Source organism: Kitasatospora sp. NPDC058243, from assembly GCF_042882025.1.
Classification (GTDB): domain Bacteria; phylum Actinomycetota; class Actinomycetes; order Streptomycetales; family Streptomycetaceae; genus Kitasatospora.
In genome coordinates this window covers 1-55,343 of sequence record NZ_JBHVWW010000055.1, presented here as the reverse complement: position 1 = coordinate 55,343, position 55,343 = coordinate 1, and the positions used below count along the sequence as shown (strand labels likewise).

Annotated in this window: 53 protein-coding genes; 34 read left to right on the top strand and 19 right to left on the bottom strand. The window is 72.7% G+C overall.

Annotation, left to right across the window (positions count from 1 at the left end):
• The first annotated feature begins 262 nt into the window (after positions 1–262).
• The gene (locus ACFVX9_RS28895) at positions 263–1,600 is read left to right on the top strand and encodes an FAD-dependent monooxygenase (protein ID WP_380376731.1); all 1,338 of its coding nucleotides are present in this window, start codon (positions 263–265) and stop codon (positions 1,598–1,600) included.
• Between the two features lie 91 nt (positions 1,601–1,691).
• Here ACFVX9_RS28895 and ACFVX9_RS28890 read toward each other — a convergent pair whose 3' ends face one another.
• Complete coding sequence (locus tag ACFVX9_RS28890) at positions 1,692–2,591, bottom strand: RimK family alpha-L-glutamate ligase (RefSeq protein ID WP_387984300.1); 900 nt, start codon at positions 2,589–2,591, stop codon at positions 1,692–1,694.
• Between the two features lie 256 nt (positions 2,592–2,847).
• Between ACFVX9_RS28890 and ACFVX9_RS28885 the strand changes: the two genes are divergently transcribed.
• Positions 2,848–4,449, top strand: a complete 1,602-nt coding sequence (locus ACFVX9_RS28885) for an ABC-F family ATP-binding cassette domain-containing protein (RefSeq protein WP_387984299.1) — start codon at positions 2,848–2,850, stop codon at positions 4,447–4,449.
• A 68-nt stretch (positions 4,450–4,517) separates the two neighbouring features.
• On the opposite strand, the gene ACFVX9_RS28880 is transcribed toward ACFVX9_RS28885, so the two are convergent.
• Complete coding sequence (locus ACFVX9_RS28880) at positions 4,518–5,354, bottom strand: methyltransferase domain-containing protein (RefSeq protein ID WP_387984297.1); 837 nt, start codon at positions 5,352–5,354, stop codon at positions 4,518–4,520.
• A 306-nt stretch (positions 5,355–5,660) separates the two neighbouring features.
• Between ACFVX9_RS28880 and ACFVX9_RS28875 the strand changes: the two genes are divergently transcribed.
• Both ACFVX9_RS28875 and ACFVX9_RS28870 read left to right on the top strand, forming a co-directional pair.
• Positions 5,661–6,443 carry a methyltransferase domain-containing protein gene (locus ACFVX9_RS28875; protein ID WP_387984296.1) on the top strand — a complete coding sequence of 261 codons (783 nt, stop codon included), beginning with the start codon at positions 5,661–5,663 and terminating at the stop codon, positions 6,441–6,443.
• A gap of 53 nt (positions 6,444–6,496) precedes the next feature.
• Positions 6,497–6,949: a hypothetical protein gene (locus tag ACFVX9_RS28870; protein WP_380481969.1), complete on the top strand. Its 453-nt coding sequence runs from the start codon at positions 6,497–6,499 to the stop codon at positions 6,947–6,949.
• Positions 6,950–7,036: 87 nt separating this feature from the next.
• On the opposite strand, the gene ACFVX9_RS28865 is transcribed toward ACFVX9_RS28870, so the two are convergent.
• Positions 7,037–8,155 carry a DUF6745 domain-containing protein gene (locus ACFVX9_RS28865; RefSeq protein ID WP_380481967.1) on the bottom strand — a complete coding sequence of 373 codons (1,119 nt, stop codon included), beginning with the start codon at positions 8,153–8,155 and terminating at the stop codon, positions 7,037–7,039.
• 199 nt (positions 8,156–8,354) lie between these two features.
• Positions 8,355–8,681 (bottom strand): hypothetical protein, encoded by a 327-nt coding sequence (locus ACFVX9_RS28860; protein WP_063350717.1) that lies wholly within the window; start codon positions 8,679–8,681, stop codon positions 8,355–8,357.
• Positions 8,682–8,882: 201 nt separating this feature from the next.
• Between ACFVX9_RS28860 and ACFVX9_RS28855 the strand changes: the two genes are divergently transcribed.
• The 7 genes from ACFVX9_RS28855 to ACFVX9_RS28825 all read left to right on the top strand — a co-directional run bounded on the left by ACFVX9_RS28855 (position 8,883) and on the right by ACFVX9_RS28825 (position 15,866).
• Positions 8,883–9,839, top strand: a complete 957-nt coding sequence (locus ACFVX9_RS28855; protein ID WP_387984294.1) for an STM4015 family protein — start codon at positions 8,883–8,885, stop codon at positions 9,837–9,839.
• 77 nt (positions 9,840–9,916) lie between these two features.
• Positions 9,917–10,858, top strand: coding sequence for an STM4015 family protein (locus ACFVX9_RS28850; RefSeq protein ID WP_387984292.1), 942 nt, complete (start codon positions 9,917–9,919; stop codon positions 10,856–10,858).
• A 15-nt stretch (positions 10,859–10,873) separates the two neighbouring features.
• Positions 10,874–12,013 (top strand): STM4014 family protein, encoded by a 1,140-nt coding sequence (locus ACFVX9_RS28845; protein ID WP_387984290.1) that lies wholly within the window; start codon positions 10,874–10,876, stop codon positions 12,011–12,013.
• A gap of 47 nt (positions 12,014–12,060) precedes the next feature.
• Positions 12,061–12,978, top strand: a complete 918-nt coding sequence (locus ACFVX9_RS28840; protein WP_387984307.1) for an STM4013/SEN3800 family hydrolase — start codon at positions 12,061–12,063, stop codon at positions 12,976–12,978.
• On the top strand, positions 12,975–14,306 hold the full coding sequence (locus tag ACFVX9_RS28835; RefSeq protein ID WP_387984289.1) for an STM4012 family radical SAM protein: 1,332 nt from the start codon (positions 12,975–12,977) through the stop codon (positions 14,304–14,306). Before ACFVX9_RS28840 ends, ACFVX9_RS28835 begins: the two co-directional genes overlap by 4 nt.
• A complete protein-coding gene (locus ACFVX9_RS28830; RefSeq protein ID WP_387984288.1) occupies positions 14,303–15,265 on the top strand; it encodes an STM4011 family radical SAM protein in 963 nt (320 codons plus the stop codon). The genes ACFVX9_RS28835 and ACFVX9_RS28830 overlap by 4 nt, the downstream gene beginning before the upstream one ends.
• Positions 15,266–15,485: 220 nt before the next feature.
• Positions 15,486–15,866: a VOC family protein gene (locus ACFVX9_RS28825; protein ID WP_387984287.1), complete on the top strand. Its 381-nt coding sequence runs from the start codon at positions 15,486–15,488 to the stop codon at positions 15,864–15,866.
• A gap of 95 nt (positions 15,867–15,961) precedes the next feature.
• Here the strand turns inward: ACFVX9_RS28825 and ACFVX9_RS28820 are convergent, their stop codons facing one another.
• Positions 15,962–17,572: a YDG/SRA domain-containing protein gene (locus ACFVX9_RS28820; RefSeq protein ID WP_387984285.1), complete on the bottom strand. Its 1,611-nt coding sequence runs from the start codon at positions 17,570–17,572 to the stop codon at positions 15,962–15,964.
• A 261-nt stretch (positions 17,573–17,833) separates the two neighbouring features.
• On the opposite strand from ACFVX9_RS28820, the gene ACFVX9_RS28815 reads away from it, so the two are divergent.
• On the top strand, positions 17,834–18,163 hold the full coding sequence (locus ACFVX9_RS28815; RefSeq protein WP_063350711.1) for a hypothetical protein: 330 nt from the start codon (positions 17,834–17,836) through the stop codon (positions 18,161–18,163).
• Between the two features lie 154 nt (positions 18,164–18,317).
• A complete protein-coding gene (locus ACFVX9_RS28810) occupies positions 18,318–19,208 on the top strand; it encodes a ribonuclease BN (protein WP_387984283.1) in 891 nt (296 codons plus the stop codon).
• Between the two features lie 82 nt (positions 19,209–19,290).
• On the opposite strand, the gene ACFVX9_RS28805 is transcribed toward ACFVX9_RS28810, so the two are convergent.
• Complete coding sequence (locus ACFVX9_RS28805; protein ID WP_387984282.1) at positions 19,291–19,998, bottom strand: rhomboid-like protein; 708 nt, start codon at positions 19,996–19,998, stop codon at positions 19,291–19,293.
• Positions 19,999–20,135: 137 nt separating this feature from the next.
• Between ACFVX9_RS28805 and ACFVX9_RS28800 the strand changes: the two genes are divergently transcribed.
• From ACFVX9_RS28800 to ACFVX9_RS28780, 5 genes are all read left to right on the top strand, one after another.
• On the top strand, positions 20,136–20,297 hold the full coding sequence (locus ACFVX9_RS28800) for a hypothetical protein (protein ID WP_380376665.1): 162 nt from the start codon (positions 20,136–20,138) through the stop codon (positions 20,295–20,297).
• Positions 20,298–20,368: 71 nt separating this feature from the next.
• On the top strand, positions 20,369–21,076 hold the full coding sequence (locus ACFVX9_RS28795) for a rhomboid-like protein (protein WP_380376663.1): 708 nt from the start codon (positions 20,369–20,371) through the stop codon (positions 21,074–21,076).
• 86 nt (positions 21,077–21,162) lie between these two features.
• On the top strand, positions 21,163–21,693 hold the full coding sequence (locus ACFVX9_RS28790) for a hypothetical protein (protein ID WP_363374777.1): 531 nt from the start codon (positions 21,163–21,165) through the stop codon (positions 21,691–21,693).
• A 237-nt stretch (positions 21,694–21,930) separates the two neighbouring features.
• The gene (gene argG, locus ACFVX9_RS28785) at positions 21,931–23,355 is read left to right on the top strand and encodes an argininosuccinate synthase (protein ID WP_063350707.1); all 1,425 of its coding nucleotides are present in this window, start codon (positions 21,931–21,933) and stop codon (positions 23,353–23,355) included.
• A gap of 319 nt (positions 23,356–23,674) precedes the next feature.
• On the top strand, positions 23,675–24,343 hold the full coding sequence (locus tag ACFVX9_RS28780) for a GAP family protein (protein WP_380376658.1): 669 nt from the start codon (positions 23,675–23,677) through the stop codon (positions 24,341–24,343).
• A gap of 77 nt (positions 24,344–24,420) precedes the next feature.
• On the opposite strand, the gene ACFVX9_RS28775 is transcribed toward ACFVX9_RS28780, so the two are convergent.
• The 3 genes from ACFVX9_RS28775 to ACFVX9_RS28765 form a co-directional block, all read right to left on the bottom strand.
• Positions 24,421–25,110, bottom strand: coding sequence for a hypothetical protein (locus ACFVX9_RS28775; protein WP_063350705.1), 690 nt, complete (start codon positions 25,108–25,110; stop codon positions 24,421–24,423).
• On the bottom strand, positions 25,107–25,679 hold the full coding sequence (locus tag ACFVX9_RS28770; RefSeq protein ID WP_063350704.1) for an RNA polymerase sigma factor: 573 nt from the start codon (positions 25,677–25,679) through the stop codon (positions 25,107–25,109). The genes ACFVX9_RS28775 and ACFVX9_RS28770 overlap by 4 nt, the downstream gene beginning before the upstream one ends.
• Before the next feature lie 256 nt (positions 25,680–25,935).
• Positions 25,936–26,409 (bottom strand): MarR family winged helix-turn-helix transcriptional regulator, encoded by a 474-nt coding sequence (locus ACFVX9_RS28765; protein ID WP_063350703.1) that lies wholly within the window; start codon positions 26,407–26,409, stop codon positions 25,936–25,938.
• A gap of 118 nt (positions 26,410–26,527) precedes the next feature.
• Between ACFVX9_RS28765 and ACFVX9_RS28760 the strand changes: the two genes are divergently transcribed.
• On the top strand, positions 26,528–26,938 hold the full coding sequence (locus tag ACFVX9_RS28760) for an organic hydroperoxide resistance protein (protein ID WP_063350702.1): 411 nt from the start codon (positions 26,528–26,530) through the stop codon (positions 26,936–26,938).
• A 128-nt stretch (positions 26,939–27,066) separates the two neighbouring features.
• On the opposite strand, the gene ACFVX9_RS28755 is transcribed toward ACFVX9_RS28760, so the two are convergent.
• Complete coding sequence (locus tag ACFVX9_RS28755; protein ID WP_387984278.1) at positions 27,067–27,444, bottom strand: hypothetical protein; 378 nt, start codon at positions 27,442–27,444, stop codon at positions 27,067–27,069.
• 156 nt (positions 27,445–27,600) lie between these two features.
• On the opposite strand from ACFVX9_RS28755, the gene ACFVX9_RS28750 reads away from it, so the two are divergent.
• Complete coding sequence (locus ACFVX9_RS28750; RefSeq protein WP_380343920.1) at positions 27,601–27,972, top strand: hypothetical protein; 372 nt, start codon at positions 27,601–27,603, stop codon at positions 27,970–27,972.
• A 10-nt stretch (positions 27,973–27,982) separates the two neighbouring features.
• Here the strand turns inward: ACFVX9_RS28750 and ACFVX9_RS28745 are convergent, their stop codons facing one another.
• Positions 27,983–28,633, bottom strand: a complete 651-nt coding sequence (locus ACFVX9_RS28745) for a hypothetical protein (RefSeq protein WP_063350699.1) — start codon at positions 28,631–28,633, stop codon at positions 27,983–27,985.
• Between the two features lie 166 nt (positions 28,634–28,799).
• The gene (locus tag ACFVX9_RS28740) at positions 28,800–29,429 is read right to left on the bottom strand and encodes a CBS domain-containing protein (RefSeq protein ID WP_387984276.1); all 630 of its coding nucleotides are present in this window, start codon (positions 29,427–29,429) and stop codon (positions 28,800–28,802) included.
• A gap of 1,105 nt (positions 29,430–30,534) precedes the next feature.
• Between ACFVX9_RS28740 and ACFVX9_RS28735 the strand changes: the two genes are divergently transcribed.
• Complete coding sequence (locus ACFVX9_RS28735; protein WP_387984274.1) at positions 30,535–31,503, top strand: hypothetical protein; 969 nt, start codon at positions 30,535–30,537, stop codon at positions 31,501–31,503.
• On the opposite strand, the gene ACFVX9_RS28730 is transcribed toward ACFVX9_RS28735, so the two are convergent.
• Entirely contained in the window at positions 31,487–32,761 is a 1,275-nt protein-coding gene (locus tag ACFVX9_RS28730) for an FAD-dependent monooxygenase (RefSeq protein WP_387984273.1), read from the bottom strand. The genes ACFVX9_RS28735 and ACFVX9_RS28730 overlap by 17 nt on opposite strands.
• Before the next feature lie 136 nt (positions 32,762–32,897).
• Between ACFVX9_RS28730 and ACFVX9_RS28725 the strand changes: the two genes are divergently transcribed.
• The 3 genes from ACFVX9_RS28725 (at position 32,898) to ACFVX9_RS28715 (ending at position 34,937) form a co-directional block, all read left to right on the top strand.
• Positions 32,898–33,587, top strand: coding sequence for a TetR/AcrR family transcriptional regulator (locus tag ACFVX9_RS28725; RefSeq protein WP_380378374.1), 690 nt, complete (start codon positions 32,898–32,900; stop codon positions 33,585–33,587).
• Positions 33,588–33,695: 108 nt separating this feature from the next.
• Complete coding sequence (locus ACFVX9_RS28720; protein WP_380378350.1) at positions 33,696–34,496, top strand: HEAT repeat domain-containing protein; 801 nt, start codon at positions 33,696–33,698, stop codon at positions 34,494–34,496.
• Between the two features lie 171 nt (positions 34,497–34,667).
• Positions 34,668–34,937: a GlsB/YeaQ/YmgE family stress response membrane protein gene (locus tag ACFVX9_RS28715; protein WP_363582603.1), complete on the top strand. Its 270-nt coding sequence runs from the start codon at positions 34,668–34,670 to the stop codon at positions 34,935–34,937.
• A gap of 83 nt (positions 34,938–35,020) precedes the next feature.
• Here ACFVX9_RS28715 and ACFVX9_RS28710 read toward each other — a convergent pair whose 3' ends face one another.
• Positions 35,021–36,922: an amino acid transporter gene (locus ACFVX9_RS28710; RefSeq protein WP_380343972.1), complete on the bottom strand. Its 1,902-nt coding sequence runs from the start codon at positions 36,920–36,922 to the stop codon at positions 35,021–35,023.
• Between the two features lie 357 nt (positions 36,923–37,279).
• Between ACFVX9_RS28710 and ACFVX9_RS28705 the strand changes: the two genes are divergently transcribed.
• The 3 genes from ACFVX9_RS28705 to ACFVX9_RS28695 all read left to right on the top strand — a co-directional run bounded on the left by ACFVX9_RS28705 (position 37,280) and on the right by ACFVX9_RS28695 (position 41,221).
• A complete protein-coding gene (locus ACFVX9_RS28705; protein WP_387984272.1) occupies positions 37,280–38,854 on the top strand; it encodes a N,N-dimethylformamidase beta subunit family domain-containing protein in 1,575 nt (524 codons plus the stop codon).
• Positions 38,855–39,138: 284 nt separating this feature from the next.
• Entirely contained in the window at positions 39,139–39,879 is a 741-nt protein-coding gene (locus ACFVX9_RS28700) for a polyprenol monophosphomannose synthase (protein WP_063350695.1), read from the top strand.
• 106 nt (positions 39,880–39,985) lie between these two features.
• A complete protein-coding gene (locus ACFVX9_RS28695) occupies positions 39,986–41,221 on the top strand; it encodes an aromatic acid exporter family protein (RefSeq protein ID WP_063350694.1) in 1,236 nt (411 codons plus the stop codon).
• Positions 41,222–41,279: 58 nt separating this feature from the next.
• Here ACFVX9_RS28695 and ACFVX9_RS28690 read toward each other — a convergent pair whose 3' ends face one another.
• The 3 genes from ACFVX9_RS28690 to ACFVX9_RS28680 form a co-directional block, all read right to left on the bottom strand.
• Positions 41,280–41,729 (bottom strand): SRPBCC family protein, encoded by a 450-nt coding sequence (locus ACFVX9_RS28690; protein WP_380378358.1) that lies wholly within the window; start codon positions 41,727–41,729, stop codon positions 41,280–41,282.
• Between the two features lie 4 nt (positions 41,730–41,733).
• On the bottom strand, positions 41,734–42,207 hold the full coding sequence (locus ACFVX9_RS28685; protein WP_063350692.1) for a VOC family protein: 474 nt from the start codon (positions 42,205–42,207) through the stop codon (positions 41,734–41,736).
• A gap of 97 nt (positions 42,208–42,304) precedes the next feature.
• Positions 42,305–43,597: an alkaline phosphatase family protein gene (locus ACFVX9_RS28680; protein WP_387984270.1), complete on the bottom strand. Its 1,293-nt coding sequence runs from the start codon at positions 43,595–43,597 to the stop codon at positions 42,305–42,307.
• A gap of 4 nt (positions 43,598–43,601) precedes the next feature.
• On the opposite strand from ACFVX9_RS28680, the gene ACFVX9_RS28675 reads away from it, so the two are divergent.
• The 7 genes from ACFVX9_RS28675 to ACFVX9_RS28645 all read left to right on the top strand — a co-directional run bounded on the left by ACFVX9_RS28675 (position 43,602) and on the right by ACFVX9_RS28645 (position 52,585).
• Positions 43,602–45,194 (top strand): recombinase family protein, encoded by a 1,593-nt coding sequence (locus ACFVX9_RS28675; RefSeq protein ID WP_387984269.1) that lies wholly within the window; start codon positions 43,602–43,604, stop codon positions 45,192–45,194.
• A gap of 843 nt (positions 45,195–46,037) precedes the next feature.
• Positions 46,038–46,409: a hypothetical protein gene (locus ACFVX9_RS28670; protein WP_387984267.1), complete on the top strand. Its 372-nt coding sequence runs from the start codon at positions 46,038–46,040 to the stop codon at positions 46,407–46,409.
• A gap of 215 nt (positions 46,410–46,624) precedes the next feature.
• Complete coding sequence (locus tag ACFVX9_RS28665; protein WP_387984265.1) at positions 46,625–47,383, top strand: hypothetical protein; 759 nt, start codon at positions 46,625–46,627, stop codon at positions 47,381–47,383.
• A gap of 1,519 nt (positions 47,384–48,902) precedes the next feature.
• Positions 48,903–50,129: a helix-turn-helix domain-containing protein gene (locus ACFVX9_RS28660; protein ID WP_387984263.1), complete on the top strand. Its 1,227-nt coding sequence runs from the start codon at positions 48,903–48,905 to the stop codon at positions 50,127–50,129.
• Positions 50,130–50,882: 753 nt separating this feature from the next.
• Entirely contained in the window at positions 50,883–51,134 is a 252-nt protein-coding gene (locus ACFVX9_RS28655; protein WP_387984262.1) for a hypothetical protein, read from the top strand.
• Between the two features lie 126 nt (positions 51,135–51,260).
• Positions 51,261–51,410 (top strand): hypothetical protein, encoded by a 150-nt coding sequence (locus tag ACFVX9_RS28650; protein ID WP_174315642.1) that lies wholly within the window; start codon positions 51,261–51,263, stop codon positions 51,408–51,410.
• Complete coding sequence (locus tag ACFVX9_RS28645; RefSeq protein WP_387984260.1) at positions 51,407–52,585, top strand: methyltransferase domain-containing protein; 1,179 nt, start codon at positions 51,407–51,409, stop codon at positions 52,583–52,585. Before ACFVX9_RS28650 ends, ACFVX9_RS28645 begins: the two co-directional genes overlap by 4 nt.
• A gap of 165 nt (positions 52,586–52,750) precedes the next feature.
• Here ACFVX9_RS28645 and ACFVX9_RS28640 read toward each other — a convergent pair whose 3' ends face one another.
• Positions 52,751–53,575: an alkaline phosphatase family protein gene (locus ACFVX9_RS28640; RefSeq protein ID WP_387984259.1), complete on the bottom strand. Its 825-nt coding sequence runs from the start codon at positions 53,573–53,575 to the stop codon at positions 52,751–52,753.
• A 14-nt stretch (positions 53,576–53,589) separates the two neighbouring features.
• Positions 53,590–55,023 (bottom strand): endonuclease/exonuclease/phosphatase family protein, encoded by a 1,434-nt coding sequence (locus ACFVX9_RS28635; protein ID WP_387984257.1) that lies wholly within the window; start codon positions 55,021–55,023, stop codon positions 53,590–53,592.
• Positions 55,024–55,343 lie beyond the last annotated feature (320 nt).

Genomic DNA, 55,343 nt, shown 5'->3' with positions numbered 1-55,343 from the left:
GACCCGGACTACTGCACTCCACGGCTCTCACCTCCTCGGCTCCGCGCGCCCGCGCACCGGAAGGGGGGCCTGCACAACTCCCGCCGAGTGTAGTACCCGCTCCCGGGTGCCTCCCACCGCCCGCCCCCGGGGGCGCCGCGCGACAGTGTTCCGGACCGGTCGTGCGCCCGGCGCGTTCGGGCACCAACGGCCGCCCGTGTCCTGCCCGTTCATCCCGCCGATGCAATTACGGGGCCGCCACCGCCCGACTACGCTACGTGTCATGACTTCTTCGGAAACGGCCCCCGGGCGGGGCACGGCGGTGGTGATCGGCGGCGGGCTGGCCGGCACGGTGGCGGCCTGGGCCCTACGCGGGTTCGCCGAACGGATCGTGGTGGTGGAGCGGGACCGCTACCCGGCGGAGCCCACGTTCCGGGCCGGGGTGCCGCAGGGCCGGCACGCGCACCTGGTGCTGGAGGCCGGGCACCGGGCGCTGGAGGAGATGATGCCCGGCATCAACCAGGAACTCACGGAGGCGGGCGCGACGAGGGTCGCCGTCTCGGGCGATCTGAAGTGGCTCAGCTCGGCGGGGTGGATGGCGCAGTACCCGGCGCAGCTCGCCTTCCTCTCCTGCACCCGGCCGGTGCTGGACAAGGCGGTGCTGGACCGGGTCCGCGCCGAGCCCTCGATCGAGTTCCTGGAGGGCGCCGACGTGGTCGGCCTGCTCGGGTCGGCCCGCACGGTGACCGGCGTCAAGGTCCGCGACCGCGGGCCCGAACGCAGCGAAGTCCGGGAGATACCGGCCGAGTTGGTGGTGGACGCGGCCGGCCGCACGACCTCGGTGCCGGACTGGCTGGCTGAGCTGGGCCACCCGCCGGTGCCCGAGGAGCGGGTGGACGCGGGCGTCGCGTACTCCTCCCGGCTGTTCCACCGCCCGGCCGGCGTCGACATCGGCTACAAGGCGATCTACGTGCAGACCAAGGCCCCGGACGCGCCCCACCTGGGCGTGCTGCTGCCGGTCGAGGGCGACCGCTGGATCGTCAGCGTCGCCGGCATGCGCGGCGCCGAACCCGAGCCCGGCGAAGCCGGGTTCACCAAGCAACTGGCCCGGCTGCGCGACCCGAGCATCCGCGAGGCGCTCCAGCAGGCCGAGCCGGCCGGCGAGGTGCGCGGCTTCGTCCCCGGCCCCGGCATCCGGCGGCACTACGAACGCAGCGCCCCGGACGGCCTGGTGGTGGTCGGCGACGCCGCCAGCACCTTCAACCCGGTGTACGGGCAGGGCGTCACCGTCGCCCTGTTCTGCGCCCGGGAGCTGCGCCGCACCGCCCTGCGCCACGGCGGCATCGGCCACGCCACGACCCGGGACGCCCGGCGCGCGATCGCGGCCGTCTCCAAGAACCCGTGGGTGATGTCCTGCACCGAGGACGTCCGCTTCGCCGCCACCACCGGCGGACCCTCCGGCGCCCTGCTCGCGCTCCAGCACCGCTTCCTCGACAAGGTGCTGGCCGGCGCCGCCCACAACCCGGCGGTCACCGCCGCGTTCCACGAGGTGATGTCGCTGGTCGCCCCGCCGACGCTGCTGTTCCGCCCGTCGCTCCTCGCCGCCATCCTGCGGAGCTGACCGGCCAGGGACGTGCCCGGCCGCCGACAGGCCTCCTTCGCCAGCCGCCGGCCCGGGGCGCGCCCGGCCGCCGCGCGCCCGGCCGGAACCGTCAGACGGGCTCCAGGTGCGCGGCCACGTACGGCACGGCGACCTGCTCCAGGGCGCCGCGGCCGAACGCCGGGTGGACGTTGACCTCGAAGACCACGCCGCCGCTCTCGGCGGCGAGGTCGACACCGGCCAGCGGCAGGCCGAGGCAGGCGACCGCGCGGATCGCCAGGTCCGCGAGGCCCCGGGGCAGTTCGGCGGCGGCGAGCGGGGCGGAGACGGCGCCGCGGCTCTCGTTGCAGGGGGCGTCCGGATCCGCCTGCACGTGTTCGACCACCCGGACCACCCGGCCGTCGAGCACCACCACCCGGTACTGGTGGCGGCGGCCGTCCGGGGTGAAGTTGCGGGCATCCCGGGCGATCAGCCAGTCAGCCCCGTCATGCTCGTAGTGCCGTGCGGCGGAAGCGAGTTGGGCGTGGGTGGTGACGTGGAAGACGTCGTCGCCGCCCATCCCGACGCAGGGCCGGGCCCAGACGTCGCCGCCGAGCCGGTCGAAGGCCTCGGCGGCGGCCCGCAGGCTCGGCCGGGACAGCGAGACGGTCGGCATGTGCGCGACGCCGTCGCGGGTGAAGCGGGCCACCGTGAGGTCCTTCTCGGTGGCCGCCCGCCAGGCCTGCACATCGGTGCCGAGCGAGCGGGCGCCGTGTGCGCCCAGCAGCCGCTGGAAGGGCGCGAAGTCGCGCCGCCGGTGCGGCGGGATCTCGTAGACCACGACGGCGTCGGCCGCCACGCTGCGGCCGTCCGCCTCCAGGCGCAGCCCGCCCCCGTCGTCGGGGCGGATCCGGCCGCCCCCGCCGGTCATGAAGTGCCGGGCGTCGAGCAGCACGGGCGCCCGGCCGGTGAGGGCCCGGGCGGCGACGGCGAGGACGTCGCGGCTTCCTTCGGTCGAACTGTGATCAGTCAAGAGAACGAGCTCACGTCGACCCATGCGGGTCATGGAAGCGCGGGGCCCGCGCCCCGGCAAGGGGGCCCCACGAGCCAACACCCGCCCCACTGGCCGAAACCCGCGCGGACGCGGTGCGCTCCCGCCGGCAATTCGGATGCGGACGCTCCACCCGCCCCGCTACCCTGGGCCGCATGTCTACGCCCCGAATTTCCTAGCCGACGGACCCGCCTCCACACCACCCGTGTGTCCGTTCGCTGTTTCGGAGCGTTATCCCATGATCACCACCCGTGGTGTCGACCTGCGCGTCGGCGCCCGCCTCCTGCTGTCCGACATCACCGTTCACATCGCCCCCGGCGACCGGATCGGCCTGGTCGGCCGCAACGGCGCCGGCAAGACCACCCTGCTCGCCACCCTCGCCGGACAACTGCCGCCCGCCGCCGGGACGGTCACCCGCACCGGCCCCGTCGGCTACCTCCCGCAGGACTCCCGCGCCGCCGACCCGTCCGCCACCGTCACCGACCGCATCCTGTCCGCCCGCGGCCTGGCCACCGCCGTCCGCGCGCTGCGCGCCGCCGAAGAGGCGATGGCGCAGGCCGACGCACCGCACGAACAGCGCCGGGCGATGGACGCCTACACCCGCGCCGAGGCCGAGTTCCAGTCCCGGGGCGGCTACGCGGCCGAGGCCGAGGCCGCCCGGGTCGCGGCCGGCCTCGGACTGCCCGCCCGGGTCATGGACACCCCGGTCGGCACCCTCTCCGGCGGCCAGCGCCGCCGGGTCGAGCTGGCCCGGATCCTCTTCGCCGACCACGGCACCCTGCTGCTCGACGAACCCACCAACCACCTCGACGCCGACTCCGTCGCCTGGCTGCGCGGCTTCCTCGCGGCCCACCAGGGCGGGCTGGTCCTGATCAGCCACGACCTCGGCCTGCTCGCCGACACCGTCAACCGGGTCTTCCACCTCGACCCGCAGCGCGCCGCGATCGACGTCCACAACACCGGCTGGCGGGCCTACCTCGGCCAGCGCGCCGCCGACGAACGCCGCCGCACCCGGGAACGGGCCAACGCCGAACGCAAGGCCGCCGCCCTGCACGCCCAGGCCGACCGGATGCGGGCCAACGTCGCCACCGCCACCAGCGCCCGCAGCATGGCCCGCCGCGCCGACCGGATGCTCGCCGACCTCGAACCCGCCCGGCAGGCCGAACGGACGGCCCGGATCCGGCTGCCCGAGCCCGCCCCCTGCGGCCGGATGCCGCTCGGCGCGATCAGCCTCGCCAAGGCCTACGCCGGCCGCCCGGTGCTCACCGGCCTCGACCTGGCCGTCGACCGGGGCAGCCGGATGGTCGTGCTCGGCCTGAACGGCGCCGGCAAGACCACCCTGCTGCGCATCCTGGCCGGCCACGAGAGCCCCGACACCGGCCGGGTGGTGCCCGGCCCGGGCCTGCGGCTCGGCTACTTCGCGCAGGAGCACGACACCCTCGACCCGGCGCGCAGCGTCCGCGACAACCTCGCCCAGGCCGCGCCGCACCTGAGCGACGGCGAACTGCGGCACGTCCTCGGCGCGTTCCTGTTCCGCGGAGACGACGCCGACAAGTCGGCCGGGGTCCTCTCGGGCGGTGAGAAGACCCGGCTGGCGCTGGCCGGCCTGGTCCACTCCGGCGCCAACGTCCTGCTGCTCGACGAGCCCACCAACAACCTCGACCCGGCCTCCCGGGCGGAGGTGCTGGCGGCGGTCGGCACCTACCCGGGCGCGATCGTGATGGTCACCCACGACCCGGGTGCCATCGAGGCCCTGCGGCCCGACCGCGTCCTGCTCCTCCCGGACGGCGACGAGGACCTGTGGCACGACTCCTACCTGGAGCTGGTCGCCCTGGCGTGAGCGGCGCCGCCTGACGCCGCCGCGCCCCTCCGGTATCCCCGGCGGGGCGCGGCCGGGCCCGAGCCGTCCTACGGCTTGCGCGCCTCGATCAGGAAGCGCGCGGAGTGGGCGACGAACGGCCCCTCCGTCCGGATCAGGGCGTCCAGTTCACGCAGCCGGTCCCGGTAGGCCGCCACGGTGAAGCCCGGGACCATCCAGATCACCTTCCGCAGGAAGTACACCACCGCGCCGATGTCGAGGAACTCCATCCGGAGCCGCTCGGAGCGCAGGTCCACCACCTCCAGCCCGGCGTCGCGCGCGGCGGCGCTCTCGTCCTCCGGGCGGCGCGCCCGGCGTGCCTCGGGCTGCGGGCCGAGGAAGTACTCGACCAGTTCGAACCCGGACGCCGGCCCCACGTGCTGGGCGCAGTAGGCGCCGCCGGGCCGCAGCACCCGGGCGATCTCCGACCACCAGGCCTTCACCGGATGACGGCTGGTGACCAGGTCGAAGGCCCCGTCGCCGAACGGCAGCGGCGGCTCGTCCGGATCCGCGACCACCACCACGCCCAACGGGTGCAGCAGGCCGGTGGCGCGCGCGACGTTCGGCGGCCAGGACTCGGTGGCCGCCATGGTGGCCGGAAGCGCTCCGCGCTGCGCGGGGGCGGGCGTCCCGGGGGTGGGCTGCCCTGCGGTGGGCTGTCCTGCGACGGGCTTCGCAGCGGCGAGCCGGGCCGCGCCGGCCAGCACCTCGCCGCCGCCGGTCTGAATGTCCAAGGCTGCCGAGGCCCGACCCAGCCGCTCGGCCAGCAGCCGCTGGTAGCCCCAGGACGGCCGTTCCTCGGTGGCGCGGCCGGCGAGCCAGGAGAAGTCCCAGCCGTCCACGGACACCGCCTCGGCCTCGGCGATCAGCTCTTCGAAGGTGCGCATACCGGCATCATCCCGGTGGCCCGCCCGCCCGGCGAACCGTTTGACCCTCCGGGTCATCCCCTCGTACCGCAGGGCGGTTCCCCGGACCACGAGCAGACCGCCTGCCGTGATCAGCCCGTTCACCGGCTCCGAACCGCCGCCCCATCGTTCCCCGCCCTCGGAAAACCGGTGTCCGCCCCCGGTACGGCTGGGCGAGGATGACGGCGTGACGAACGAGCAGGCGAGGGCCCCGCCTACCACCTCGCCCACGTCAACGCCCGTCGTGCCCGCTCTTCACCCCTCTCGCCACCGTGGAGTCCCGACGCCATGACCTCCTCACCGCAGTCCCCCGTCGGCCGCTTCTACGACGAGTTCGCGGCCGGGTACCACCTCCTCTACCCCGACTGGGACGCCTCCGTCGCCCGCCAGGGCGCCAGCCTCGACGCCCTGATCCGCGCCGGCCTCGGCGATCGCCCGGTCGACGTCCTGGACTGTGCGTGCGGCATCGGCACCCAGTCCCTCGGCCTCGCCGCCCTCGGCCACCGCGTCACCGGCACCGACCTCAGCCCGGCGGCCGCCGCCCGGGCCGTCACCGAAGCCGCCCGACGGGGCCTCCGTCTCCCCACCGCGGCCGCCGACATGCGCGGGCTCCCCTTCGCCGACGCCCGGTTCGACGTCGTCGTCTGCGCCGACAACGCGCTCCCCCACCTACTCACCCCCGAGGAGGTCCGCACCGCCCTCACCGAGATGCGCCGCGTGCTGCGCCCCGGCGGCCTGCTCCTGCTCACCATCCGCCCCTACGACGACCTGCGCCGCTCCCGCCCGGCCTCCACCCCACCCCAGACCACCGAACGCGACGGCCGACGGTCCGTCATCTTCCAGCTCTGGCACTGGCACGAGGACGGCGAGCGCTACGACCTGGAGCTCTTCCACCTCACCCCCGATGCCACCGGCCAATGGCAGACCGACATCCGTCGCTCCACCTACTGGGCCCTCACCCAGTCCCAGCTCACCGCCCTCGCCTCCGAGGCCGGCCTCACCACCTCCCACTGGCAACCACCCGCCCGAACGGGCTTCTTCCAACCCGTGTTCATCGCCCGCGCCCCCTGACCCTGGCCGACCCCGACGACTGCACGATCCACACCGGCCGGGACAATTCCGGGGTGCTATTGACATGGATCGCCGAAATAGCGGACGAACCGCTGGTGCTGGAGCCGAGCGACCGGCGGGTCGAGTGGCGGACCAACACCTGGTACCTGAGTGCGGAGGATGAGGACAAGCAGTCCTTGTCCGTGACCGAGGTGGTCGCCGCCTTCGAACGAACCGCTCAGGCCATCCGGCACCGTATCCACGCGCTGGGCTTCGCCGGGGTGGCGACCTTCTACGTGTGGCACGACGAGCAGGTCGATCAACTCCGCTGCTCCACCGGATCGGTGGCCGTCGACGAACTGCCGTTCGGCGGCACCTACCTGCCCTCCGACGACCTCGTTCCGGTCGTCGAGGGCTTCCTGAGCGGCCGACAGCCAGCCGGGACCGACCCGTCGGACCAGACCGCGCCCAACGCCATGGCCCCCTTCCCCGTCTGGGTCCGCAACGTCGGACCGACCTCACGCTGACCTGTCCCGCACCCCGCCGAGGGGCAGCCCCGAGATCGGCTGGCCGAGATGCGCGGCTCAGCGGCCTGCGCCGGGGGTCCGGGCCGGTCAGGTCTCGCGCTGCGGGTGGTACTCGGACTCGGGTATGCCGAAGGTCCAGGCGACCCCGGCGCGGGCGGTGCGGGTGCTCGGCGGGACGCGCAGCCAGTAGGTGCGGAAGGTGCCGTCGGGCTCGGCGGTCGAGTTGACGACCTCGACCATGACCACCGGTTCGTCGTCGGGCAGGGTGATCCGCCAGAGCACCCCGGTCTCGTCGCGGTGGATGGGCTCGGCACCGGAGTCGGCCAGGTAGCGCTCGTAGCCGTAGTGCTCCAGCAGGACACGGCGCAGTTCGGCGTTCTCCTCGGTGCGGATCCGCTCGACGGTGACGTCGGCCAGCCCGGCCAGGAACTCGGCGGGCACGGGCATGCCGCGCCAGGCGTGCAGGGCGAAGCCGTCGGCGTACTCCAGGGCGGGGCCGTCCGCCCGGTCGAGCCGCCCGGCCTCGTCACGGTGCAGCGCGACGGGGCGCTCGCTGACCAGCGCGACGTCCTGGTACGGCCACCACCAGCCGGCCTCGCGGGCCACCCCGGCGAGCGGCGCGACGGCCTCGGCGCTGCCCCCGGCCGTGTCGGAGGCGGCCTCGAAGGCGGCGAACCAGGGAGCGTCGTGCTGGCCGCGCACGGCGTCGAGCAGGGCGAGCCGGACGGTGGTGCGCCGGGCGCGGGCGGCGGCGGCCGCGTCGTCCGAGGCCTCCTCGCGGTCGGCCTCGGGGGCGAGCCGGTCGAGGACCGCCGTGCGGGTGCGGTCGGCGAGCGGGGTGGTGACCGGGCCGAGCTCGCCGCCGGTGAGTGCCCAATGCGCCGCCCACCCGGCCGCGCCGACCTCCTCGACGGCCCGCCGCCGGGCCTGTTCCCAGGGCCCGGTGCGCACGGCCTCGCGTACGCTCACCGCGCCGGCGGCCCGCAGCTGCAGCGCCGCCTCGGCGGCGGCGAACGGCGAGCCGAACCAGCGGACGGCCGTGGGCTCGGGCAGCCCGGCCGCCCGGTAGGCGGCCCGGACCGCGTGCTCGGCCGCCGACCGGTCGGCCGGGCCGGTGGCCGCCGCGGCGGCCCGCCAGCGGGCCGTCACCTCGGCGGGCCCGGCCGTCACCGCGCCCGCCGGGCGGTCAGGGATCGTCGTCTCCATCGTCTGCTCCGTTCCCGGCCGGGCTCCCCGCCCGGCCGCCTGCTTCCGTTCCGTTCGGCACTGCGCGTTCCACGCTGCACGTTCCGCGTGGCACACCGCGCCCGCCCACCCGTCTACCGGCTGTCTGCCATCGCCCGGCACCCGGCCACCCGCCCGTCGGCCGGTCCGTCAGCCGTCGGCCCGTTCGTCGGGCCCTGCGTCAGTCCGCGACCACCCGCACTGCGCCCGGGGTGTACTCGCGCTGGCGCACCACCCGGTACCAGCTCTTCGGCAGCGGTATCGCCGCATGCTCCTCGTGCACCACCCGGCCGCCCTCGGGCAGGTGCAGCCAGCCCGCGCCGAACGGACCGGCCTCCCGGCGCAGTTCCCCGGGACCGACCACGGCGTGCGCGTGGCCGGTGACCTCCCCGAGGGCCAGCACCATCCGGCCCCGGCCGTCCCGGGGCTGGACGGCCAGCGCGGCCACCCGGGGCGGCACGGCACCCTCCTCGACCGGCACGATCAGCACATCGCCCTGGCGGTACATCAGTCCTCCCTCGCCGTACGGCCGGACCCCGGCGACTGCCGGAATCCCGGGCTCCACCGCGCTGTTCGCGGTCACGTTCCGGAGCCACGACCAGAACGTAGAGCAAGGGTCTGACAACGCGCCCGGCCGGCCACCCGGCCACCGGATTGTCGGACCCGGCTGGTAGACACGTGTTCGGCCCCGACCCCTGAGGAGCAGCGCATGACCGTCAACCACCACATCGAGCAGTTCCACGGTCTCCCGGTCTTCGACTTCGTCCAGGCCCTGGACGAGGCCGCCGACGGCGGCGACGCGGCAGCCGTGGCCCTGCCGGAGCCGGCGTCGGCAGCCTGGCGGATCGGCCTGCACTACGAGTCCGAGGAGGCCTTCACCGAGCGCTGGCGGCAGTTCCTCGACACGGTCGACACCGAGCGCGTGACGGCCGTGGTGATCGGCCCGTGGTTCTCCGACGAGCCGGAGCAACTCGACGCCGCCCTGGCCGCGATCGTCGAGGCGGCGGACCGGCTGCCCGCGCTGCGGGGGCTCTTCGTCGGCGACGTCACCTACGAGGAGAGCGAGATCTCCTGGTTGGAGATGTGCGATGTCACCCCGCTGCTGACGGCCTACCCCGAACTGACCGAGCTGGTGGTGCGCGGCGGCAGCAACCTGGAGCTGACACCCGTGCGCCACGAGGCGCTGCGAGCGCTGCGCTTCGAGGCCGGCGGCCTGCCGGCCCCGGTGGTGCGGGCGGTGGCCGGCTGCGACTTCCCCGCCCTGGAGCGGCTCGAACTCTGGCTCGGCGTCGACAACTACGGCGGCGACGCCACGCTGGACGACCTAGCCCCCTTCCTGGACGGCACGCGCTTCCCCGCGGTGCGCCATCTGGGCCTGCAGAACAGCGAGTTCGAGGACGACATCGCGGCCGCCGTGGCGCACGCGCCCGTGGTGGCCCGGTTGGAGTCGCTCAGCCTCGCCATGGGCGTACTGACCGACCAGGGCGCCACCGCCCTGCTGGAGGGCCAGCCCCTCACCCACCTGCGCGCCCTCGACCTGCACCACCACTTCCTCACCGGGGAGGTGCAGCAGCGCCTCACCAAGGCCCTGCCGGGCGTCGAGATCGACCTCTCCGAGGCCGGAAAGCCCGACGACCGGTGGCGCTACGTCGCCGTGGCCGAGTAACCGTCACCGACCGCGCGCCCGACGCCGCCGCACCACCACACCGACCAGCCCACCACGCCCATCCGTCTGGAGCCGACATGACCGTCTCCCTCCACCCCGACCGCTTCCACGACCTCCCGATCCGCGACTTCACCCCCGACGACGGCACCCGCACGCCGCCCGCCGCCGGCTCGGTCGCCTGGAGGCTCGCCCTGGACTACGACGCGAAGCACGACTTCGCGCAGCTCTGGCAGACCTTCCTCGACACCGTCGACCCTGGCGGAATCCGCGCCCTGGTGATCGGCCCCTGGTGGCACGGCGGCTACGTCCCCGTGGCCGCCACCGTCGCCGCCATCGCCGCGGACGCGGAGCGCCTGCCCGCCCTGGAGGCGCTCTTCCTCGGGGACGTGACCTACGACGAGTGCGAGATCTCCTGGATGGAGATGGGCGACGTCACCCCGCTGCTGACGGCCTTCCCCGGGCTGACCGAGCTGACCGTCCGCGGCGGCACGGACCTGAGCCTCCAGCCGGTGCGGCACGACCGGCTGACCGCGCTGCGCTTCGAGGCCGGCGGCCTGCCGGCCCGGGTGGTGCGGGCGGTGGCGGGTTCCGAGCTGCCGGCGCTGGAGCGCCTGACGCTCTGGCTCGGCGTGGACGAGTACGGCGGTGACGCCACGATCGACGACCTCGGGCCCTTCCTGGACGGCGCCCGCCTCCCGAGCCTGCGCCACCTCGGGCTGGCCAACAGTGAGTTCCAGGACGAGATCGCCTCGGCCGTCGCGCACGCGCCCGTGGTGGCCCGGCTGGAGTCGCTCGACCTGTCCATGGGCGTGCTCTCCGACGAGGGCGCCGCCGCCCTGCTGGAGGGCCAGCCGCTCACCCACCTGCGCGCCCTCGACCTGCACCACCACTACCTCAGCGAGGAGCTGCAGCAGCGCCTCACCGAGTCCCTGCCCGGGGTCGCGCTCGACCTCTCCGAGGCCGAGGAGCCCGACGAGGACGAGGACGACGGGGACCGCTACGTCGCGGTCGCCGAGTAGGCGGGTGACGGCACGATGACACCGCAGCTGACCGTCCTCGGCAATCCCGGGCACCGACGGGTGACGCTGTTCGCCGCCGCCGCCCGGGCCGCCGGGCTGCCCGAGCCCGCCGTCCTGCCCTGGCTGGACGTGCTGCGCGGCGACTACCGGCTGCCCGAGGACGGCCTGCTGCGGATCGAGTCGCCCGGTGAGGAGGCCCTGGTCGACGAACTGCTGCGCGGCCCGGCGCTCGGCCCGTCCTACGCGCCGACCCGGGTCGAGGGCACGGCCGCCTGGTACGCGGGGGTGACGGCCGCGCTGCGCGAGCTGGCCGGACGCCCCGGCGTACGGCTTCTGGGCGATCCGGAGGAGATCGCCGTGATGTTCGACAAGCGGCGGGCGCACGCGCTCCTCGCCGCCGCCGGGGTGCCGGTACCCCGGGCGCTGGGCGGCGAGGTCACCGGCTGGGAGCAGTTGCGCGGGCGGCTGGCCGCGGCCGGCCTTCGCCGGGTCTTCGTCAAGCCCGCGCACGGCTCCTCCGCCTCCGGGGTGACGGCCCTGCAGTTCGGGCCGCGCGGGCAGGTCCTGGCCACCACGTCGGTCGAGCTGGCCGACGGGCTGCTGCACAACTCGCTGCGGGTCCGCCACTACCGCAGCGAGCGGGAGGTGGCCGAGATCATCGACCGGCTGGCACCGGACGGGCTGCACGTCGAGCAGTGGATCCCGAAAGCCGCGCAGTCCGGCCGCTCGGCGGACCTGCGCGTGGTGGTGGTCGCCGGCCGGGCCACCCACGCGGTGGTGCGCACGAGCGCGCAGCCGATGACCAACCTGCACCTCGGCGGCGCCCGGGGCAGCCTCGACCTGGCGCGGGAGGCCGCCGGGCCCGCATGGCCGGCCCTGCTGGAGACGGCCGAGCGCGCGGCGGCCTGCTTCCCCGGCTCGTTGATGGTCGGGGTCGACGTCCTGCCCACGGCCGGCTGGCGGCGCGCCCTGGTCGGCGAGGTCAACGCCTTCGGCGACCTGCTCCCCAACCTCACCGGCCTGCCCGGCGGCCCCGCCGAGGGCCTCGACACCTACGGCGCCCAGATCGCCGCCCTCACCGGGGCCACCGGCCGCACCACCCGAACGCCCCTCCCCACCCCGACGGACCACCAGATCACGGAACCCTCCCGATGAACCACCAGACCTCCCCCCACACCCAGGCTCCCGCTCCGGCCCCCGACATGAACGCGGTCGTCGGCACGCACGACCTGCTGCTCGTCACACTCGACACGCTCCGCTTCGACGTCGCCGAGGAGCTGGCCGCCGCCGGCCGGATCCCGCACCTCGCCGCCTTCCTCCCCGGCGGCCGCTGGGAGCGCCGGCACGCGCCCGGCAGCTTCACCTACGCCTCCCACCAGGCGATCCTGGCCGGTTTCCTGCCCACCCCGGCCTCCCCCGACGGCCCCCACCCGCGCCTGTTCGCGGCCCGCTTCGCCGGCTCCGAGAGCACCGCCCCGCGCACCTGGGTGTTCGACGCACCGGATCTGCCGACCGCCCTCGCCGCCGCCGGGTACCGGACGGTCTGCATCGGCGGCGTGGGCTTCTTCAACAAGCAGGGCCCGCTCGGCTCGGTGCTGCCCGGCCTGTTCCAGGAGAGCCACTGGGAGCCCGGGATGGGCGTACCGTCCCCGACGTCCTTCGAGGAGCAGGTCGCCCGGGCGGAGCGGGTCGCCGCCGAACAGCCCGCCGGGCAACCGCTGTTCCTGTTCCTGAACGTCTCGGCACTGCACCAGCCCAACTGGTTCCACCTGCCCGGCGCCACCCGTGAGCACGGCGACTCCCGGGCCAGCCACGCCGCCGCCCTGGAGTACGTGGACGCCCACATCGGCCGGCTCTTCGCGGCGATGAGCGCCCGCCGCCCCTGCTTCGCGATCGTCTGCTCGGACCACGGCACGGCGTACGGCGAGGACGGCTACACCGGGCACCGGATCGGCCACGAGGTGGTCTGGACCGTCCCGTACGCCCACTTCACGATCCCCGCAGCCGTCCCCGATGCCGCCCCCGCAGCCGCAGCCGCAGCCGCCTCAGCTTTCCCTGCCCCCGCTGCCGTCCCTGCCACCGTCACAGCCATCGCCGCCACCACCGAGGAGCGCGCATGACCACCGCACCCCCGCGCCCCGACTCGCCCTACCAGTCCTACGTCTACGCCTACCCGCACAAGACCGCCTACCGCCCGCTGCCGGAGCGCCCGGGGCTGCGCGAGCTGTGGGCCGGCGAGGCACAGGACGCGCTCTCGCTCTACCTGCACATCCCGTTCTGCGAGGTCCGCTGCGGCTTCTGCAACCTGTTCACCAGGATCGGCAGCCCCGAGGGCCTGACCACCGCGTACCTGGACGCCCTGGAGCGCCAGGCGGTGGCCGTCCGCACCGCTCTGGACGAGGGCGCGCGCTTCGCACTGGCCGCCTTCGGCGGCGGCACGCCCACCTATCTGACGGCCGGCGAGCTGGAACGGCTGTGCGACATCGCCGAGCGGCGGATGGGCGCCGACCTGCGGGCGATACCGCTCTCGGTGGAGGCCTCCCCCGCCACCGCGACCGCCGACCGGCTGGAGGTCCTGGCCGCCCGGGGCACCACCCGGCTGAGCCTGGGCATACAGTCCTTCGTCGACGCCGAGGCCCGCTCCGCCGTGCGCCCGCAGAAGCGGGCCGAGGTGGAGGCCGCCCTCGACCGGATCCGTGCCGCCGGGTTCCCGGTGCTCAACATCGACCTCATCTACGGCATCGACGGCCAGTCCGAGGCCAGTTGGCTGCACTCGCTGGACGCCGCGCTCGCCTGGCAGCCCGAGGAGCTGTACCTCTACCCGCTCTACGTGCGCCCGCTCACCGGCCTGGCCCGGCGCGGCGAGCAGGAGAGCCACTCCGTCTGGGACACCCGCCGGCTCGCGCTCTACCGCACCGGCCGCGACCACCTGCTGGCCCACGGCTACCAGCAGGTGTCGATGCGGATGTTCCGCCGCGCCGCTTCCCCGCAGGCCGGGGCGAGCGAGTACGCCTGCCAGACGGACGGCATGGTCGGCCTGGGCTGCGGCGCCCGCTCCTACACCTCACGGCTGCACTACTCCTTCGACTACGCGGTGAACGCCACCGAGGTGCGCGGAATCATCGACGACTTCGTCGCCACCGAGGACTTCCACCACGCCGAGGTGGGCCACCGGATGAGCGGCGAGGAGCCGCGCCGGCGGCACCTGGTGCAGTCGCTGCTCCAGGCCGAGGGCATGCCGCTGGCCGACTACCGGGCCCGCTTCGGCAGCACACCGGCCGCCGACTTCCCGGCGGAGCTGGCCGAGTTCACCGCCCGCGGCTGGCTCGCCGATGACCAGGACCGCCTGGTGCTCAGCCCGGAGGGCCTGGCGCACTCGGACGCGGCCGGGCCGATGCTGTTCTCGCCCGAGGTCCGGGCCCTGATGACGGCGTACGAGGCGAAATGACCTTCCTCGGCCTGCCGTCCACCACCCCGCCCGCACCGCGCACACCGACCGCGCCAACCGCAGAGACCGACGCGACCGACGCGACCGACCGTGGGCGCGACCTCACCCTGCTCTACCGTGGCCCACTCGCCTCCTGCGACTACGACTGCCCCTACTGCCCGTTCGCCAAGCGCCGCGACACACCCGACCAACTGCGCGCCGACCGCGCGGCCTTGGAGCGGTTCACCGGCTGGGCGGCCGGACGGGCGGGCAGCGGCGACACCCTCGCCCTGCTGTTCACGCCCTGGGGCGAGGGCTTGGTGCGGTCGTGGTACCGGCGGGCGCTGGTCGAGCTGAGCCGGCTCCCGCACGTACGCCGGGTGGCGATCCAGACCAACCTCAGCTGCCGGACCGACTGGCTTGCCGAGGCCGATCCCGACACCCTCGCGCTCTGGGTGACGTACCACCCCGGCCAGGTCACCCGGGAGCGTTTCCTCGCCAAGTGCCTGGAGCTGGACGCCCTGGGCGTGCGCTACAGCGTCGGCGTGGTCGGCCAGCCCGAGCACCTGGCCGAGGCCCGCCGGCTGCGCGCCGAGCTCGCCGCAGGCGTCTACCTCTGGGTCAACGCCGCCGAGGGCCGCACCTATACCGACGCCGAGGCCGCGGACTGGGCGGCCGTCGACCCGCACTTCGGCTACAGCCGGCACGCCCACCCCAGCGCCGACCGCCCCTGCCGCACCGGCGAGTCCGTGCTCTCCGTGGACGGCGACGGTACCGTCCGCCGCTGCCACTTCGTCCGGGACGTTCTCGGCAACCTGTACGACGGCTCCTACCGCACCCAACTGCGGGCGCGCGACTGCCCGTTGCCGGTCTGCGACTGCCACATCGGCTACGTCCACCTGGAGACCCTGCCGCTGTACGAGCTGTTCGGCGCCGGCGTGCTGGAGCGGGTGCCGCACGCCTGGCCGCAGCGCGGCTGAGGCCGGGCGGCGGGACGCGACAACCCGATTGCCGGACGGGGCCGCCACCCGTGAAAGCACACGAACGACCGTGCCGGCCCTCCGCGCCCCGCTCGACCGCACCTCTCCGAGCGCGGCAACACCCGGCAATCTCCCGCACACGCCCCGCCGCCGCCCACCGCCCCCGTGGGCGCCCGCCCGCCGACGTCCCTAGCCTGGAAGCAGGAGGAGGCGAAGCACCATGCTTGGAGACGCACCACTGCAGGCCGTCATCCCCGCCGCCGACCTCGCCCGCGCGAGGAGTTTCTACACCGACACCCTCGGCCTCAAGCTCGCCGAGGAGACCGACGAGGAACTGGTCTGCGACTGCGGCGGCACCCAGTTCACGATCTACCACACCCCCAGCGGCGGAAAGGCCGCCCACACCCTCGCCAGCTTCAAGGTCGCCGACCTCGACAGCGCGATGTCCGCCCTGCGTGAGCGCGGCATCACGTTCGAGGAGTACGACTTCCCCGGGCTGAAGACCGTCAACGGCATCGCCGAACGCGACAACCTGCGCGCCGCCTGGTTCAAGGACAGCGAGGGCAACATCCTCTGTCTGGCCCAGTCCGTCAGCCAGTAGCACGATCCCCCCAGCCCCGCCCTCGGCTCAACCCGCTGCCCCGCCCGTTCACCACGAGCAGACGGGGCGGCGGCCGAGATGACCGGACGGGAGGCTCAGCGCATGCCCTCGTGCCGGGGAACCCCGTGCCGCAGCCGATGCTCCGCGAGGCGCTTCCGGTCGACGACGTGATCCGGCGTCTCCCGCAGCCGGCCCAGCACGGAGCTGTCGTCGCGGCTCACCACCGTGAGGTCGTCATTGACGATCAGCATGCCGAAGTCGAACAGCACGTGGTGGTTGGCACACAGGCAGAGAACGTTGTCGACGGTGTCCGATCCGTAGTGCGGACTCCCCAGGGGCGTGATGTGTGCGGCCTCGGCGTAGGCGCCGCCCGGGACCGCCATGCGGACGCCGCACAACTGACAGGTGTAGTCGTGCGCACGTTTCACGTGGGTGGCGATCGCGGTGTTCCGGACGACGCGCACGACCGATGTCGCGGATCGGACGGGCCCCGCCTGCCCGACGTCCTCACCCTTACCCTTCCGGACGTCTTCCGCCTGACCCGCCTCCCGACCATCCTCATCCGTCGGAGCCGTCACCCGATCCGATACCCGGGCGACTGCCGCGGCCTGTTCGGCCGGGGGAAGGGCTACCAGGCGGAACCGCCACACGAGGAAACCGCCGGAGGAGTTCTCGGACCAGAAGTCCTCGACCCGGAAGAGCCCGTCGTAGCGGTAGAAGGAGCGGGTCGCGGTGGTGACTCCCCGGACCACGCGAACCGGGGCCCCGGTCGCCGCGCTCGTCGCCAGGGCCGCGTTGCCGCGCGTCAGCTGCTGGTTCCGGGCCGGCTGCCCCGTCTGCGGGCTCCGCCCGCCCTCCCCGGTGTAGAGGATCACGTCACCGAGATCCTCGTCCTCCTCGTACCCACCGGAGACCACGATCGATTCCGCGCCGAGTTCTCGCAGACCGCAGATACCGGCCTGGAGCGGCCGGTGCACGCCGGCGAGCGAGAGCGTCCGCCGGTTGTCGAACTCCTGGCCCAGCCGTACGCCCGGCACCGGCCCGATGCCGTCGGGGAACGGGCCGAACTCGACCGGCGCCTGCCCTTCCGGGAGGGCCGTGGCCAGTTCCCTGACCCTCGCCCGCTCCTCCTGCCGCGCCGTCTGGGCGCGGAAGAGCACTTCCCCGATGAGGGTGTCCCGGGTGGCCGCCAGCCAGGCGCTGTCATCGGCGCGCAGCGCGGACAGCCCGTCGAAGAGTTCGCGAAGCCGCGACTCCGTCGGAATGGTCCGTCCGTCCAGGTAGGAGTCGAGCGTTCGCGCGCTCAGGTCGCAGTGGCGCGCCACCCGTTCGGTCGACGGGTCGCCGACCTTGCTCCACAGTCCGCGCAGCGCGCGGGTGAAGTCCTCCTCCTCGGGTGTGCGGCCCGCCGTCGCCGCGCCCTGCCGCCGGGCCGCCTCCGCGAGGCCTTCCTCGGCGGCTCGTCGCCGGTCGTGCCACTGCCGCCGTTCGAGCTCGCTGCCGCTGCCCCACGCCTCGACCATGGCGTCCAGGTTCTTGGCGCTCGGCAGGCGGGATCCGTTCAGGGCGGCGTAGACCGCCGTCCGCGAGGCGCCTAGCGCGACGACCGTCTCGACCGTGCCCCGGGACCGTTCCTTGAGTTCGCGGAGCTCGCGGGCGAAGGAGACCAGCGGGCCCGTTCCACTCAGCGGGAGCCTGCGCGCCATATCCCCACCGTGAGATTCCTCACAGTTCCTCTCCCATTTCCTGTGATGCGGGTCATATCGTCGACGTCAGAATGCCTCTGACCTGGACCAACATCAACTTTTTCAAGTCCCGCGATGTTTTCTGCGGTTTTTCGGCCTTCCACGGCTCTGTCATCGTATCCACTGTCGGTACGAGCCGTACGCCCCACAACGGAGCGACGGCTCCCTGCGTCAACAGGAAGCCGTCATCACTCGTAGCCCCATCAACACCCGGAGAACTACATGCACGAGGGTACGGGGATTCCCGCGTCGGGCGGAAGCGCCCAGGCCACGGGCACCGCACCGCCCGCACCGGGCCCCCGCTGGCTCGCTCCGGCCGGAGTCGCCGCGACCGGCGCCGGCCCGGTCGCGGCCGGGTTCCAGAGCAACAACACCATCGCGATCATCTCGGCGGCCCCGAGCCTCGTCGTGGTGCTGCTGTTCTTCTTCGGGGTCGTCTGCCCGGCGGTCTGGTCGCGCAAGGCCCAGCGCAAGAAGGCGGCCCTCAACGTGCTCAACACCCTCATCGGGCGGAACCCCACGAGCCTCACGAGCCCGCCGCCCCGACGGTAGACCCACGACCACACCACACCCGCTACCCGGCCCCGACCCCAGACGCCCGACGCCGCCCACCCGCCAGCCTGCGGACGGACACCTCCGGTGGCGGGGCGGGCCGGGCTGGCCTTGACTGGGGCGGATCGTTGCCCCGCTGCGGGAGGACCGAGAGATGAGGTCGGTGAGGGAGGCCGCCGGCCGTTGGGGGGAGCGGCTGGCCCGGGGGCGCGGGCGGTGGGAGCGAGCGCGGGCCGAGGCCGAGCGGCGCTTCCCCGTGATCACCGAGCTGACGGCCCGGATGCTCTCCCCCGGACTGCTGGACGCCGCCACCCGGATGGCCTCCCAGATCTTCCTGACCTCCGTACCACTGCTGTTCGCGGTGGCCGCGTTCGCCCCGACCGGCGTGCGGGACCAGATGGTCGCCTCGCTCCGCTCGCTCTTCGGCATCTCCGGCGCCACGGATCAGCAGTTGCACCAGTCGCTGTACGGCACCGGGGACCTGCGGCAGACCACCGGGTTCATCGGCGTGCTGATGGCACTGCTGTCGGCGACCAGCTGCAGCCGCGCGGTGGCCCGGGTCTGCGAGCACGCCTGGCGGCTACCGAAGGCCGGGACCAAGGTGGCGGCCTGGCGGTGGCTGCTGTGGATCGTGACCTGGCTGGCGGTGCTGCTGTTCCAGGGCCCGCTGCGGGACGGCTTCGGCGCCGGCTTCTGGCTGGGCCTGCCGCTGACCTTCACCGCCTCGTTCGTCGTCTGGTGGTGGACCGCCCACCTGCTGTTGAGCGCCCGGGTCGGCTGGCTGCCGCTGCTGCCCGGCGCGCTGCTGACAGCCGCCGCGGCCACCGCACTCTCGCTGACCGCCCGGATCTACATGCCGGACGCGCTGAACCGCGCGCTGGCCCAGTATGGTTCGCTGGGCCTGGTGCTGATGGGGCTGTCCTGGCTGATCGTGCTCTGCGCCTCCATCACCTTCTCCGTCACTGCGGGGGCGGTGCTGGCCCAGGAGCCCCCGCTGAACGTCTACCTGGGCGCGCCCGCCCCGGGCCCCCCGCGCACCCGCTGATCCGTCGACGCCACCACCACCACGACGCAGCCACCAACCACCGCCGCCACCGCCACCATCACTGCTGCCATCGCCACCACCGTCAACGCCGGCGCAGCCGCCCTCGGACGAGCCGGCCCGTGGCGACCGGGTCCCAGGAGCCCGGGCGGTCCCGGGTCAGCGGGTAGCAGGCCAGGCCGATCAGCACGGCGCTGAAGTGGCCGATGCTGGTGTAGTCCCGGCTCTGCGCGACGCCCAGGCCGTAGAAGACCAGCACACCGGCCACGTACAGGTACCGCCAGGGCCGCACGATCAGATAGGTGAGCACCGCGACCACCCCGGCGAGCGCGTAGCTGACGCCGTAGTCGAGGGTGTAGACGGCCCTCGGCGGGGCGATGCCGCGGTGGATCGCCCACCCGAGCAGGCCCTCGCTGAGGTAGGTCGCGCCGACGTGCGCGATCATCGCCACCGAGATCCAGCGCAGGGTGCCGAGCCAGCGTTCGGCGGGCACGTGGAAGAGGTTGTAGAGCAGGAAGTAGCTCAGCCACCCGCCGCCCGCGATCCACAGCGCGCTGGTGATCAGCACGCGCACCGGCGAGACCTGGAGGTGGTGCAGGTTGGTCGAGCGCCGTTCCAGGATCCGGTCGGCGGTCGCGGTGTCGACGTGGCGGATCACCTGCGTGGTGGCGAGCAGGATCGCCAGCCAGACGTAGGTGCCCGGGGCCCGGCGGACGTAGGTCCAGACCGCGTGCGCGAGGCGTGCCCACCAGGGGCGCCGGTGTCCGGGCGCGTTGGTGGTGCCACCGGTCATCGGCGCCTCCTCGACGGTTCCCTTCACCCTCACCCGGGGCGCCTCCGGGCGCGTCGACGCGCTGCGCCCTTCGGGTGACCGGGTCTCGCGGACAGTCTCCCGCATCCCCCCACGCCCTGGACCCGGCGCCGGCCACCGTGGTGGTCCGCGCACTGAACGCCGACCCGGCCGGGCACCCGGCGGACGGCGCGGCACTGCTGGAGCTGCTGACGGCCGCTCCGGTCCCGGGCAGCCCGGCGCCGAACGCGAGTTCGGTCGGCGAGGAGATCACCCGGGGCTGGCGTACGCTGACGCTCTGACCGCCCGGAACGGGCCGCCGGGGGCCGCCGGGCGGCACCACCGGGACCGCACAGCGAGGGCGACGGGCACGATGAGCGAGCGCGGCACGACGACCGCACCTGCAGGTATCGACGCCGGCGCCGGCGCGCGGCACCCGGCGCTGCGCGTGGCGGACCGGCTGCGGCTGCGGCTGCGGCTGCGGCTGACCACGGTGTACGTGCTGCTGCTGACCGCGACGGCCTGCTGGCTGGCCGGCCAGAGCCACGGCGCCCGGGCCCGGTTCGTCCGGCACAACAGCAGCAACGTCCACCACATGGAGGTCGGCAAGTGGTGGACGATGTTCACCAGCGGGCTGGTGGTCGACGGGGTGCCCGCCTGGGCGGGCATCGCGGCGGTGGCCGTGGTGCTGGGCCTGGCCGAGTGGCGCTGGGGCCCGGCCCGGGCCGGCGCGGTCTTCGTCTTCGGGCACCTGGGCGCCACCCTGCTCACCGAGGGCGCCATGTGGGTGATGCTCACCGCCCGGATCCCGGGGGCGCTGTCCCGCGCGCGTGACGTCGGGATCAGCTACGGGCTGGTCGGCACCGCCGGGTGCCTGCTGGCCCTGGGCCCGGCTCCGCTGCGCCGGTTCGGGCTGCCCGCGCTCGGGCTGGGGCTGGCCGTGACCTGGGCACTGGACCAGCAACTGGCCGACGCCGGGCACCTGGTGGCGCTCGGCCTCGGCGCGCTGGCCGCCCGGACGCCCTGGCTGCGCGGCCGGGCGCGGGCCCGGGCCCGGGTGCCGGTCTCCGCCACGCGCTGACGACCCTCCGCCGTTCCTCCGGCGTTCCTCCCGACGTTCCTCCCCGGGGTCTTGCGATCACCCCCACCCCGAGTAATGCTGATTACATGATTACAACCTCACCCGAAGAGCTCCGGGGGTGGTTCACCGGCCGCCTCCCCGCCGACCTGTTCACCGATCTCGTCGAGATCACCGCGGACCGCGAAGAGATCACCGTCGTCGGCCGCATCACCGAACCCGTCCTCGACCAGGCAGCATCGGACGCCGAGCGCGAAGCGGCGCTCGAGGGCCGGATCGCCGAGTTCCGCGACCGGACCAGGGACGCCCGGATCGCCGTCGCCCGGGAGGCCGAGCGCCGTTACGGCCGCAAGGTCTCCTGGGGCGCCGAGTGCGGCGACCTGAGGGGCATGTTCACCACCGTCTCCGCCCCCGTCATGACCCGGCTGCGCCAGCCCGAACGGCAGGTGCTCGACACCCTGGTGGAGGCGGGCGTCGCCCGCAGCCGCAGCGAGGCGCTCGCCTGGTGTGTCCGCCTGGTGCAGCGCCACTCCGACACCTGGCTCACCGAACTGCGCGAGTCGCTGGAGAACGTCCGCCGCCTGCGCGCCCAGGGGCCGGACGCCGACAGCGCCTCCTGACCCCCGCCCCGGCATACGACCTCCCAACGCGCCTGGGAGAAAGCCGGGTTGGGGCACGGCGACCACCGATCGGCCACGGCGGGGGGCGGCAACAGGAGCGGCCGCCCCTCGCCGAGCCGATCGTATGCTCTTGCGGTACTCTGCAAACCTATGCCAGAGTGCGGGCATCGGATACGCCGAATCCCCTCACACGTCGCTAAGTCAGGAGCCCGCGCCTCGCGGGTCAAGGGTGCATGCATGTCGAAGGTCTTGAGCAAGCTGCCGGTCGGTGAACGGATCGGCATCGCATTCTCCGGTGGATTGGACACCTCCGTCGCCGTCGCGTGGATGCGCGAGCACGGCGCCGTCCCCTACGCCTACACGGCCGACATCGGCCAGTACGACGAGCCGAACCTCGCCGACGTCCCGGCCCGCGGCCGCGCCTACGGCGCCGAGCAGGCCCGGCTGGTCGACTGCCGGGCGGCGCTGGTCGAGGAGGGCCTGGCCGCCCTCGCCTGCGGCGCCTTCCACATCCGCTCCGCCGGGCAGACGTACTTCAACACCACCCCGCTCGGCCGCGCCGTGACCGGCACCCTGCTGGTCCGCGCGATGCGCGAGGACGAGGTCTCCATCTGGGGCGACGGCTCCACCTACAAGGGCAACGACATCGAGCGGTTCTACCGCTACGGTCTGCTCGCCAACCCCAGCCTGCGGATCTACAAGCCGTGGCTGGACCAGCGGTTCGTCACCGAGCTCGGCGGCCGCAAGGAGATGTCCGCCTGGCTCTCCGAGCGCGACCTGCCGTACCGCGACTCCGCCGAGAAGGCCTACTCCACCGACGCCAACATCTGGGGCGCCACCCACGAGGCCAAGCGGCTGGAGTACCTGGACACCTCGATGGAGATCGTCAGCCCGATCATGGGCGTGGCCTTCTGGGACCCGGCGGTCGAGATCCAGACCGAGGACGTGACGATCGAGTTCGAGTTCGGCCGTCCGGTCCGCATCAACGGCCGGGCGTTCGCCGACGCCGTCGAGCTGGTGCACGAGGCCAACCGGATCGGCGGGCGCCACGGCCTGGGCATGTCGGACCAGATCGAGAACCGCATCATCGAGGCCAAGAGCCGCGGCATCTACGAGGCCCCCGGCATGGCGCTGCTGCACACCGCCTACGAGCGGCTGCTCAACGCGATCCACAACGAGGACACCGTCGCCACCTACCACACCCAGGGCCGCCGGCTCGGGCGGCTGCTGTACGAGGGCCGCTGGTTCGACCCGCAGTCGCTGATGCTCCGCGACAGCCTGCAGCGCTGGGTCGGCCAGCCGGTCACCGGCAGCGTCACGCTGCGACTGCGCCGCGGCCAGGACTACTCGGTGCTCGACACCCAGGGCCCGAACCTCAGCTACCACCCCGAGAAGCTGTCCATGGAGCGTAGCGTCGACGCCGCGTTCGTCCCGGACGACCGCATCGGCCAGCTGACCATGCGCAACCTCGACATCGCCGACTCGCGCAGCAAGCTGGAGCAGTACGCGGTGCACGGCCAGCTGGCGCCGTGGAGCGGCCTGATCGGCGAGCTGGCGCCCGGCGGGGCGGCGCCGATCGCCGCCGCCGGCCCCGACGCCGAGGCGCTGGCGGCCAAGTCCACCGCGCTCGACAGCGCCGCGATCGAGTCGGGCAACGACTGATCCGCTGCCGTGACCACGTCCGAGGGCCGCCGCACCGCACCGGTGCGGCGGCCCTCGGCGGTTCCGGTCGAACGACGGCCGTTCCGCGCCTGAGCCCCCGGGCCTCACCCGCACAGCGGTCCCGGCCGTGCACGGCGGCCCCGGGCGTAGCTGAATGGGGCAGACGTGTGCCCGGCGGAGCAGGCCCGGGGCAGCGGCTTCACCGGACGCCCCGGGGCAGCGGCTTCACGGGACGAGCCCGAACCGCGGCTGCGCCGGACGGGCGCTGACGGCGGCTGCGCCGGGCGAGCCCGGGCGACGGCGAGGAGGTGGGAGCGGGATGGGCGAGGCGGTCGGTTCGATGCTGGCGTCGGCGGTGGGCCTCGCGATCAGCCCGCCGGCGCTGGTCGCGGTGGTCCTGATGCTGGCCGCACCGCGCGGGCGGACCATCGCGCTCGCCTTCGCGGCCGGCTGGGCGGTCGGCCTGGCGGCGGTGGTGGCGGTCGTGGTGGCGGCGGGCAGCGCACTGGGTTCGGGTGGCGGTCGGCCGACCTGGCCGTACTGGCTGGAGCTCGCGCTGGGCGTCCTGTTCGTCCTGATGACCGCGAAGCAGTGGCGCGACCGGCCCCGCGCGGGGCATGTCACCGCGCCGCCGAAGTGGATGCGGGTGGTGGGCCGCTTCAGCGCGGGCCGGTCGGCCGGTCTCGCGGTGGCCCTGGTCACGACCGGCCCGAAGAACCTGGCACTGGCCGTCGGCGGCGCGGCCTCGATCGCCGCCAGTACGGCCGGGGTCGGGGGCACGGTGGTGGCCGCCGCGCTGATGGTGCTGATCGGTTCGCTGTGCACGCTGCTTCCGCTCGCGGTCCACCTGCTCCGCGGGGACCGCTCGGCGCGGACCCTCGGGGAGTGGAAGGCCTGGCTGGCCACCCACAGCACGGCGATCACGACCACCGTGCTGGCCGTGATCGGGGCCGAGTACGTCGGCGACGCCATCACGGGGCTCGCGTGAGCCCGCGGGCGGCGGCCGCCCAGCTGCCACCACCACCGCCCTCCACCCACCAGCGCCCCACCGCCCCACCGCCCGGCTCACCGGATGCGCACCACCCCTCTCCCCCGCACCGACCGCAGGCCCAGGCGTCCGCCGTCCGCCCCCGGGCGCACCGCCAGCACGTCCCTGAGCGTCAGCAGGATCTCGCCGTCGTAGCGCTCGGCCAGTTCCCGCGCCAGTTGCGCGGCGCCGCCCGGCCCGGCGTCCGGGGCCAGGGCGGGCAGGTGGCCGGGGGCGCTGAGGTCCTCGGCCTGGGCGGCCCAGCGGGCCGCGTCCCGGGTCTCGCCCTCGGCCGCGTAGTGGACGGCCAGGCAGTGCACGGCCAGCTGGTCGCCGTACTGCGTCGCGATCCGCCACCAGAAGACGCCGTCCGCGGTGCGGCCCATCCCGTAGAGCAGGCAGCCGAGGGTGCGGAAGGCCGTCTTCTCGGCGAGTTCGAGGTCCAGAGCCAGTTCGGCCGGGTCCACCGCGCCCGCCACGGTGGCGCACAGGTGCCGTAGGTCGCGGCGGAGCTCGGTCCGGCCGCCGGCCCACGGGGGCTCGCCGAAGGCGTGCGGCGGCCGGGCGTTCGCGGGCGGGCGGGCCGGGCGTTCGCGGGCGGGTGGCGCGGGCCGGCGGGCGGCGGCGAGCCGCTCGGCCAGCCGACGGGTGAAGGCGGCCGGGTCGTGGTCGCGGAACTCGCGTTCCAGCAGGGCGGCGTCCGCCCGCAGCAGTTCGGTGACCTTCACGGCGCCTGCCCGTCGTCCGGCTGCTCCAGCAGGTACTCCAGGTGGCGCCGCCCGAGGCTGTAGTAGGTGCGGGCGGTGGTGTGCGCGATGCCGAGGCTGCGGCCGATGTCCGGGTAGGACAGGCCCGCCTGGCGCAGCCGGACGACGTCGGCCTGGACCGGGGCGGCGCGCGCGAGCTCCTCCATCGCCCAGTCCAGCGCGTCGAGTTCGGCGAGCTGGTCCAGTTCGTCCTGGCTGGTGTCGGGCCGGCGCTGCGCGATGACGCGCAGCCGTTTGCGTTCGGCACGGCGGCGCTCGCGCAGGAGGTCCACCACCGCATCCTTGACGATCTTGAAGGCGAAGGCCTGCGGGTCGGCGCTGGCCAGGGCGCGGCGCCAGTTCTTGTAGAGCGTGGCGCCCGCGTTCTGGACGGCGTCCTGCGCGTCCTCGCGATGTCGCAGGCGCTGCTGGGCGTACCGGAGGTAGCCCGGGTGCTCGCGGGTGAAGAAGGCCTCGAAGTCGGCCGGCAGCGCGCCGAGCGGGTCCGCCCGCAGGTCCCGCTTCTCGCCCGGCCCGGGGGTGTTCAGCACACGCGCCCCCCTTTCGTGGGTCAGCTGGCCGGCCCACCGGGTGGCACGCCGACGGCCCCTGGGGGCTCGTGGTGTAACCGTCCGGGCGGCCCGGGTTGTTGACCGGATCGGGCGGACAATTGGCGACCGTTTCCGTTCACTTTCGAAAACCGGCGCTGACCTGCCGGTTCGGCCCCGACAGGAGCCCGGGACCCAGACGCACGTGACCCACGTCACAGACCGTGGACCGCCCGACTTGACAGGGCGGATGCCGCGACTACGGCGCCGGCTCCACCACCGCCGAGTCCAGCGCGGCGGTCACCCGCTCCAGCAGTACGCGCAGCGCGGCCAGGTCCTCGACCGGCAGGCCGGTCGCGTCGAACAGCCGGCGGGGCACCCGGCCGGCCCGCTCGCGCAGGGCGGAGCCCTCGGCGGTGAGGCTGACGGTGACCGACCGCTCGTCCTCCGGGCTGCGCTCGCGCCGCACCAGTCCGGCCGCCTCAAGCCGCTTGAGCAGCGGGGAGAGCGTGCCGGAGTCGAGCCGCAGGCGCTCGCCGATCCGCTTGACGGGCAGGTCGCCGTCCTCCCAGAGCACGAGCAGGACGAGGTACTGGGGGTAGGTGAGTCCGAGGTCGCGGAGCAGCACCCGGTAGACGCCGCCGAAGGCGCGGGAGGCCGCGTTCAGCGAGAAGCAGATCTGCTGGTCGAGGCGGAGCAGTTCCTCGTCCGCCATGCCGGGGAGCGTGGTCATGGCTCCATGGTACCGATCACCCTCACGCCATTCAGTTGTGCGCAATTGAATTGCGTGCTCTACTTATCTCCAGAGGGCGGCCCGGGCGGCCGCCGGAACACACGAAGGGAACCCGACCATGGACGCGCTCTACACCGCAGCCGCCACCGCCAACGGCCGGGAGGGCCGCGCCGTCAGCTCCGACGGACAGCTGGACCTCGCGCTCGCGATGCCGCCCGCGCTCGGCGGCAGCGGCCAGGGCACCAACCCCGAGCAGCTGTTCGCGGCCGGCTACGCGGCCTGCTTCGCCAGCGCCCTCGGCCTGGTCGGCCGCCAGGCCCGGGTCGACACCAGCGAGGTCTCGGTCACCGCCGAGGTGTCGATCGGCAAGGACGGCGCCGGCTTCGGCCTGGCCGTCGTGCTGCGCGTCGAACTGCCCGAGGCACTCGCGGACGGGACCGGCGAGCAGCTGGTCAAGCAGGCGCACGAGGTCTGCCCGTACTCGCGCGCCACCCGCGGCAACATCCCGGTCGAGCTGGTCGTCGAATAGGCCCAGCAGGCCACGCACGCCGAATAGACCGCGCAGGCCGAACGGGCTGCGCAAACGCCGGCCAGGCCGCCACCGTAGGCGGGCCCGCCACACGCACCACCGTGTGGCGGGCCCGCCTGCGCCCCGGCTCAGCCGCCACCCGGCCCGTTCACCGAGCGCAGCGTGTCGAGCCTGTGCCGGTACTCCTCGGTGTCGATCTCGCCACGCGCGAACCGCTCCGCGAGCAGTTGCTCGGGCGTCGGCCCGGCCACCGCGCCGTGCGGTGCGCCCCACCCCGGACCCGCCGAGCCCGGACCCGCCGAGCCCGAAGCCGCCGAGCCCGAACCCGGACCCGCCGCACCCGGCCCCGCCGGGCCGTACGGCAGCGGTCGACGCGACCGCGACACGTACCGGAACAGGGCGATGGCGGCGAGCACCAGCACCAGCAGGACCAGCAGCGTCAAGACCGCCATCACACCGATGCCCCAGCCACCCAGGACGTGGCCGTGTCCGTGCCAGTACCTCATGGGGACCTCCTCCTCCGGCCCCGCAGCCGGGGCCCGCCGAGGTGACCAGCGCCTCACCACCATCGTGCGCCCGCACCGGGCCGAAGCGCCCTGAAGAAAGCCTGAGAAAACGTTCCGGCGCTCAGCGCCCGGCCCACCGGGGTAGCGTTGCCGCCCATGAACCACCACCCACCGGCCGACGACCGCTCGCCCGAGCAGCTCGTCGCGGCCGGGGTGCTGCGGCGCCACGGGGACCATCGCCCCCACCCCGCGCTCGGCCACTCCCCGATCAGCTACGTCTCCACCGCGCTCTGGGCCGAACTCACCGCGCTCGCCATCGCACCGCCCGCGGCCGAAGCGACCGCCACCGCCCTGCTGCACGCCATCGCCGCGCGCGCCGTGGACGCGGCCCTGGCCCCCGGCAACGAACGCGCCCCGCGCGACGACCTGTACGTGGCCCACCCCGCGCACATCGGCGCGCACCGCCGGACGGTCTGGTTCCAGCGCTCCGGCCCGCGCGGCCCGGTCACCGCCACCTTCGCCCCGTGAGGCGGGACGCTCAGCGCTCGACCTGAAGGCTGTGGCAGACCCAGCTGAGCCGGTCCGGCCCCTGCAGCGGCGGCCGGTCGTGGTACGTGCCGTCCGCGACCGACAGGTTGACGATCAGGTACGCCTGCCAGCCGGGACCGACCCCGTGCAGGTCCGCGTAGACCAGCTCGTCCTCGACGTACCAGTCCACCGAGTTCGCGCCGAGCACGACCCGCAGGTCGAAGGTCGACCCGGGCGCGATCCCCGAGCCGGCGCCGTGCCAGTACCGGTACCCGCCCCGGACGTGGTTGGAGAACTCCAACAGGTCAGGGTGGTCGGGGTGGTACTCGAAGAGGTCGACCTCGTTGCCGCCGTCCCGCCAGGTCCAGACGGCCGGCCAGGCACCCAGCCCGACGGGCAGCGTGATGCGCGCCGACAGCTGGTCGCCGGTGCGGGCCTGGAAGCCGTCCGGACTGCCCTCGGTGGTGAGCAGGTTGCACGTCCAGAGCCCGCCGACGAGCCGCCGGGTGGCGCTGAACACGCCGCCCGGGCAGTAGCCGCGGCCGAGGTAGTCGAGCTTGTGGTCGCTCCGGTTGGTCGGCCCCATCCGGGGGTAGGCACTGGTGCGCCCGGCAGTCCACTGTCTGGTCGAAGTGAAGTCCGCGTCGAACACGACCGCCACGGCCGCCTCCCCTGTGCTCCGGCGCCCCGACAGTTCGACCCGCCGGGCACACAGGGTGAGTTACCCGATACGCTCCGCAGTATGCGAAGCGAACCGCCCGGGCCGGGGCGGCGCACAGCGGTCGGATCGCAGGATCGACGGATCGACGGATCGCAGGATCGACGGATCAGCCCACCGGAGCGGCCGCCCCGCCCGCACCGAGCCGGTCGGTGACCGAGACCACGCCGTCCACCGAGCGGCACAGGTTGAGCACGATCGGGACCAGGTACGGCTCGGGCACCGTACCGCTGAGCACCACCCGGCCCTGATCGACCTCGACGCCGATCTCCGCCGGGCTCACCCCGTCGATCCGGCCGAGCACCTCCTCGACGATCTCCCGCCGGATCACCACGTCCTCGCGCAGGAACACCCGCAGCAGGTCCCCGCGGCTGACCATGCCGGTCACCCGTCCGTCCTCGTCCAGCACCGGAAGCCGCTTCAGCCCGTGCCGGCTCATCAGCCGGGCCGCCGCGACCACGCTGGTCCCGGGCGTCGTACAGACCGGCTGCCCGGTCATCAGGTCGGCCGCGGTCACGGCACCGCCCGGGCCGGCCGGCGCCGCCTCGGGGGCGGGCAGCAGCGCGCCCGGATCCTCCTGCGCGGCCAGCGTGCGCAGCAGGTCGGCCTCGGAGACGATCCCGAGCGGCCGCCCCTGCGCGTCCGCCACCGGCACCCCGGTGATGTCGTACTCGGTCAGCAGCGCGACGATCTCCCGGAAACCGGTCTCGGGCGCGACCCGGACCGCGGGGCTGGTCATCACTGATTCGACGGTGGCATGCCGCACGCCGGTTCACCTCGTCCACGACACTCTTGCGGCCGGGCACGGATCGTCCCGGCCGGTACCGGCAGCATCGCGCCCGGCGGCACGGGCCGCCAGGGGCCAAGGGGCTGAACGGACGGGACCTTGGGCCCGCCCGCCGAACGCGGATCCGACACCGCGCCGAACCGACACCCCCGAACCGGCGGGGCGTCGACCCGGCGCCTCGCCGAAACCACCGACCCACCGACCCGGCAACGCACCGACCCGGCGACCCGGACGGCGCAACCATCACATGATCGACTCGTTGGACCGTCCACCACGACAGCACGCACGGCATCCGGGGAGGGCCCGTTGGCAGGACGGACGATGGGCGCGGCATCGCCGGCGCAGGGCGCCGCGGCGCGCCCGGTGGCCCAGGCCGAGGCCGCGCTGGTGCGCCACTACCGCAGGCTGGCCCGGCTGGCGTACCTCGCGCTGCCCGCCGACCGGGACCGGCACAGCCGGGTGCTGGCCGCGCACGCGACCGTCCAGCGCGCCCTTCCCTCCCGCTGGACCCGCCCGGCCGGTCCGCCGGCGGCGGACGAGGACCCGGTGTACGCCGCGCTGCGCCTGCGGGTGCTGCGCGCAACGCTGCGGCCGCACCCCGCGCGGCGGCTGCCCGCTCCCCGGATCTGGGGACTGCGGCTGTTCACCCCGCACGGCGGCGAGGAGGACGCGGCGCTGGACCACGCGCTCGCGGCGCTCGACGCCCCCGCCCGGGCGGCCTTCGCCCTGCGCGCGGTGGAGGGGCTGACGCCGGAGCAGGCGGCCGGGGCGCTGGGACAGGCCGGGGTCGAGCGCCCCGAGGAGGCCGTCGCGGCGGCGGCCGGCGTGACCGCCGGGGCGGACCCGGAGCCGCCCGCCTTCGACCCGTGCGCGGTGCGGGTCCAGCCCACCGACCTGCTGCGCCGCCGCCGGACGTGGAGCGCCGTGCTGCTGGTCGGCCTGCTCGGACTCAGCACGACGGCGGCCGTGGTCGCCGACTCCGGCCCGGCCGCGCCTGCGGCCCGCCCCGTCCGGCACCGCGGCCGACCCGGCCCGCCTGACCCGGGTCGAGCCGGGTGTGGACGCCACGCGGCCCGTCGCCCCGCCGGCCCTGCTGTTCGCCGGGACGGTCGACGGCGCCGCCGTGGTGGTGCTGTTCGACGGCCGGCGGCTCGCCCGCTACACCGACGGGCGCGACGGCGGCCTGGACCTCGCCCGGGCCGACGACTCGGACGTGACCACGGCGGGCGCGGTGGTGCTGCGCCGCCAGGGCACCGCCGTGCGCTATCTGCTGGCCCCCTGGGTGGACGCCGCCGAGACCCGCCGGATCGACCAACCCGACTCCCCTGCACGGCCGTTGGACCACCCTGACGGGGTCACGGCGGCGGTCCCGGGCGGTGGGCTCGCGGACTGCCACGGCGCCACGGTGCTCCAGCTGCATTCCTCCCCCGCCATCGCCGAGAAGCACGCCTTCCTGCTGACCGACCTCGGCGGGCTCGTCCCCGCGCACCTCACCTACTCCCCGCCACCGGACCGCACCCAGCCGGCCCGCGAGCCGCGCGAGGCCACCGGCCAGGACGCGCTGCTGGCCTGGGCCCGCGCGGGCTGCGCCGTCCCGGACGGCACGCCGGGCGTCAAGCAGCTCAACCTGTGGGCCTTCGCGGTGCAGCCACTGCCGCAGAACGCGGGCTCGGCGTCCTGGGTCTGCCTGCGCGCCGACCGATGGACCGGCGAGGGCAGCGCCGCCACCGCCGTCCTGCTGCCGACCGCCCGCGGCCCGCAGCGCACCGGCGGCGGCCCGGGGCGGGCGTGCAGCCGGTTCGAGCAGGACGTCGTCGGCTGGGCCTGGTGGCGCTCCCCGCAGGGGGCGGAGTTCCTGCTCGCGGCGGGCAGCCGACGGGTCACCCGGCTCGCCGTCAAGGGCCCGGACTGGTCCGCCGACCGGCCCGCCCCGGACCACACGCTGGCCGTCGAGCGCCCGGCCCGGGCGGCCGTCCAGGTGGAGGCGGCCCTGGACGGCGGCGCCCGGATCAGCCCGCCGCACTGAACCGACCGGCCGACTCGCGCGCGCACTTCGGCAGCTCGCTCTCCGGCAGCTCGCTCTCCAGCGGCTCGTAGTCAGGCAGCCCGCCCTTCGGCAGCTCGTAGTCCGGCAGCTCGACGCTGGAGACCTGCTTCCCGAGCTCCAGCATCCGGTTCAGCACCCAGCGCCGGTTCAGCAGCCCGTTGCGCACGCGCAGGCCGGTGGCGGTGCGCGGCGCCAGGAACGGGCCGGTGCGGTCCCCGCCCTTCTGGCAGCCCTGGGCGTAGCCGCGCAGCAGTTGCTCGTACCGGGCGAACGCGGTGCGGTGGTCGCCGCGGGCGCGGGCCAGTTCGCCGGCCAGGACGTACGCGGCCACCACGGCGGTGCCGGTGCCCATGCCGCCGATGGTGGCGCCGCAGGCCGCGTCGCCGAGCAGGGCGATCCGGCCGCTGGACCAGGTGGGGACGTCGGCGCGGCTGATCGAGTCGAAGTAGAGCTCGGGGGCGTGCCGCAGGCTCTCCAGCAGGCGCGGCACCTCCCAGCCGAGGCCCGAGAAGGCATCCCGCACCAGGGCCTTCTGCTGCTCCGGGTCGTGGCGGTCGTAGCGCAGTTCGGGCGAGGCGAAGAGGCAGAAGGCGCCCGCGCGGGCCGGGTCGCGGTGGTCGGCGCCGATCGAGGCGAGCCGGCCGGGGACGTTGAGGCCGACCGAACCGGGCGGCAGGCCGAGGTCGTTGGGGAACTGCCAGGTGGCCGCGTAGTAGCCGAGGTGGCGGACGTAGCGCTGCTCGGGGCCGAAGGCGAGCCGGCGGACGTTGGAGTGCAGCCCGTCGGCGCCGATCACCAGGTCGAACTCGCGCGGCGCGCCGTGCCGGAAGGCGGCCCGCACACCGCTCGGGGTCTCCTCCAGGGCGGTGATGGAGTCGCCGAAGACGTACTCGGCGCGGGCGCGGCTGTGCCGGTACAGCAGCTGGGCGAGTTCACCGCGCGGGATCTCCAGCTCGCCGCCCGCGAACTCGGCGGGCAGGTGCAGGAGTCGGCGGCCGTCGGCGCCGAGGAAGGTCATCGGGCTGCCGCCGGTGTCGAGCGCGCGCAGTTCGTCGAGGACGCCCATCCGCTCCAGCACCGTCAGGTGGGTGCGGCCGCGGAAGTCGACGTTCTGGCCGCCGCCGCGCAGCGCCGGGGCGAGTTCGACGACGGTGACCTCGAAGCCGTACCGGCCGAGCCAGTGGGCCAGGGCGGGGCCGGCGATGCTCGCGCCCGAGATCAGGACCTTGGTGCTCATGGGAAACCACTCCGTCCGAGAGGATCGAAAAACTGTGTCCAGTGGATACTGTTTGCTGCTGTGTACGGTAGACGCAGTTAGGTCGGACGAGCAACCCCCAGAACGGGAGCGGAATGTGAGCGAGGCGGCGAACGACATGGTGCGGCTGCTCTGGGGCCCCCCGGCCAAGCCCACCCGCGGGCCGAAACCGGCCCTCAGCCTGGAGCGGATCGCGGCGGCGGGCGTCGAGATCGCGGACGCCGAAGGCCTGGGCGCGGTCTCGATGCAGAAGGTCGCCGGGCTGCTCGACTTCACCAAGATGTCGCTCTACCGCTACGTGCCCGGCAAGGCCGAACTCGTCGCCCTGATGGTCGAGGCCGCCGTCGGCGAGCCCCCGCAGGACCGGCACGCCCACGACTGGCGGGGCCAACTCACCGCCTGGGCACACCACTTGACCGAGTCGTTCGGCCGCCACCCATGGCTGCTCGACGCCACCGTCGGCCCCCGGGTGATGGGCCCGAAGGAACTCACCTGGCTGGAACGGGTGGTGACCGCCCTCGACGGCCACGGACTGACCGGCCCCGAGCGGATGGACGCCGCCGTCCTGCTCGCCGGACACGTCCGCAGCATCGCCCAGCAGTCCCGCGCCGCCGGGCCCGACGGCTCCCCCGAAGCCGAACTCCTCACCGCCCTCGGCACGCTGGTGCACCAGCACGCCGACCGCTACCCCGCCCTGGCCGCCGCCATGACCGGCGAGGACGGGCGCGACCAGGCCCTGGACTTCGGCCTGGACCGCATCCTGGACGGCCTCGCCGCCCTGATCACCCGCCGCACGGGGACCGCCTGACGCCTCCCGCCCCGCCTCCTGCCCTGCCTCCCGCCCCGCCCCGCCCCGCCCCGTCTCCCGAGGAAATCCGATGGGCCCGCGTTCGGCCAGCCGCTAGCATCCCGGGCCATGGCGATGTTCGTGCACCTGACCACCGCGGCGAACGCGCCGCGGATCCGCCGCGCCGGGATCCGGGCCGACAGCCGGGGGCAGGGCGGGGTGCGCGGGCTGTACTGCTTCCCGGTACTGCCCTCGTACCCGCTGACCCACCAGTGGCTGCGCGAACTGGCCCGGTTCGGCACCGGGGGCTCGCTGGTCGCGGTGCACCTCCGGCTGGACGACGCACAGCAGGTGCTGGCCGGGCACTACCGGGACCGCGCGAGGGACGCCCAACAGTGGGTGCCCGCCGCCGAGGCGGTGCGGCGGATCGCCGAACTGGCGGACCCGCGCGGCTGGGAGGTGTTCGTGCCGCGCGCGGTGGGCGCCCGCGAGGTCCACCGGATCCGCGGCGTGCCGCAGGTCTCCGGCTGGCGCTACCAGCCGAACGCCCACGGCACCCGGCCCTGCCCCTGCATGGGCTGCCAGCCCGTCGGCGGGTACGGCAGCCGTCGACTGCGCGAGCGCCACCAGCACCCGCTGGACGCCCCGCCGCCGCCCGTGCCCGTCCTGCTCGCCCGGATCGAGGCCGCCGGCGAGCCGGGCGACCCCGCCGAACTGCTCGCCGCCCTTCAGAGCTTCGGGCGCCGCCGCCGCGGCCCACTGGACCGCCTCGCCCGGCTGGCCGCCCACCCGGACCCGGCCGTGCGCGAGGAACTGGTGTGGGCCGTCGCCGGCTGGTCCACCCCAGGTGTCGCCGCCCTGCTCGACGGCCTCGCGAACGACCCGCACCCGGACGTCCGCGAGGCCGTCGAGGCGGCACTGGAACGCTGAGGGCCGGCCGCCAGGAGTCCTCGGTGAAGCTCGGGACCGAGCAGGTGCGGCCGGAGCCGTAGAAGCTCCCGACGTGCCCGTTCGGCCGATCCGGGCGATCATGGGACGAACCGCGTCTCGGCGATTCGGCGCACCGGTGTCAGTCCGGCGGCGCCCGGAAGGTGGACTGCGATGTTCCAGCTCCTGTGGATTCTGCTCATCGGCTTCGTGCTGGGCGTACTGGCCAAGCTGATCCTGCGCGGGCCGCAGTCGATCCCCTGGTGGCTGACGATGCTGCTCGGCGCCGCCGGGGCCTGGCTCGGCAACGCCGTCTCCGGATGGATCGGCGTCCGCCACACCTCGGGCATCGACTGGATCCGGCACCTTCTCCAACTCGGCTTCGCCGTCGCCCTGGTGGCCTTCGTCGCCCCGGCCTGGAGCAAGTCCCACCCGAGCCGCTGACCCGGACGACCCGGACTGCCACTGACCTGGACTGCCACTGAGCAGAGGCCGAGACGGCCGACCCGTTCGGCGGGGAGGTGCCGTCAGCCGACGTGGACGGCCGGGCGGCGGCTGCGGTCCGGTTCGGCCTCGCGCAGGACTTCGCGGGTGACGGGGGCGATCTCGCCCTGCCCGAACAGGAAGAACCGCAGGAACTGGGCGAAGGGGTTGCCCTCGGTCCACTCGAAGTAGATGTGCGGCTGCTGCCCGGTGAGGTCCCGGACCCGCAGCAGCAGGGCGGCCAGCGCGTTCGGCACGCTGGAGCTCTGCAGCGTCAGCACCCGGTAGCGGTCGTGCAGCACCTCGCCGCGCACGGTCAGCTCGGCCTCGAAGTCGGACGGGTCGAGCACCGTGACCTCGACGAACACCAGGTCGTCCTCGACCGGGATGTCGTTGTCGGCGCGGATCTGGCGGATCTTGTCGCGGTACTCGGCGAGGTCCCGGCTGTTCGGCTCGTTGGCGATCAGCCGCAGCGGGCGGTGCATGTAGTCCCGGACGAAGCGTTCCGCGACGGCGTCGAGCACCACGTCGGTGACGCGCAGTTCGAAGGCCCGCTTGAGCCGGGAGAGGAAGGAGACCAGCATGATGCCGGCGATGAAGCAGCCGCCGATCTTGACGCCGTCCGGCCGCTCGGCGATGTTCACGGCCGTGGTGTAGAGGAAGACCCCGGCGATCACGGCGAAGCCGACCGTCCTGCGGCGCTGCCCGGACTTGTGGGCGGCGATGGTGACGGCGATGGCGGCCGAGCTGATCAGCACCAGCACGCCGGTCGCGTACGCGCCGCCCTGGGCGTCCACGTTGGCGTCGAACAGCCAGGTGACCAGGAAGGCGATCAGGGTGAGGACGATCACGGTGGGGCGCACCGCGCGGGCCCAGTGCGGGGCCATGCCGTAGCGGGGCAGGTAGCGCGGCATCAGGTTGAGCAGTCCGGCCATCGCGGAGGCGCCGGCGAACCAGAGGATGGCGATCGTGGACAGGTCGTAGACGCTGCCGAAGGTGTTGCCGAGGTTCTGGTGGGCGAGGTAGGCGAGTGCCCGTCCGTTGGCCTGGCCGCCGGCCTTGAAGGCGTCCGCGGGGATCAGCAGGGTGGTGATGAGGCTGGTGGTGATCAGGAAGCAGCTCATGATCGCGGCCGCGGTGGTGAGCAGCTTGCGGGCGCCGCGGATCCGGCCGGTGGGCTTCTCCTCGGTGTCGTCCGGGTCGCCCTCGATGTGCGGCATCACGGCGACGCCGGTCTCGAAGCCGGACAGGCCGAGCGCGAGCTTCGGGAAGACGATCAGTGCGACACCGATCATCGCGATCACGTTGCCGTGCTCGGCGGTGAGCGCGTCGGTCCAGTCGCCGACGACGTGCGGGGCCTTCAGCACGTGCCAGAGTCCGTTGGTCACCACCACGACGTTCAGCGCGAGGTAGACCGCGACCAGGACGACGGCGATGCCGATCGCCTCGCTGAAGCCCTTGAGGAAGACCCCGCCGAGCAGGGCCACCATGATGAGGGTGATCGTCACCTGCTTGCCGGTCAGCACGCTGTGCAGATGCGGGTTCTCCACCAGGTGCGCGGTCGCGTCGGCGGCCGACAGGGTGATGGTGATCATGAAGTCGGTGGCCGCGAAGCCGAGCAGCGTGAGCACGAAGAGCTTGCCCTGCCAGAACGACAGCAGCCGCTCCAGCATCGCGATCGAGCCCTGGCCGTGCGGGCTCTCCTGGGCGACCCGCCGGTAGACGGGCAGGGCGCCGAGCAGGGTGACGATCACCAGCACGATGGTCGCCAGCGGCGAGAGCAGGCCGGCGGCGAGGGCGGCGATGCCGGGCTGGTAGCCGAGCGTGGAGAAGTAGTCCAGGCCGGTCAGGCACATCACCCGCCACCAGCGCTGGCCCTTGACGTGCGGCGCCTCGGCGTGCGGGCCGGGGTGCTGCTTGGCCATGTCCGACAGGCCTTCCAGCATCCACGCCCGGAACCTCGCGCCGCGGGTCGCGGGTGCCACCCCCGGATCGGCCGAACCCGACGACACCACGTGCACCCCTGTCCACGAGTCGGCCGGCCGCGCTCGGCTCCGGCCCCCCAAAGGCCGCCGGACGGCGGGCCTGGTCAGGCTAGGGGACCGGATCGGTGCCGCCGGGGAGCAGCGCGTCCGGACACGCCAGCGGTGCCCCGGACGGCCCTCAGCGGTGGCGGGCGGCGCCCCGCCGTGCTGGTCGTCCCGGCGCGGCGGGCCGCACCCGCCACCCGGAACGGGCGAGGATGTCCGCGCGATCGACCGATGTGTGCAGGTTTGCCGAGGACGGACACCAGGGAGGCAGCGGTGGCGGAACCGAGTCGGCGGGGGATTCTGGGCCTGGGCCTGCTGGCGGCGGCCACCGCCTCCTGCGGCACCCGCCACCCGGACCCCGCCCCGCACTCCTCGTCCGACGGCCCTGCCCCGCGCCCCTCCGCCGACGACCCCGCCCCGACCGCCGCCCAGCACGTGGTCGTCCCGCCGGAGCAGTCCCTGCCCGGCGCGCCCGACTGGGAGATCACCGACCCCGGCCCCGCCGACGCCATCGAGGGCTTCGCCGACCGGGTCAGCGTGCTGCCCGGTGAGCAGTTCGGCCTGCACGTCTCCACCCCGGCCGCCGCCTTCACCGTCTCCGCCTACCGCACCGGCTGGTACGACGGCGCCCGCGCCCGCCTGGTCTGGCGCCGCGAGCACGTCCCGGGCGGCCGGCAGCCCGCCCCGCACGTGGACCCCGCGACCAGGACCGTGCTGACCGGCTGGCAGCGCACCCTCGCCGTGGACACCACCGGCTGGCCCGAGGGCGCCTACCTGCTGCGCCTGGACGCCGAGGACGGCTCCGGCCAGCGCTACGTCCCGCTCACCGTCCGCTCCGCCGCCACCGCCGGGCGGACGGTGGTGATGAGCGCCCCCGCCACCTGGCAGGCGTACAACGGGTGGGGCGGGTACAGCCTCTACAACGGCCCCACCGGCGGTCTGGCCACCCGCTCGCTGCGGGTGGTCTTCGACCGGCCCTACGACTACGACCACGGCGCCGGGCTGTTCCTGGTGTACGAGGCGCCACTGGTCGCGCTCGCCGAACGGCTCGGGCTGCCGCTCGCCTACACCACCGGGATCGACGTGGCCCGCGAGCCCGGGCTGCTGCACGGCGCGAGCGCCGTCCTCTCGCTCGGCCACGACGAGTACTGGTCCCCCGAGCAGCGCGCCCAGGTGGTCGCGGCCCGGGACGCCGGCACCAACCTGGCAGTCCTGGGCGCCAATTGCTGCTTCCGCCGGGTCCGCTTCGAGCCCTCGGAGCTGGGCCCGGACCGGACGGTGGTCTGCTACAAGGACGCGTGGGCGCAGGACCCGGGCCACCAGGCCGGCGCCCCGGCGACCACCGACTTCCGGGTCGGCCCGGGCGCCGACCCGGAGAGCTCGATGCTCGGCGTGATCTACGACGGCTACCCGGTGGACGCCCCGTACATGGTCGGCTCGCCGGAGCACTGGGCGTTCGAGGGCACCGGCGTCGCCACCGGGGCGTCCTTCCCGCACCTGGTCGGCGTCGAGTACGACCGGGTGGACACCGCCTTCCCCACCCCGCGTCCGATCGAGGTGATCGCGCACTCCCCCGTGGTCTGCGAGGGCCGCCGTTCGCACTCCGACACCGCGTACTACACCGTGCCGGGCGGCGCCGGGGTGTTCGCCTCCGGGACGATGCGCTGGGTGGAGGCCCTGGACGCGCACGGGCCCGGGGGCGGCAGCGCCGACCACGGGATCGATGCCCGGGCCGGGGACCTGGTCCGCCGGGTCACCGAGAACGTCCTGCGCACCTTCGCCGCCGGCCCGGCCGGCCTGACCCACCCGGCCCGGGACAACCTCGCGACCGTCTACGGCGGGGCGTAGCCCGCCGGGAGCTGCGAGGGACCGTCTGCGAGGGGCCGTCTGCGAGGGGCCGTCGAAGAAATTTCCCGGAACGACGGATCGGGGCGGTGACGCGGCGCCCCGGGCACGCATCGCGGTCGAACGGATTTCCGGGCCGTGGCCGGCCGTGCCCAGCCCGTCACCCGGGGCGAGGAACCGTCCGCCGCACCGATACACTCGCACGGTCTCATCCACCGCAGGTCGTCAAGGACAACCGTCCGGCGTGGCACGGGTGCCGGCCGGAAAGGGCACGAGGGAAACAGAACATGGTCGAGGCCTCCCCGAAGGTCGTTGTCGTCGTCCCCACGTACAACGAACGGGAGAACCTTCCGGTCCTCGCGGGTCTTCTCGCGGACCTCCCGGTACCGGGCCTGCACCTGCTGGTGGTCGACGACAACTCGCCGGACGGCACCGGCGAGATCGCCGACAAGCTCGCCGCGGAGTCCGGCGGCACCGTGGGCGTGCTGCACCGCACCGAGAAGGACGGCCTCGGCCGCGCCTACCTGGCCGGCATGGCCCGGGCCCTGGACGAGGACGCCGACGTCGTGGTCCAGATGGACGCCGACCTCTCGCACCCGGCCTCGGCGATACCCGCGATGGTCCAGGCCCTGCTGGCCGACGACACCGCCGTGGTGCTCGGCTCCCGCTACGTGCCCGGCGGTTCGACCGCCGCGGAGTGGCCCTGGCACCGCAAGGCCCTGTCCGCCTGGGCCAACCTCTACGTCAACACCATCCTCGGCCTGGGCGTCCGGGACGCCACCGCCGGTTTCAAGGCCTGGCGGGCGAGCACCCTGCGGGCGATCGACCTGCCGACCGTGCAGAGCAGCGGGTATTCGTTCCAGGTCGAGATGAACTACCGGGTCGTCCAGCGCGGCCTGACGATCCGCGAGGTGCCGATCCGCTTCGAGGAGCGGATCGAGGGCGCGTCGAAGATGAGCATCGGGGTGCAGGTCGAGTCGGCGCTGGCGCCCTGGAAGCTGCGGCTGAACCGCCAGGACCCGCGGTAGGCCGTGGCCCGCCGGATGTTCTGTCCCGTGACCCGGGCCCGGGCATACGGGTGCCGGTCGGGCGGCTCGGCGGTGTGAAGGGCTGCCACAGGGAAAGAAGGGCGACATGGCCCTTCTCCCGGAGTCCCTCACGGCCCTGATCCGCCGCGGTGCCCGAGAACCCTTCGTCGTCCAGACCGTACGGGCCACCGTGGCCGCCACCCTCGCCTTCGCGGTGGCCACCCGGCTCAGCAACGAGCCGGCCCCGCTGACCGCCCCGCTCACCGCGCTGCTGGTGGTGCAGGTCACCGTCTACTCGACGCTCAAGACCAGCATCCGCCGGGTCAACTCGGTGGTGGTCGGCGTGTTGATCGCGACCGGTTTCAGCGCCGTGGTGGGGCTCTCCTGGTGGAGCCTCGGGCTGATCATCCTGGCCTCGCTGGTCGTCGGCCGGTTCGTCCGGGTCGAGGAGTTCGTCCAGGAGGTCGCGATCAGCGCCATGCTGATCCTCGGCGTCAGCGGGCTCGCCTCGCAGGCCTGGGACCGGGTGCTGGAGACGCTGATCGGCGCCGCCGTCGGCCTGCTGTTCAACCTGCTGTTCGCCCCGCCGGTCTGGGTGGACACCGCCGGGGAGTCGATCGAGGACCTCGCCCGGCGGGCCCGGCAGCTGCTGCTGGACATCGCCGAACAGCTGGGCCGTCCGACCCCGGTCGCCCGGGCCGCCGAGCAGCTGCACGAGGCCCGCCGGCTCGACCACGCCATCGCCGACGTGGACGTGGCACTGCGCCAGGCGGAGGACAGCCTGCGGCTCAATCCGCGGATCAACGACGGACTGCTGTCCCGGCTGGTGCTGCGCACCGGACTGGACACCCTGGAGATCTGCGTGGTGGTGATCCGGGTGCTGGCCCGCTCGCTGACCGACCTGGCCAAGCGGCGCGCGCCCGGCGAGCGGCTGTTCCCGCCGGACGTCGCGGTGGGCCTGGAGGAACTGCTGGCGCACGTCGGCGGGGCCATGGTCAGCTTCGCGGTGCTGGTCACCACCCAGGTGAGCCGCAGCGCCGAGGAGGCGGAGCGGCGGCTGACCGCCGAGCTGGCCGCGGCCTGGACCTGCCGGGAGAACGTCGCCCAGGTGCTGCTGCAGAAGGTGCGGGAGCACCCGGAGGCGTGGCAGTTGCACGGTTCGATACTGGCCGAGGTGGACCGGATCCTGGACGAACTGGACCTGGAGCACCGCAGCCGGCGGCTGATGGAGGAGCTGGACCGGGCCTCGGTGGCGAGCCGGGAGCGGTTCTCGCGGTTCGCCGGGCTGCGCCGGTTCGTCCGGGGCGAGCGGGCGCGCCCGGCGGTGCGGGCCGGGCGCTGACCCTGCGTCGGGCTCAGGGGGCTCAGGGGGCTCAGGGGGTTCAGGGGGTTCAGGGGGCTCAGGGCATCGACCAGGGTTCCTGCGGGAGCGGGTGGCCGGTCTCCAGGTAGGTCTTCAGGTTGGACAGCACCGCCGACCAGCCCTGCTCGACGTCCGCCCGCTCGGCCTCGTCGGCCAGCTGGTCGTGGGTGACGGTGAGCCGGGTGAGGTCGTGCCAGCCCCGGAGCTCGAAGGTGACCCGGGAGGGACCGCCCGGGCGTCGCTCCCCGGGCCCCGCCCAGGTGGTGACCAGCCGGTGCGGGCGGTCGACGGCCTCGACGACGCCGATCACGTCGGCCGTCCCGGAGCCGTCGGCCCGCTGGTGCTCCCAGGGCGCGCCGGGCAGCCAGGTGGAGACGTTGCGGTGGCCCCAGTAGAGGCCGGACTCGTCGGCGTTGGTGAGGGCGTGCCAGACCCGCTCGGGGGTGGCGCGCAGGTAGAGGGTGCTACGGAAGGCGGGCGCGGCCATCGCGTCAGCCCCTGGCCGCGTCGAGCAGCGGCTGGACCTCGATCTTCTGCATCCGCATCATCGTCGCCATCACCCGGCCGGCCTTGGCCCGGTCCTCGTCGGCGATCAGGTCGAGCAGGACGCGCGGGGTGATCTGCCAGGAGAGGCCGAAGCGGTCCTTGAGCCAGCCGCACGGGCCCGCCTGGCCGCCGTCGGCGGTGAGCTCGGCCCAGAGCTCGTCGACCTCCTGCTGATCCTCGCATTCCACCTGCAGCGACATGGCCTCGGTGAAGTGGAACTCGGGGCCGCCGTTGAGGGCCGCGTACTCCCGCCCGGCGAGTTCGAAGGCGACGGTCATGACCGAGCCGGCTCCGCCGGGGCCGGTCTCGGGGTAGCGGGTGACCTGCGTGATGCGGGAGTTGGGGAAGAGCGAGGTGTAGAAGGTGGCGGCCGCTTCGGCCTGGCCGTCGAACCAGAGGAAGGTGGTGATCTTCTGCATGCGCCCGACGGTAGCCCCGGGCCCCGCCCGGACGGCCGAGCCACGGCCGGGGGTCACCGGTTCGGCGCCCCCGGCCCGCGGCCCGCCCGCTACCGGGTCAGTGCACCCAGCCCGCGTAGCGCTGCACGAAGCGCAGGCCGGTGTGGGCGGTGACGACGACGTCGTAGCGCCCCTGCTTGTCCAGCGGCCAGGACAGGTTCACCTGCTGCCCGGGCTTGACCCGGACGGTCTGCGCGGTGCCGGCGAAGTCGTTGGGGGCGGCGGTGAAGGAGACGTCGGTCATGCCGTCGTTGGCCACCTGCAAGGTGAGCCGCACGCTGCCGTGCAGGTCGGCGGTGACGATCGGCACGCCGATGTCGTTCTGGCCGTCCTGCCCGTCCCGGACCACGGTGCCGGCGAAGCGGCGGACGAAGCCGTCCGGGCCGTGGACGGTGAAGTCGTAGCGGCCGTTGGTGGTGGCGGCGTCCCAGACGTAGCGGGCGGTGGCGCCGGGGGCGACGGTGTACGGGGTGCCCGCGAAGGGCAGCGCGATGTTCGGGTAGACGGTGTACGGGAAGGCCACCGAACCGTCGTTGCTCATCGTGCAGGTGACCTTGCCGGTCTTGCGGTCCACCTCCACGTCGGCCCACGGCTGGTAGGGCAGCGGGCGGTGCGGGCGCTCGCCGCGCTCCTGGACGGGCATCGACTGGGCTCCGACCGCCGGGAGGGCGACGCCGGGCAGCTTGGTGCCCGCGTCGGCCCTGGCCATCAGGGCGGTGGTGTCGGGCAGCGACGGAACGGACGGGTTCGGCGCGGCGAAGTCGAAGCAGCTGGTGAGGTCGCCGCAGACGGACCGGCGCCAGGCCGAGATGTTCGGCTCGGCGACGCCCGTGACCAGCTCCATGAAGCGCAGCACGGAAGTGTGGTCGAAGACCTGGGAGTTGACCCAACCGCCGCGCGACCAGGGCGAGACGACCCACAGCGGGACGCGGTTGCCGAGACCGATGGCGCGGCCCTGGGTGAACTCCTCGGGAGTACCGGGCTCGGGGGTGGGCGGGACCATGTGGTCGAAGTAGCCGTCGTTCTCGTCGTACATGACCAGGAAGACGGTGTGCTCCCACACCGCCGGGTTGGACATCAGCGACTGGAGGGCCTGGTTGACCCAGTGCGCCCCGTACGCCGGGCCGGCCTCCGGGTGCTCGGAGAAGAGGTAGGGGGCGACCAGCCAGGAGATGGTCGGCAGGGTGCCGTCCTTGCAGTGGCGGTCGAAGGCGGCCGGGTCGAACTTGGTCATCGCGTTGATGTAACGCGGGTCGGTGGGCGGGAAGTTGTGGAACTGCTTGAAGTAGGAGAGCGGGTAGTTCGCCTGTTCGGAGTTGCTACCTCGGACACCGAGGCAGGTAGCGTACATGGCTATGACCAGCGCAGATGATGCTTTTGCCACTGACTACGACGGGTGCGGTATGTGCCTTGTCGGGGTTCGGCGACTCTCCCGTGTGAAGAAGGCCACAAGCAGCCCCGCCCGGCAGCGTGACCTAATTCTCGCGGCTGTCGCCGAGGTGGGCGGGCACATCATCGCGTGGGCCGACGACTGGGAGGTGTCGGGGGCGACCGACCCCATGAGCCGCCCGAAGTTCGGCCCGTGGCTGCGGGACGAGATGGGGCCGTACGACGGCATAGCGGCGTCCGCCGTGGACCGGATAGGCCGCAACGTCGTGGACACCTTGAACACGGCGTACAAGAACCGGGACGCCGGTCGGAAGCTGGTCACGGCCGACCACCGGGGGCTGTGGGACCTGGACGACCCGAACCAGGAGAACGAACTCACGCTCAAGGCCATGGGCGCGCAGATGGAGCACCGGTCTATCCGTGAGCGCAACCGGCAGGAGACCAAGCGGGCGCGTGCCGCCGGGCAGGTGGCCAACCGGCCGTCCTACGGCTTCCGGTACGTGAGGGCCATCCCTGGCGGCAAGGTCACGTCCGTAGAGACGGACGTCGAGGACTCGGCGAAGTACGCCAGGGAGGCAGCGCGGCGCATCCTCGCTGACAGGACCGGCAAGATCACCCCGCACACGGAGGCCGCCCGGCTCACCCGGGCCCGCGTGCTGTCTCCGGCCGACTGGCGGGCGGTGACGTACGGCCGTGAGCCCAAGGGCTCCCCGTGGTCCGGCAAGGGCCTGGCAGCGATCCTGACCAGCGAGGCCGCCTTGGGCTACCTCATGCACGGGGGTCGGCCGGTCGTCGGCGACGACGGCAAGCCGGTGCGGCTGCCTGGCAACCCCGAACCCCTGTGGGACCGGACCACGCACCTTGCCCTTGTTGAGAAATGCGCGCCGTCCGGCACCGGCAGCCGGGCCCCCAAGGGCGTCGTCCTGCTGTCGGACCTCGGAGACTGCGGGCAGTGCGGAGAACGGCTGTACGTTGCCGGGCAGTCCACCTATGAGGGCAAGAAGGTGCCCGCCTACCACTGCACCGGACGGGAACGGGGCCTGCCCCAGTCTCAGCACTGCAAGCCGTCGCCGACCATCGCCGTCCCCGCGCTGGATAAGCACGTCACCACCGTGTTCTTGAACACCGTGGGACCGGCCACGCTGCGGGAACGAGTCTTCGACCCGGGCAACGGCAAGGCCGCCCGTGTGGCAGACCTGACAGCCGCCCGCACCCGGCTGCGCGCCGACCGTGAGGCGGGTCTGTACGAGTCCGAGGCCGATACCGCGTGGTTCCGTAGCCGGTACGCCGAGCTTGGCCGGGAACTGACCAAGGTGGAGGCCGAACCGGACCGCCCGGCGGGCTGGTACTGGGAGGAGACCGGCCGCAGCGTGTCCCATGAGTGGGACGCTGCGCAGGACGACGCCGAGCGCCGTCACATCCTGGAGTCTTACGGCGCGAAGGTCACCCTGTACCCGGCCAACGCCACAGAACGGATTGTGGTCACCTTCGACCTGCCCGAGGAGTTCGACGCACACGACGGGCTCGACTCCGACCCGGAACTATTGGTCGCTGCCTGACAACCCGAATCGGCCCCGCCTTGGTCTCACTGGCCAGGGCGGGGCTTTTGCCATTGGCGGGCCCGTGCAGTTTCGACTAGCAGCGCGGCAGCAGATATCCCCAGGTCAAGCCATGTTTGTCACGAATCTCTTAGGGTTTGTTACGTAGTTGGAACTACATATAGCACTACCTCTCATGCCCTATAGGTGAAATACGAATCCCGTAACGCCTCCACGGAGATTCGTGACGACGACTGGCGGTCGCTGTGCGCTGTCGACGCCAGAGCCCCGCCAGGACCTCCGTGAGCCAGCCTGACCGGAGCCCGTGCCCACTTGGGGCGCGTGCGGCCCCCAGGGGCCCGTGTGGCGCTGCCGGAGGCCCGTCCCTGTTAACCGGTCCGAGTCAATCTAGGTGGATCGGGGATGGCGGGCAGTGCTAGCTGCTCCGGGTGGGCCCCTGCGAAGTGCGGGTTATTAACCACCCGCCGTAGATCTCTCTGGAGCTCAGGGCTTTACCGCCCCCCATAGATCCCGCTGAAGGCCGCAGGTCGTTAACCTTCCCCGGTTAACTCTGATACGGGAGATCCTTCCGCAGTACAGGCCGGACAGGCGCTGATTGTCAGCCCAGCGAACCGACGGCCCGGGAGCGTACCGACGCGCCCCAACAACTGATCAACTGAATAGTGTGCCCCGGCACGACGGCGCGAGTCGTCCTGCCGATCCCTCGCCGACGGGAGTTCTCCTGTCGGTAGGCCCCGTGTTGCGGGTGTTGCTTTCCCAACGGTCCTGTCGGAGACCGATGGATGTGCAGCACTCGTGATGCGGGGCCATTTTTTGTATCCAAAACCGACTAGGAGCCGACCAATGGACCGACGATCCGAAATCTCCAAGCACATCAACAACGCCCGTGCCGAAGTCGAAGCGGAGGCCGCCGCCAACGGGCGAAAGCGAGAGAATGAGCCCCCGCAGCCGGCCGCCGACCTTTCCGCACTGCGTCAGCACATCGGTGCCCAGTTCTCCGTTCCTGCTGCACTGCGCGACCGCCTTACCGGCTCCAACGCCGAGGAGATCACGGCGGACGCTCGGAAGCTGGCCGAGCACTTCCGTCCGCCACTCCAGACCACGCCTACGCCACTGGTTAAGGGCGGGGGCGCTGCCGAGTACCACCCGGGGAACACAGAAATTGATCCCGTGAAGCTCGCTGCCCGAATCCTTGAGCGCCGCTTCGCGAGCTGACAAATGAGCGAGTCCATCACCAATGTGCCCGCAGGAATGCCGGAAAACCCGAGCCTGACAATTCGAGTGCTGAATCCTCAAGGAAGCACTCAGACTAGTCCGGGATTCGGATGGCATTTCTGGCGAGATGAGCCAGCGGAGAGCATTCCTGAAGGCAGCTCTGCGGGATTCTGATTCACGACTCCGGGCCACTTTTCTCCGATAAGGATAAACAAATGACTGACATGACTTCGGAAACCCGCGCCAAGCGTCTTAGCATCCTCTATGACCAGTCCTCGCGCGCAATTCCGGCCTATACCTACACCTGCACGCCGGAGAGTGTGAAGGGCGCCCTTGCACGCCTTGACGAGATGCTGGAAAAGCGCGCTGACGCTGACGACGCCGTGACTCTCGCCGAGAGCGAGATTTCCAGGGCGGAAGAGAAGGACCAGCGGGCCGTAAAGCTGGCTCTTGCAGAGGGAAAGCCAGTTCCCAAGCCGACCAACCGGGGACCGCTGGAAACGCGCCTTGCGGACGCTCAGCGGGTGCAGATGGCCACCTATGAGCTTGCTGCCGAATCTGCTGCGGCTGTTCGCGCTGCGGCCATCTCGGTGCGCGCTGACTGGCGGGCCGCAGTGACCAGCCTTGCCGAGGAGAAGCGCGCCGCAGCAGTGATTGCAGCGACTCAACTTGCTTGCCTGATGGACGAGTTGGTGACGCTGGCATACACCGTGGAGGGCCTGGATGCTGACCTCGCAAACCCTTGGGGCGGCAATGAGCGGCAGTGGCGATACATGGCAGCGCGCGGCGGAATCAACTGGAATGCGGACCGAATTGCCGTGGACCGAATCTTGACCGATCGACTTGAATTCAACGGGAACACCTACGGCGCGCTTCCCGGCCGACTGGACCCGAACGCCGAGCCTGACGCCGTATTCGACCCGGCGGCCGGCCCCTCCTCTCCCGTGAATGACATGGAGCCGTGGAACCGATGAATCATGAGCTGACTGACCGAGAAATTGCCCTGCGGGCACTGAATCGCGTTACGCGAAACCAGGCAACGGGTTGCCTCATTTCGGCAAAGCTGGACCGCAAGGGCCGAGCAACGGTTCAGTACCAGGTGCACGGACACACAAAGCGCGAGCTTGCACACCGAGCGATTTACCGAGTCCTCCACCGGCCGCTGAATGAGACTGAGAGGCTCCGGCGTACGTGCTATGACAAGAAGTGTGTAGAGCCCTCGCATTTCGCACTAGGCGACACCCAGTGCTGATCTGATGATGGGGGCCTGGCCGGACAACCGGGCCCCCATTCTTCGCACAACTGAAAATCGGAATTGAATAAGGAGAGATATCAAATGACCATTATCAAGTGGAGCGCTCGAAGTGCTGACCATTGGCCACGCCTGCAACTGGTGCGACAAGTCCCTTAACGGAAGAAGCAATAAGCGGTACTGCAACGGTGCTTGCAGGCAAGCTGACTACCGAGCATCACAGCCCAAGCGGCATGAGGTGCAGGAATCCTGTTCGCGCTGCGGGCAAAGGCATCCTGAATTCAGGAACCAGCACGGGGCTTTCTGTGCTGACTGCATAGAGTCGAAGGCCGAGCAGACAGAGGAGAAAGAAGACGCGCGCTGGTCCGCCACCTGCCAGCTTCCCGACTGCTCCAATGAGGCTGGCTGGATAGGAACGGGAAGGGCTCGTTCCTTCTGCTCGGATGCCCATAAGGCCAAGGCTTACCGCCTTCGCCGAAAGGGCATGCTCGCTGCTGCGTAAGATCGAAACCCGCGCCTACCCCTGGGGGTAGACCCCCTCCCCCCTATCTCTGTACCGCAGCGCTATAGCAGGAATCGACCCCTGTACGGGTCTGGGACTTTCGCGTCAAGCCGTTTCCCTGTGAAATTACTGGCCAAGCCCTCATTTCGCTGCCCGAAAACAGCGGGCGCAACGCGCGCATGCACATGCGAGTGCAGGCGTACGCGCGCACGCGAGGGAGACCGGCCACCGGAACACCCTCTAATCACTGCCACGGCGGACCGTGGATGGCCTTTCAGGCGAGGGCCGGGGAGATGGGCCAGCCCGACCATTTGAAGCCCTCAGATTCCAGTTTCGAAACCGACGAAAGGCACCGTTGAAGATCGTTCACCCGCCATGCGGCCGGGAGTGGTCTGGCCTGCGCGCTGAGCACTGCCCGGCCTGCTGCCAGACGTTCGCCAGCACCCGCGCTGGCGATGCCCACCGAACCGGCCCGCACGATGCGCGCAGGTGCCTGCCACCGGCCACAGTCGGTCTCTGGCAGGACGCCCGGGGCCTGTGGCACCGAGCGCCCTACCGGCCCCGCTGAGCAGTACCTTGCCCCCGTTCCGCCCTTCGCCGGGCAGGACGGGGGCCTTTCTTCGTCTGTCGGTCCGTCAGCCACGGTGTGGCCGCTTCCTTGCGGGGCATTGGACTCCTGTCAAGAGTGCGCCGTCCGGCGTACGCTGACACGACTAGGCGCGTGTCTCGGGAGACCCACATGACAGAGCTACCCGCAGAACTGACGACCGGCGAACGAATCCGCATCCTGCGGGAGCGTCGAGGAATGACCCGCCCCGTGGTCGCCGGTCTGGTCGGGCGGTCGTCCGACTGGCTCAAGAAGATCGAGAACAACGAACGCCCGATCCGTGGCGTCGGCATGCTCATCAAGCTCGCCCAGGTTCTTCACGTAGATGACGTGTCGATCCTCACCGGTGCCGAGATCAGCATCCCCGCCACCGACACGGGCAAGGTGAGTCACGTCTCCGTGCCCAAGATCCGGGCGGTAATGCACTCCGTGAGCTTTCAGCCGGTTCCGGGTGTAGTGACGCCCCCGGATGTTCTCAAGGGCCTTGTGGAACAGGCATGGAGGCTGTGGCACACATCTACCCACCAGCGCACCGAAGTTGGCGCAATCCTGCCTGACCTTCTCCGGGACGCTCACGCATCGGTCCGTACTCACGAGGGTGCCGAGAAGCGCCGAGCGTACTCGGCGCTGGCAGACCTCTACCGGCTCGTGCAACGGATGCTCGCGCACATCTCCGAACCGGAGCTGTACTGGATGGCGTTGGACCGAGCACGGGACGCATCGGAGAACGCCGACGACCCGGTGTCGCTGGCGCTCGGAGCGTGGACTGTCAGCATTGGCCAGCGCGCTGCCGGATTCGTGGACGAGGCAGTGCATACCGCTGAGATGGGCATGAGCGTAGTCCGTCCCATGCTGGAAGCCGGCGCGCCTGAAGTCCTCGCTGCCTATGGGCAGTTGAACCTACAGGCTGCTTGCACTCACGGGCTCGACGGCGTGTCCGGCCCTGCTGAGCGGTACCTCGCTGAGGCTGAGCAGACCGCGCGGAAGCTTCCGGCCGGGTACTGGCACGCACAGAGTGCTTTCGCCATGTCCAACGTGGACGTACACGCCGTGTCCATCGGTGTCGGCCTGCAACGGCCGGGCGAAGCGCTGATGCGCGCCGAGAGCATCGACCCGGCGTCTATCCCATCGCTCGAACGCCGCTCTCGCCTGCTGCTGGACATTGCCTACGGCTACCAGCAGCGCAAGGAGATGGCTGCCGCTGTGCACTACCTCGGAGAGGCCGTGGCGGTGACCCCAGAGGGAGTCCGGTACGTACCGGGGGCGCGCAGCCTGGCAGCAGCCATTGAGCGAACGGCCGTGGGCCCGCTCAAGGCTTCGGCCGTCGCGCTGGCCGAGTCAATCGGAGTCGCCGCGTAGATCGTTTGGTTAGGGGGACAGTTTGTCCCCCTCGCAACAAACGGATGCCCGTACCGTCCTTGCGACGTGACGGGCATTCAGCGTTTGGAGGGCCAGCGGCAATGACGACAAGTGGACGGCGAACGGCCACCGGAAGGTTCCAGCGGCCCTCCGGTAAGCGGGCGACCCCGGCCGATTTTGAGGCAATGCGCGCCGACTACCTCAAGGGTGAGGCGGAGCGTAAGGCCAGCGGGTACCGGTACGTGTGCCCCGGCTGTGCCAATCATCACGGGGAGGCGCGTAGCTGTGGCGCCGCCTGAGTCCACCGTCATGGAGAGCAACCCCCCTGGCGCGACGGCGAACGACTGCCCGTCCTGCACCGGGTTTGATGCCGTGGCGTCGAAGTACTCGGCGAACCCCACGATCCTCAACATGGTCGCCAAGTGGCGTGAAGAGCATGCCGATTGGGACGGCTGCCCCGACCCGCGTGGGGGTCTCGGTGACTGACTCCCGCCCTGAGCTGACGCCCGCCGAGTTGCCGGGCGTTGAGGCGCTGCGACGCCGAACCTTGATCCTGCGAGCGGAGACGCGCCGTAGGCGCGGGAGGGTACTGAACGTGCCGCACAACCCCCACCCGGCACAGCCCGGGTACTTCGATGAGCGCCCGCCGCGTGAGCACTACATGCCCGCGCACAGGGGCTGTGAGCCGGTCGCAGAAGCCCCGGCGAACGACGTGAGCATCGACGGCCCGGCGACCGCTGAGGAGGTGGCGGAGTGATCGCCAAGGAACGGTTCCGGTTCCGTGAGTACACGGTGAACCACAACCCCGACGCGCCGATCGTCGGTCTCGGTCGGTGTGCCGACGGTGAGGGCCTGTGCATGTGGAGCAGCGGCAGTGCTCCGCTCGACATGGACGCGCTCACCAAGGCGATCTCTGCCCACACCGCAGAGTCGGGCCACACGGCCTTTCTCCAGACCGTTACGCACGCTGTGACGGTCGTACCGGGCAAGTGGGACGGCGAGTGACCCCAAGGCCGTCCTAGCCCCTTCAGACTCCCGTCCCGGCCACCTGGGGAAGGATTTGGCCGGGACGGGCCAGCACCACCCAATGGGCGGTTGCCTGTTGGGCCCAACGAGTATGGAGGTATGGACATGGGCAAGCGCGGCGGCGGGTCCGGCGACGGTAAGGGCGGCGGGCAGCAGGACGACAGCAACAAGGGCGCCGGGCACGGCGGCGGCGGTTCCGACGAGGGCGGGAACACCTCTGACGGCCAGAGCCCGGCGGGTGGCGGCGGTAAGTGACCAGCGAGACGCACAAGGAGGCGGGTCCCCAGGGGCTCGCCTCCGCGCTGGTGGCCAGCGGCGCTCTCTCCTCGGACTGGCTCCCGTCCTTCAAGGCCGTACCCCGCGAACTGTTCGTCCCGGATCGCATCTGGCCGGGCATCGCGGACGGCACCAAGCAGAACCCCGTGGTGTACCGGTCACAGAACCCCGAAGCGTGGCGCAGGGCGGTCTACTCGGACATCCCGCTGACCACGCAGTGGGACGACGGAGACCACAAGGGTGATGGACTCGGCACGACCCCGAGTTCATCCAACTCAATGCCCACGATGGTGTTTTCGATGCTTCAGGACCTCAACGTGCGCCCGGGTGACAGGGTGCTGGAGGTCGGAGCCGGCACGGGGTGGAACGCGGGTCTGCTGGCTCACCGGTTGGGCAGCCCCAACGTGGTGACTGTCGAGTACGACCCGGACGTTGCTCACGGTGCGCGGGAGAACCTGGACCGGGCTGGCCTTGAGCCGACCGTGATCGAGGGTGACGGGCGCGCGGGCTGGGCGGACGGCGCTCCCTACGATCGGGTCATCGCTACCTGCTCCCTGCTGGAGATCCCCTCGGCGTGGCTTGAGCAGACGGCCCCCGGTGGAATCATCGTTGCTCCGTTCGGCACCGAGTACGGCGGAGAGCAGATCGTCCGGCTGACTGTGAACGACGACGGGACCAGCGCGAGCGGTCGGTTCACCCGCAGCTCTGCGTTCATGCGGCTGCGCCAGCAGCGCACGGACCGGCCGCCCTTCGAGGACTACCTACTCGGGAAGCAGTGGCCCGCCGATGGGGTGAAGACCACCACCGCCCTGGCCCCTCCGGACACCGGTGGGTGGTTCGAGCAGTTCGTCATCGGCTCCGCAGTGCCCGGCGCGTTCTGGCGGGCCGAGCGGTACGAGGACGGCGCGTACACGCTGTGGATCTACAGCCGGGACACCCAGTCGTGGGCGTCCGTCGACTACGAGCGGGGCCGCACGGAGTACGACGTGTACCAGTCCGGCCCCCGGCGACTGTGGGACGAGGTGGCGGCGGCCTGGCAGTGGTGGGCCGACCAAGGCCGCCCCGAGTTCGACAGGTTCGGCCTCACGGTCACCCCTGACAGCCACACCGTGTGGTTGGACAGCCCGGACAACCCAGTGCCCGTCCACGGCTGACCCCCTGACCGGTCCGGCTGCCTACGTCCCCCGATGGGCGGCCGGGCCACCACCCCCGCTGTCCGTGGAAAGGGACCCCAGCGGGGCCTGTCCCGGCCGTCCGGCGTCATTCCCGTGACGGACGGTCGGGGCAACAAGTGAGCCCCCTCCCTTCCGGGCGGGGGCTTAACTGTGCCGGTCGTGGCCGCCTGGCGGACCGTTCCCGCTAGACTCAGTTTTGCGGTAGTACGCGAGGGCGTTGTCGTCGTAGTCGCCGGTGCGGTCGTCCTTGCTGGGGTTGTGGTAGACCCGCCAGCTGACGCCGGCCTGCTCCAGGCGCTCGGCGTAGGTGGTCCAGTCGGCGACGGGGTTGTCGGTGACCGGGGTGTTGTCGATCCAGGGCCCGGTGGTGCCGTCGCGGCCGGGGCCGGAGGTGCCCGTCCAGAGGTAGAGCCGGTTGGGGTCGGTCGGGCCGGCGAGGGAGGTGAAGTAGGCGTCGCAGAGGGTGAACGCGTCGGCCAGGGCGTACTGGTAGGGGATGTCGTCCCGGGTGAAGTAGCCCATGGTGCGCTCGCCCTTGGCGGCGATCCACTTGTTCATCGCGCCATTGTTGATCGCCTGGTGGCCGGTCGCCCAGTCGTGGGGCAGGCCGCCGGCGTTCTGCGCGTTGTACTTCGAGGTGTCCATCCGGTACGGCAGCATGGCTCCGCCGTCGCTGCGGCGGCTGTCCGGCTGGCGGAACACGTCGGCGCCGTCCGGGAATTGGAGCGCCTGCTTGTCGCCGAAGCCGCGGACGCCGCTGAGCGTGCCGAAGTAGTGGTCGAAGCTGCGGTTCTCCTGCATCAGCACGACGACGTGCTTGACGTCCTTGATGGTGCCCGTCAGCCGCTCGGAGGCGGCAGGGGCGGCGGCGGGGGCGGCCTCGGCGGGGGCGGCACCCAATCCGGTCAGGGCGGTGGCGCCGACGGCCGCGGTGGCGCCGACGAAGGTGCGGCGGGAGAGCTCGGACATCACGAACTGGCCTCTCAGAGCTGGAAAGTGGCGACGGCGGCGGCGGTGTCGGAGGGCCACTCGTTGGCGGCGGTGTTCGGCTCGGGCTGCGGCCAGTCGGCGACCAGGGTGTGTGCCTCGACCAGCTTCAGCGGGCCGGCGTACTGGACGTAGTCGATGCGGTCCTGCGGCTCGGGCTTGGCGCCGCGCTGCTTGCGGGTGGGCGACCAGGTCGCGCCCGGGAACTTGACCGGGTCGCGGTGCTCCTCACGGAAGGTGTCGGTCAGCCCCGCGCCCTGAAGGGCCACGCCGACGGGCCAGTTGAGCACCCCGACGCCGCCGTGCGCGGCGGCGGTGGCGGCCGTCCAGTCCAGGTGGGACGGCGAGGAGAGGGCGCCGGCGAGCAGCACCGGAGTGTGCCGGGCGATGTCCGCGCGCACCGCGGCGGCCAGGGCCTTGGCCTGCTTCAGGCGGAGCGAGGCGGTCTCGGCCGCCTCCGTCTGGGCGGCCGTCCGACCGTCCTGGAGCGCGTACGGGCCGTAGCCGGCCTCGTCGAGGTGCGCGGCCCAGAACCGGACGGCCCGGCCGCCGGGGAGCTGCACGGTGGCCCCGGCGGCGGGCAGGTCGGCGGTCGGCGGGGTGACGTCGGCGAGCGGGTAGCGGCTCAGGATGCCGACGCTGCCGGGGCTCTGGTAGGCGTACCAGCCGAGCGCGTCGGCCAGGGTCTTCGCCCGCTCACCAGCGGTCTCCTGGAGGGCGAGCACGTCCAGGCCCTGGGTGAGGACGACGCGCAGCTGCTTCTCCAGGGCGTCGGTGTACCCGGCGCCGGCGTCGTGCAGGTTCCAGCTGGCGGCCTTGAGGCGCGGCGGCGCGGCGGGGTCGACCACGGGGATGAGGACGGTGACGGTGTCGACGGCACCCGCGCTGTCCTTGACGCCGACGACGGCCACCTCGGGGCTCTTGCCCGCCGCGGGCGCGGTGCCGGTGAGCGTGCCGTCGGCGGTGACGTTCAGCCAGGACGGCCCGCTGACCTTGCGGAAGGCGGCGCTCCCCGCCGGGTTGCCGGCCGGGCGGGACCAGAGGCCGCCGAGCTTGACGGAGACCGCCGCGCCGGGGGCGACGGGCGCGGTGGTGAGGGCGTCCACGGCGCTGTGCGGGCGGACGACGGCCGGCTTGGCGCGGAAGCTGAACGGGGCCGTCTGGGCGAGGACGCCGTAGCCGTCCTTGGCGAGCAGGTAGGCGGTGTACGGGCCGCCGGTCAGCGCGGAGGTGTCGAGCTGGAGGTCGCCGGAGGTGCCCGGGACGTACTTCCAGACGAGGGAGCTGCCGTTGCCGGGCTGGCGGCCGCCGTCGTACACGCCGACCCAGTTCTTGGCGTCGGGGGCGTCGGTCGTCCAGTGGAAGGTGAGCCGGTCGCCTTCGGCGGGGTTGGCGGAGGAGGTGAGGGTCAGGGCGCTGCCTGCGGCCACGGTTGTCCTGTCCGCCGCCCGGGGCCCGGTCCGCCGGGGGTCGGCGCCGGGTCCGCGCGCGGCTGGTCACGGAGGCTGGGGAGGGAGGACCCGGCAGTTGGCTGTACAACTGTGGGCGGCCCTCATTCATCCGAAAGTCAGCGACCGGGACGTGAACGGCGCGTGACGGCCCATCGGGCGGTTCGGGAACTCCGTGGCGGGCGGCGGGAATCCTCGGCGGAAACGCCGGAAGCGCCGGGAGGGGGGGGAGGGGGGGGGGTGGGGGACTCCCGCCCTCCTTTGCCCCTTCTTCCCTTCTCTTTTTTTCTCCCCCCCTTTCT

Bases quoted from the DNA above. Each gene is read 5' to 3' on its own strand.
- ACFVX9_RS28895 (WP_380376731.1), top strand. From the start codon at position 263: ATGACTTCTTCGGAAACGGCCCCCGGGCGGGGCACGGCGGTGGTGATC.
- ACFVX9_RS28885 (WP_387984299.1), top strand. From the start codon at position 2,848: ATGATCACCACCCGTGGTGTCGACCTGCGCGTCGGCGCCCGCCTCCTG.
- ACFVX9_RS28880 (WP_387984297.1), bottom strand. From the start codon at position 5,354: ATGCGCACCTTCGAAGAGCTGATCGCCGAGGCCGAGGCGGTGTCCGTG.
- ACFVX9_RS28875 (WP_387984296.1), top strand. From the start codon at position 5,661: ATGACCTCCTCACCGCAGTCCCCCGTCGGCCGCTTCTACGACGAGTTC.
- ACFVX9_RS28865 (WP_380481967.1), bottom strand. From the start codon at position 8,155: ATGGAGACGACGATCCCTGACCGCCCGGCGGGCGCGGTGACGGCCGGG.
- ACFVX9_RS28860 (WP_063350717.1), bottom strand. From the start codon at position 8,681: ATGTACCGCCAGGGCGATGTGCTGATCGTGCCGGTCGAGGAGGGTGCC.
- ACFVX9_RS28855 (WP_387984294.1), top strand. From the start codon at position 8,883: ATGACCGTCAACCACCACATCGAGCAGTTCCACGGTCTCCCGGTCTTC.
- ACFVX9_RS28850 (WP_387984292.1), top strand. From the start codon at position 9,917: ATGACCGTCTCCCTCCACCCCGACCGCTTCCACGACCTCCCGATCCGC.
- ACFVX9_RS28845 (WP_387984290.1), top strand. From the start codon at position 10,874: ATGACACCGCAGCTGACCGTCCTCGGCAATCCCGGGCACCGACGGGTG.
- ACFVX9_RS28840 (WP_387984307.1), top strand. From the start codon at position 12,061: ATGAACGCGGTCGTCGGCACGCACGACCTGCTGCTCGTCACACTCGAC.
- ACFVX9_RS28835 (WP_387984289.1), top strand. From the start codon at position 12,975: ATGACCACCGCACCCCCGCGCCCCGACTCGCCCTACCAGTCCTACGTC.
- ACFVX9_RS28830 (WP_387984288.1), top strand. From the start codon at position 14,303: ATGACCTTCCTCGGCCTGCCGTCCACCACCCCGCCCGCACCGCGCACA.
- ACFVX9_RS28825 (WP_387984287.1), top strand. From the start codon at position 15,486: ATGCTTGGAGACGCACCACTGCAGGCCGTCATCCCCGCCGCCGACCTC.
- ACFVX9_RS28820 (WP_387984285.1), bottom strand. From the start codon at position 17,572: ATGGCGCGCAGGCTCCCGCTGAGTGGAACGGGCCCGCTGGTCTCCTTC.
- ACFVX9_RS28815 (WP_063350711.1), top strand. From the start codon at position 17,834: ATGCACGAGGGTACGGGGATTCCCGCGTCGGGCGGAAGCGCCCAGGCC.
- ACFVX9_RS28810 (WP_387984283.1), top strand. From the start codon at position 18,318: ATGAGGTCGGTGAGGGAGGCCGCCGGCCGTTGGGGGGAGCGGCTGGCC.
- ACFVX9_RS28805 (WP_387984282.1), bottom strand. From the start codon at position 19,998: ATGACCGGTGGCACCACCAACGCGCCCGGACACCGGCGCCCCTGGTGG.
- ACFVX9_RS28795 (WP_380376663.1), top strand. From the start codon at position 20,369: ATGAGCGAGCGCGGCACGACGACCGCACCTGCAGGTATCGACGCCGGC.
- ACFVX9_RS28790 (WP_363374777.1), top strand. From the start codon at position 21,163: ATGATTACAACCTCACCCGAAGAGCTCCGGGGGTGGTTCACCGGCCGC.
- argG (WP_063350707.1), top strand. From the start codon at position 21,931: ATGTCGAAGGTCTTGAGCAAGCTGCCGGTCGGTGAACGGATCGGCATC.
- ACFVX9_RS28780 (WP_380376658.1), top strand. From the start codon at position 23,675: ATGGGCGAGGCGGTCGGTTCGATGCTGGCGTCGGCGGTGGGCCTCGCG.
- ACFVX9_RS28765 (WP_063350703.1), bottom strand. From the start codon at position 26,409: ATGACCACGCTCCCCGGCATGGCGGACGAGGAACTGCTCCGCCTCGAC.
- ACFVX9_RS28760 (WP_063350702.1), top strand. From the start codon at position 26,528: ATGGACGCGCTCTACACCGCAGCCGCCACCGCCAACGGCCGGGAGGGC.
- ACFVX9_RS28755 (WP_387984278.1), bottom strand. From the start codon at position 27,444: ATGAGGTACTGGCACGGACACGGCCACGTCCTGGGTGGCTGGGGCATC.
- ACFVX9_RS28750 (WP_380343920.1), top strand. From the start codon at position 27,601: ATGAACCACCACCCACCGGCCGACGACCGCTCGCCCGAGCAGCTCGTC.
- ACFVX9_RS28740 (WP_387984276.1), bottom strand. From the start codon at position 29,429: ATGACCAGCCCCGCGGTCCGGGTCGCGCCCGAGACCGGTTTCCGGGAG.
- ACFVX9_RS28730 (WP_387984273.1), bottom strand. From the start codon at position 32,761: ATGAGCACCAAGGTCCTGATCTCGGGCGCGAGCATCGCCGGCCCCGCC.
- ACFVX9_RS28725 (WP_380378374.1), top strand. From the start codon at position 32,898: ATGGTGCGGCTGCTCTGGGGCCCCCCGGCCAAGCCCACCCGCGGGCCG.
- ACFVX9_RS28720 (WP_380378350.1), top strand. From the start codon at position 33,696: ATGGCGATGTTCGTGCACCTGACCACCGCGGCGAACGCGCCGCGGATC.
- ACFVX9_RS28715 (WP_363582603.1), top strand. From the start codon at position 34,668: ATGTTCCAGCTCCTGTGGATTCTGCTCATCGGCTTCGTGCTGGGCGTA.
- ACFVX9_RS28710 (WP_380343972.1), bottom strand. From the start codon at position 36,922: ATGCTGGAAGGCCTGTCGGACATGGCCAAGCAGCACCCCGGCCCGCAC.
- ACFVX9_RS28700 (WP_063350695.1), top strand. From the start codon at position 39,139: ATGGTCGAGGCCTCCCCGAAGGTCGTTGTCGTCGTCCCCACGTACAAC.
- ACFVX9_RS28695 (WP_063350694.1), top strand. From the start codon at position 39,986: ATGGCCCTTCTCCCGGAGTCCCTCACGGCCCTGATCCGCCGCGGTGCC.
- ACFVX9_RS28690 (WP_380378358.1), bottom strand. From the start codon at position 41,729: ATGGCCGCGCCCGCCTTCCGTAGCACCCTCTACCTGCGCGCCACCCCC.
- ACFVX9_RS28685 (WP_063350692.1), bottom strand. From the start codon at position 42,207: ATGCAGAAGATCACCACCTTCCTCTGGTTCGACGGCCAGGCCGAAGCG.
- ACFVX9_RS28680 (WP_387984270.1), bottom strand. From the start codon at position 43,597: ATGTACGCTACCTGCCTCGGTGTCCGAGGTAGCAACTCCGAACAGGCG.
- ACFVX9_RS28675 (WP_387984269.1), top strand. From the start codon at position 43,602: ATGACCAGCGCAGATGATGCTTTTGCCACTGACTACGACGGGTGCGGT.
- ACFVX9_RS28670 (WP_387984267.1), top strand. From the start codon at position 46,038: ATGGACCGACGATCCGAAATCTCCAAGCACATCAACAACGCCCGTGCC.
- ACFVX9_RS28665 (WP_387984265.1), top strand. From the start codon at position 46,625: ATGACTGACATGACTTCGGAAACCCGCGCCAAGCGTCTTAGCATCCTC.
- ACFVX9_RS28660 (WP_387984263.1), top strand. From the start codon at position 48,903: ATGACAGAGCTACCCGCAGAACTGACGACCGGCGAACGAATCCGCATC.
- ACFVX9_RS28650 (WP_174315642.1), top strand. From the start codon at position 51,261: ATGGGCAAGCGCGGCGGCGGGTCCGGCGACGGTAAGGGCGGCGGGCAG.
- ACFVX9_RS28640 (WP_387984259.1), bottom strand. From the start codon at position 53,575: ATGTCCGAGCTCTCCCGCCGCACCTTCGTCGGCGCCACCGCGGCCGTC.